Genomic DNA, 40,526 nt, shown 5'->3' with positions numbered 1-40,526 from the left:
CAACCGAACAACTGCTGCGGTGTCAGCCCATGCCGGTGTGCAACCGCGGTGACGCTCTCGCCATCAACATAGCTCGCGGCGACAATCTCCGCTTTCTGCTCCGCCGTCCANGCGCGCCGCCGTCCTGTTCCGGTGAAAACCTCCAGCCGGCGCACCGGCTCGGGCTTAGATTTGTGCAAAAGCTCAGTGTCCGACACGTGCCTAACCCCGCTCGACTCAGCGGTCGGACAATCGCCGATCAACCCGCTGCGCTGAAGGTGGGATCTAAGCGCCGCTTACCCATCTCAAGCGCATCCTGCGCCTCGACCGGCTTAGGCTAAGAGGTCCATCTGGCGCTCGCGACGAGTTCCTTCGCTGCCACCCCAAACATCCGCAAGCTCGCAAAGCTCATGCCGCTGCCTACGCTACAGCCCGCCTAAGCACGCTAGACTAGAGCCTTCTTCGGTCCTCGCAACGTGCCGTGCGCTGTGAGCTAGTTCATCGACTTATTCAACGCCCCGGCGGACTGTATTGAAATTCGGCACTGAAGGCGAAGGAAGCGCTCATTCACGCTGCACTGGCCGCGAGATTCGGATGGGTCAGGGCAGTTGGATGACACGGCGCTCTTCACGAGCTCTTGCTTGAGCGGCACGTTAAGGTCAATCGACCGCTTCGTTAATTTGGAGGAGGTTCGACAGCGGTCGGCCCCGTTTTACAGCTTTGCCATTGGCAGAACGCGCCGTTCCATCCGGGAGTATCGGACACTCTGCACGGCCGGAGTCGTTCAATGCTCAATTGCATCGATCTTCTCATGTCTCAGTCGTTTCCGCACTCTCCCGCTCACAGCCGATGCTAAGCAAGTATCGGGTAGTCGGTACGGGCGAGAAGCCGGCCGGCTCAACTGCGGTGCTTAGGCCGTAATGGCTTTGTGATCGCAGAGCCTACCTGATCGCAGCCTTTAGAAGTTGGCGTCTCAGAAGTCCCGAAGGAGGCCATTGTCGTTCGTGGCGTAGGCATCTGAATGTGATAGCGTTGTGGGATCGCAGTCGGCTTTCTTCTGACTAGCGGTTCGCTCTATTTCGCCGCCAGTCCGCCGAGCGTGTCGCCTGAGGCGATCCAATCTTCGGCCATTCACTTCCAGAACTGATCAAGCGTGCCTGGCAGCTTCCGGTCGCGACCACATTCAAGGCTGAAATCTTATGTCAATCAAATAGCTCGCGTTGCGGACCGGCTAGTGTCGCCAACACGTTTCGTTCGCTCGGCGAGCAGGAAACAACTGAGGCCAAAGTTCTCGCAGGTACAGCTAGGACCCGCGGCCTGAGGGATAAATTTGACGCGGTGTGGGCCCCTCGGGCCCGACAGGGGTAAGCGGCTGATTTGACCCTCTCCGCGGGTGTTTTGGTCCTCGAACTGCTGTGGGCTTAGATAGCCGAGAGCTGAATGCTATCGGCGCTTGCCGTACATGTGGTCGATCAAGCGCAGAAGATCTTCAGCGACGTTCGAAGGTTTCGCAACCTATCGCATAGACCGCCTCGACCTTCATGGTTTTCATGAAGCTTTCGGCCATCCAGCCCATTGAGCTCAAAATCCGGACCCAGGCTCGCACGGTGGCTTACGCCATGGTCTAGTTGCAAAGGCGCCAACGTCGGGAGCTCGGACACAGGTGCGTTTGTAGGCTGCCGGAGTGCGCTGCACTGCTGCATAGCTGTGGACAGCAGTCGATCGCGCCTTTGCGCTGCTCTCACGAGCAATCGCGAGGGAGGCAAACACGGCTGCAACGATCAGTCCAGCCGACAAGAGCTTCGGTGTAGTCATTGAATGTCTCCTTGACAAAGCAAAGCCAACAAAGCTGTGGCTCGCGCCAAAGATGTGTGTGCGCGCGCTGGACGGGTAGTGGTGATCGAACGACAATTTCGTATTTGCACGAAGCAGCTATGAGGGGAGCGACAAGCGCAACTATCCTCTCTACGGCACTCGTAATGGCATTGAGGGTTGGTTACGCGAGGCGGCGTGCTTTCCCGAATTGCGGCGAGGCACCGTCAGTTAGACACGTGATGATCGCTGGAGATGGCGCGCAGCGCGCGCCGCATCGGAGTTCTCGATTGCAGGAGCTTGAATGCCTCAGCTACAGAAAATGTCAACTCGTCCACGCTTGCTCATCCAGCCAAGAAGCCGCCATCCACCGCGACGACTGTGCCCGTCGCATATAGCGAAGCCGGCATACACAGAAAAGCGACCGCTCCCGCGATCTCCTCCGGCTGGCCCCAGCGCTTGAACGCGGTGCGATCAGCGATGCGCTGGTAATGCGCGCGATCTGTGCGTCCAGCCGCATTGATAACTGTCTCGATGTACCCGGGCGCAACCGCGTTGACACGGATCCCTTCCTCCGCCCAGGCCAAAGCCAACGCTTTGGTAAGCATCACAACACCGCCCTTGCTCGCGCAATAGGCGGGAATGCGCGGGAGTGCCAGTGTCGCATTCATTGAAGCGATGTTCACGATCGAACCCTTGGCCCTCGCCAGCGCTGCGCGGAAGGCCATACAGGTGCGGAACGTTCCAGTCAGGTTGACGTCGAGCACTTTTGCAAATGTCTCAATCTCATATTCGCGGTCACGCGCTAGAATGCCGGCGCAGTTGATTAGCGCATCGGCGCGCGCATGACGATAGGCGAATGATTTCACTGCCACATCATCGGTCACGTCGAGCGGTGCGAGCACGAGCCCCTCGCGCGGCTTGAGCAGCGTGCGCGCGATGTCTGCGTCATTGACACCGGTCGCGGTGACGCTCGCTCCCAGGTCGCAGAACATATTAGCGATAGCGGCTCCGATATCGCCGGCGCCCCCAATTACAATCGCATGGAAGCCAGGAGCGAGCGAAAACAAGGGATGTGTCACGTGTCACCTGTGTTGTTTGGGAGATCGTAACGGCGGCGCGGTGGACTCGCGCACGATCAGCGAATAGTCGACCTCGTGATGCATGATGGTCTGCTCGCCCGAAAGATGACGGACGAGATATTCGCCGGCGCGCTGCCAGGTTGCCGCCGTCGGCACCTGAATGGTGGTGAGGCTCGGCCGCAGATGCCGACTCCAGTCGAGGTCGTCGAAGCCGACGACCGAGAGATCGCGCGGCACGGCAAAGCCGCTGCGCTCGGCTTCCAGGAGGACGCCGTAGGCGATCACGTCATTGCCGCAGACGACGGCGGTCGGACGCTCCCTCAGGCTCAGCAGATATCGTGCGGCCTCGCGCGCGTCGTCGAGCGTGTAAGGCACCTCCACATGCCATTCGGGGTGGATCGGGAGGCTGTTTTCGGCAAGCGCCCGATGGAAGCCGGCGACGCGCGCGCTGGCGCGGTCATTGTTGCGCTGGAGTGCGGAGACAATGCCGATCCGAGTGTGCCCGAGTTCGATCACATGCGAGGCGGCGCGGTGCGCGGCACCCTCATTATCGGTGCCAACGCACGGGTAGGGACGATCGGGCCGGTAGACGCCGACATTGATGAAGGGGATGGCGTATTCGGCCAACATTTTGCGCAAGCCATCGTGGTGGCAATCGCCTCTCAGCACTAGGCCATCGACGCCGCGGCTGATCAGATTGCGCGCTTGCTGCAACTCGACTTCAAGGTCGTAGCCGCTGGTGGTGAGGAACAGCATGTAGCCGACGGAAGACAGGTATTTCTGCAGGGCGGCGATGCCGCGCGCGAACATGGTGTTGTCGATGGTCGGGACAATCGCCCCCAATGTGCGCGAACGTCGCGAGGACAAGGCGCGGGCCGGCGCGTGCGGGATATAGCCGACCTGTTCGACGGCTTGTGCGATGCGCGCCCGCAGTGAGGCGCTCACCGATTCCGGATTGTTGAGCGCGCGCGAGACGGAGGCGATCGAGACACCGGCCTGGGCCGCGACCGCGCGGATACCCTGTTTGGAAGCTCTTTCGGGGGCAAATGCCATTTCAAATAAAGCAACGTCGAAAATGTAACGTTACATAGAATGATGACCTCCCGCGTACGGATTGTCCACCGATAACTTGCTGGGAAGGTTATTCTTTCGACTGTCTTGACACGCCGGCTGCGGGATTTACGGTGTAACCGTTTTCAGAAAAACGGTCGGCCAAGTCGGCCCGGAGCGGCAACGCCCGGATTTGGGAGGAATACAATGGCAACCAGGAGTATCGTGGCGGGCTTCACGCTTTGCGTCATCGCGGCTGGCGGTGTCGTCTCGGCCGCTCATGGGGCCGATTTCGACTGGCAGAAGTTCCATGGCAAGACCGTCACCTTCCTTGCCAACAACAATCCGGTCTCGCAGGCGCTTCTGACGCATAAGGCCGATTTCGAAAAGCTCACGGGCATCACGCTCAAGGTCGACACTTACCAGGAGCAGCAGATGCGCCAGCGCCTGGTTACCGTTATGAACGCGCATAGCGACGAGGCCGATGTGTTCATGACCCTACCATCGCGCGAAGGCGCGCAGTTCGCCGCGGCGGGATGGTACGAGGATCTCACTCCTATGACCAAGAATGAGGTCGCGCCCGACTACGACTATGCCGGCCTGAGCCGGGCGCTTTTGACGGCGGCAACCTACAGCGGCAAGCTCACCAGCATGCCTATGAATATCGAGGGGCCTGTTCTTTATTATCGCACCGACATTTTCAAGAAATGCGGGGTCGATCAGCCTAAGAGCATCGCCGATATCGAAACAGCCGCAAAGAAGATCAAGGCCTGTGACCCGAGCATCACGCCGTTCGTCTCGCGCGGACTGAAGCCGGCGCTGCCTTATACGTTTTCTAACTTTCTGCACAACATGGGCGGCAGCTACATGGTGGATGGCAAGTCTGCCCTGTGCACGCCCAAGGGCAAGGCGGCGCTCGACACCTATAGCCGCCTGCTGCGCGACTACGGCCCGCCCGGGGTCGTCAATTACAGCTTCCCTCAGATTTCCGCGCTCTATCGCGCCGGTCGCGCGGCGATGGATTTCGAGGCCTCGAACGAACTTCGCACGGTCATGGAAGGCGGCGAGCGGCTGCAGGACACTGCGCTGATCCCGTTGCCGCCCGGCGATGGCGGCCAAGTCCCGACCGCGATCGGGTGGGGCATCGCGATCTCCGCCTACAGCAAGCAACCTGAAGCCGCCTGGTATTTCGTGCAATGGGCAACCAGCCCGACCGTGCAAAAGATGATGGCGGTGCAAGGCATCGCGCCGCCGCGCTCATCCCTCGCCAATGATCCCGACTATCGGAAATGGATCGATGAGGAGCCGGTGCGCAAGCAGTGGCAGGCCGCTCTCGACGTGCTCGCCGCGAAGGGCGCGTCCGAGGTAGGCTATCCAATCGTCGCCAATCCGGAATCGCGCGAGTTCATCGGCCAGGCGGTGCAGGACTTAATCCTGAAGCAGAAGACGGTCGATCAGGCCTGCGCCGATGCCGACAAGGCGCTCAACACGCTGATTGCGCAGAAATAGCAAATGCAAAGGACTTTGGCTGCTTGTTCGAGCAGTCAGGGCGCGTGCTTATATGGTTGCACTCGAAACCGCGGTGATACGAGAGGGCGAAACGTCCGGGCAGAACCAGCAGCGGCTGGAGCTAGCCGCCCTGTCGGCGCCGGCGGTTCTGTTCACGATCGGCATGATCGCCTTTCCGGTCGTCTACACGGTCTGGCTTTCGTTCCAGAGCTTTTCCTCCACGGGCAAGCAGTCCTTCGTTGCATTTGGCAACTACGCCAAGCTCATTTCCGACAACGAGTTTTGGCACGGTCTGTGGGTGACGCTGGCGCTCTATCTGCTCTCGTTGCTGTTGCAGCTGGTGCTCGGTGTCTGGCTTGCACTAGCGTTGTTTCAGGCCGAGCGGCTGTCGGGCATTGTGCGCTCGCTTTTCATTTCTCCCTTCATGATGCCACCCGTAGTCGCCGGCATGATGTGGCTCGTGATCCTCGACCCCTCGCTTGGCGCTGCGAACTATATTCTCACCTCTATCGGTTTGCCGTCCTCGGATTGGCTGGCCTCCCCGACGTGGGTCATTCCGACCATCGCTCTGATTGATACCTGGCAATGGGCACCTTATGTAGCGCTGATCGTGCTGGGTGGCCTGCAGTCGCTGCCACCGAGCGTCTATGAGGCGGCTCAGATCGATGGGGCTTCGCCGTTCAAGACCCTCCAGCGTATCACCCTGCCGCTGCTGCTACCGACCATCGTCACCGCGACCATTCTGCGCAGCGTCGATCTCCTACGCTTCTTCGACATCATCTACATCACCACCCAAGGCGGCCCGGGCAATGCCTCGAACACGCTCAACATCTATGGTTTTCGGGCCGGGTTCGAGTTCTTCAACATCGGCTATGCTTCTGCGCTGATGCTGACCCTGACCACGATCGTGTTTGGGGCGGTGCTGGCATTCAACCGCCTGCGCGGCGCGGTAGCTTGGTGAGGGGACAGCGATGACCAGCATGCCTGTCAGCGATGCCGTCCTGCGCCGTTTGAACACGCTGCAGCTCGCGCTTGCGGGTATCATTATCATGGCGCCGGTCGCGTGGATGGTGCTGTCCTCCTTCAAGCCGTCATTCGAGGTCACCGCCTATCCGCCGAGCTTGATCTTTTCGCCGACGGCTGAGAACTATGGTGAGCTGATCAAGACCACTCCGTTCTTCTCATATGCGGTGAACAGCCTGATCGTTACCGTCGGCTCCGCCGGCATCGGGCTGATCTTCGGAATTCCAGCTGCTTTCGCGGTGTCGTGGACCCGGATTTCCTGGCCCGCGATCCTGACGCTTGCCGCGCGCATGGCGCCGGGCACGCTGTTTCTGTTGCCTTGGTACGTGATGTTCCGGCAGGTCGGATTGATCGGCTCCTACACTGCGCTGATCTTAAGCCATGCCGTGATAACGCTGCCGATCGTAATCTGGGTGCTATTGCCGTCGTTCGATAATATCCCGCGCAGCGTGTTCGAGGCGGCGCAGGTCGACGGTTGCAGCGTCACGCGTATCCTGTGGCGGATCGCTCTGCCGCTGGTCGGTTCGGGCGTTGCTGTCGCGGCGATCCTCGCCTTCGTGTTTTCCTGGAACTACTTTCTGTTCGCGCTGGTCCTCTCGAACGGCGACACCAAGACGCTGATCGCGGCGGCTTTCAACTTCGTCGGTGAAGGGTCGACGCAGTGGGGTGTATTGATGGCCGCGGCAACTCTGATAGCGCTTCCACCGCTTGTGCTTGCCACGCTGGTGCAGCGTTGGCTGGTCGCGGGGCTGACGTTAGGGGCGGTGAAAGGCTAGGTGGAAATCGATGCTTATCTCTACGCCTCCCAATTCGATTATGGATGCCGCGGTCTTCCATGGTCATGAGCGCATCACCATCGAGCGCGTCGCCATACCGGATCTCGGAAAAGGCGACGTGCTGGTGCGCGTCTTGCGCACCGCGCTGTGCGGCTCCGACTTCAAGCTTTGGCACAGGGGCGCCGCATTTACGGCGGGCCACGAGATCTTCGGCGTGGTCGAGCAGCCGGGGCATCCCATGCATGGCAAGCGCTGCGCAGTCTATATCCCCTTGCATTGCGATCGCTGTGCCGCCTGCAAGCGCGGCGACACGCAGATGTGTCTGGAAGTCTCGAGCCTGATCGGCTGGAATCGGCCCGGCGGTTACGCCGAATATGTGCCGGTTCCGGAAAATTGCTTGCTGCCGGTGCCCGACGATATCGAGGATAGCCTCGCGCCGCTGCTGCTCGACGTGATCGGCACCTCGGGCCACGCTGTGCGTTTTGTCAACCGCATCGTTTCGCCGCAGCAGGCTGGGCCCGTGCTGGTCACGGGCGCAGGTCCGGTCGGTCTGGGAGTCGTGCTGGCGCTGAAGAGTTGCGGATATGACGACATCCGCGTCGCTGATCCCAACGTGGTTCGTCTGAAGATCGCGCAATCATTCGGTGCCAAGCCGCATCCGGTGGGCGATAGCTCGGAGCGGTTTGCCCTGATTGTGGAATGTTCGGGCGCGCATGCGGCGCGCAATCTCGGCATCGAGGTGGTGTTGCCCCATGGCGCGGTCGTTCTTGTCGGCGAAAATGCCGCGCCGTGGACCATCGCCGAGGGCCCCGTGTTCCGGCGCAAAGACTTTTACATGATCCGCACCTTCTATTTTCCGCTCGCTGACTTTGCGTCGAACATCGAACTGCTGCGGCGCCACAAGGAGGAATACCGGCAGCTCGTCGACGGCGAGTTCGGCCTCTCAGCGCTGCCGGAGAATTTCGCCCGCTTTGCGCAAGGTGAGCTCATCAAGCCGGTTCTGGCGCTGGACTGACCCGCATGGCCTCGATCTCGATCCGCAATCTCATCAAGCGCTACGGCAACTACACCGTAATCCCCGCTCTCAATCTGGAGATCGCAGATCACGAGTTTATCGTATTCGTCGGTCCGTCCGGTTGTGGCAAGTCGACCCTGCTGCGTATCATCGCAGGACTGGAGCCGATCAGCGCAGGTGACCTCTACATCGGCGATGATCGCGTCAATGGCGTGCCCGCTGCGCGGCGCGACATCGCGATGGTCTTCCAAGATTACGCGCTCTATCCGCATATGCGCGTTTACGAGAACATGTCGTTTGCGCTGGAATTGCGCGGCGTACCGAAAACCGAGATTGCCGCACGGGTGAAGCGCGCGGCGGCATTGTTGCACATCGAGCCCTATCTCGATCGCAAGCCAAAGGAATTGTCCGGCGGCCAGCGCCAGCGGGTCGCCATGGGCCGCGCGATCGTGCGCAACCCCAAGGTCTTCCTGTTCGACGAACCGCTATCCAACCTGGATGCCAAGCTGCGCGCGCAGGTGCGCGCCGAAATCAAGACGCTGTCGCAGCAGCTCAAGACCACAATGATCTTCGTCACCCACGATCAGGTCGAAGCCATGACCATGGCCGACCGCATCGTCGTGCTGCAGGGCGGGAGCGTTCAGCAATATGACACGCCGGAGCTGGTCTATGAGCGACCGGCGAACCAGTTCGTGGCCGGGTTTATCGGCTCGCCGACCATGAATTTCTTTCCGGCCGAATTGCGCGGCGAACGGGTGGTGCTGTCCCACGACGGCACTGCCGTCGGCCTCAACGGCGCGGCCCAGGCGCGTTTGAAGAACGCAGGCGGCAAGGCAGTGCTCGGTATCCGCCCCGAGCATTTTGCCGTAGCGCCCGATGCGTCGGAGGCCATTGAGGTGACGGTGAAACTGGTCGAACCGCTCGGTTCGGATACCCTTGTTCATTTTGAGCTTGCAGGTGTTTCGGCAATCGCGCGCGTGCACCCTGGCTTGCGGCCCAGGGTCGGAGACCACCTTTACCTACGTCCGGAGCCCGGCAAGACGCACCTGTTCGACAATGAGCATGGAAGAGTGCTGTCGTGACAACTGGGGAGAGTGCAGATCCGGTGATGGCTTGGCAGCAATTTGCCGCGCAGGCGAAAGGCATCCGCATCATCTGCCTCGGCCTGTCAGCGCTCGACCAGATCTGGCAAGTGGAACGGCCCTTCGCGGGCGGCAGCGAAAAGATCAGGGCCATCGAACATACGACAGCGGGCGGTGGCATGGCCGCGAACGCGGCCGTGACCGTGGCGCGGCTTGGAGGCGCAGCTGCCTTTTGGGGCCGCGCGGGCGACGATGGCCCTGGACGCGAGATGCGCGCGGCGCTGTCGCGCGAGGGTATCGACACCAGATATTTCCGGCTGTTCCCCGGCGGACGATCGTCCGTATCGGGCGTCATCGTCGACCCAGCGGGCGAGCGCCAGATCGTGAACTTCCGTGGCCGGTTTCCGGCTGGTACCGACTGGCTGCCGCTTGATGATGTCATGGTCTCCGCCGCCGTGCTCGCCGATCCGCGCTGGCCGGAAGGAGCGATGGCGCTGTTTTCGAGGGCCCGACGGCTGGGCATACCGACCATTCTCGACGCCGATATGGCCGATCGGGGTGTGTTCGAGCAGCTGTTGCCGCTGACCGATCATGCTGTCTTCTCCGAGCCTGCGCTGAAAGACTATGCCGGCTCGGCCGGCGACGACGCCTTGGAGGGCATCACGCGTTTTCCCTGCCGCGTCGTCGCGGTCACGCGCGGCCACGACGGGGTGAGCTGGTATCAAGATGGGCGCTTGCAAACGCAGACCGCTTTTCCGATCGAGGCCGTCGACACCAGCGGTGCCGGCGACGTCTTTCACGGCGCTTATGCACTTGCGATCGGCGGCGGGCTGGCCGTCCGCGATGCGATGTCGTTTGCCTCGGCCGCGGCGGCACTGAAATGCACCCGCGCCGGCGGCCGCACCGCTATTCCCTTTATCGACGATTGTCTTGCATTCATGGGGACCTGACATATGAGAACGATTGGAAAGAACAGAGGCCTAGCGCGGCTTGCGGACGGCGATGGGCATTTCCGCATGGTCGCGCTGGACCAACGGCCGCCGCTGTTCGAGGCGATCGCGCAGGCCAAGGGCATTAGCAAGGATCAGGTTGAATATTCCGAGGTGACTGCCGCGAAGCGGCTGCTGGTCGAGGCGCTCGGGCCCTATTGCAGCTCCATGCTATTCGATCCGAATTTCGCAGTCCCCGCCGCGATTGATCTGTTGCCGCCGCGTTGTGGCTTGATCGTCACGTTGGAGGAGCATCGGGTGGAGGAAACACCGGGCGGCCGCAAGTCCCGCACGATTGCGAATTGGAGCGTGGAGAAGATACGGGCTATCGGCGGCGATGCGGTTAAAGTGCTCGCCTGGTATCGGCCGGATGCCGACAACGCGGTTCTTGCGCATCAAAAAGCCTTTGTTCGCGAGATCGGCGAGGACTGTGCGCGGTTCGACATTCCCTATGTGCTCGAGCTTTTGGTTTACCCGTTTTCCGGTAGTGCCAACCACACCGCCGATTATGTAGAATCGCCCGGCAAGCTCCCCAGGCTCGTAATCGAAAGCGTGCGCGAGTTCGCCAGGCCCGAATACGGAGTCGATCTTCTGAAACTGGAAAGCCCGCTCGCTGCAAACGTGCTGCCGCCACGCGACCGCAGTGCGGCGTCAGCAGCCGCGCAGCGCGAGTTCAATGCGATCGGCGAGATATGTGCGGAACGGGGGATCCCGTGGGTGCTGCTATCCGGCGGCGCCGCGCCGGAAAGATTCGAGCGTGTACTGGAGTACGCCTACGCGGCTGGCGCGGGTGGCTTTCTTGCAGGACGTACGATCTGGCTTGACGCGGTACGGCGCCATTTTCCTGACCGCGCGGCGGTGGCTGCTAGCCTACGCAAGGACGGCATTGACGTGCTCGAACGGCTCAACGCGCTAACGAAAGGTAAGGGCGCGCGATGGAAAGCGCGGTTTCCCGCTTTCAGCGACATTAAGCAGGAAGGCGACTTTGCCAGTGCTTACTGACGCCGAGGGTACCGCAACAGCATAGCAGCGAACATGGCATCTGAAAATTTCAGTGTGCGTTCGATGGCAGCGTTATGCTATCGCTATCCCTTGGCGACGCCGGTGGTGACCTCGTTTGGCCGTATGCTGAGCCGTCCAGCGGTGTTTGTTCGCGCCGAAGATGAAGATGGCGTGGTGGGCTGGGGCGAGGCTTGGTCGAATTTTCCTGCGACAGGCGCCGAACATCGTGCGCGGCTGATCAATGAGGTGCTCGCATCTGCTCTGGTCGGACAAAGGGTCGACCACCCGGCTCGGGCCTTCGAAACTCTGACAAAGGGCACAGCCGTATTGGCGCTGCAGTCGGGAGAGCCCGGACCATTCGCGCAGGCAATTGCGGGAATTGATCTTGCGCTTTGGGATCTTTATGCGCGGCGACGAAAGCAGCCGCTGTTCCGGCTGCTGGGTGGTCTGTCCAACAAGATCAATGTGTATGCGAGCGGTATCAACCCCGATGGGGCAGCTCGAACAGCCGAAGCGGCCGCGGATCGAGGGCATCGTGCGTTCAAGCTCAAGGTGGGGTTTGCTCTTGATCGTGATCTGGCCAATTTGTCGGCGCTGCGCGGTATTGTCGGAACCGGCATGCTTGCGGCGGATGCCAATCAAGCCTGGTCTGTCGAGCAGGCGCTGAAGATCCTCCCGCGGCTTGGCGGGTTCTCTCTGCGCTGGCTGGAAGAGCCTATCAGCGCCGATCGACCCCACCAGGAGTGGCTAACCTTGCGGTCAAGCGCCCCAATGCCGCTTGCGGCTGGCGAAAACATCACGAGCCGAGAGGAGTTTCAACGGGCCCTCACTGAGGATGTCCTAGGAGTGGTCCAGCCCGACATCGCCAAATGGGGAGGGCTGACGATCTGTGCCGGTCTTGCGAAGGACATCCTCAAAAGTGGCAAGACATTCTGCCCACATTACCTTGGTGGCGGTATCGGGCTGCTCGCGTCTGCGCACCTGCTTGCTGCCACCGGAGGCGACGGTTGGCTGGAAGTCGACGTCAATAACAATCCGTTGCGCGAGGGGTTTTGCGGTCCAGTCGCGACAGTCACGGAGGGCGCGGTCGCTTTGAGTGATGAAGCGGGGATTGGTATGGCGCCGGATCTCTCCTCTATTGAGCGCTACCGCACCGTATAGACGCTGGCCTATCGCATATGCCCCATCGGGCACGCCCCATTGCCGGGCGATACTCACATCGCGTAAATGTCAGGCGCCGCGAGCGTCTCGGGGAGGGTATTGAGATCTTTGGCCGTGCTCCGCAGTGGGGCGGACGCGTCGTAATGCGTTCGACACACGTTCGTAGCAGGTTAGCTGCTCGATTTTCGCGCGCTTGGAGGTGCTCATGGCAATTCAGGTTTACGGTTTTTGGCGCTCAATCGCCTCCTTCAGGGTGCGGGTCGCCTTGAAGCTCAAAGGTCTGCCGTTTGAAGAAATCCCGGTCGACATCCTTTCAGGGCAGCAGTTCAAGCCCGGTTACGAGGACGTCAACGCCGAGCGCGTCGTGCCGACATTCATCCATGACGGATACTCGTTGTTTCAGTCGCTGGCGATCATTGAGTATATCGAAGATCTGCAGCCCGAGCCGCCGTTGTTGCCGCATGATCCGAAGGAACGGGCCTATGCGCGATCGCTCGCGCTTACGACGGTTGCAGACGGCCATCCGCTCATCACGCCGCGCGTTCGAAATCATCTCGCAAAAACCTTTGCCGCCGACGCTCACGCCGTCGAGAGTTGGAGCGGGCACTGGACCACGGAGGGACTGGCAACCTATGAGAGGCTCTTCGCGCGAAGGCCTCCGGCGCCGTTTGCCTTGGGCGAAGCCCCAGGCCTTGCTGACATTTGCATTGCGGGCCATGCCATAGCTGCGCACTTTCTCAAGCTCGAGCTGACCGCGTTTCCGGCCCTCGCGCGGCTAGCGGAACGCTGCTTCGCGTTGCCGGCATTCGCGACCTCCCATCCTTTCGAGCAGCCGGGATACAAGGCACATGCGCTCCGTTGAGCCGCTAAAGGTGCGGCTCAATTTGCCTCAGCGCTGGTTCCCACCACTGGGAGCTCGATGTTGAGAGATGCCGCGAATTGAACCGTGGTGGTGAGCTCCGGTGGCGTCGAGGCCGAAGGCAGTTTCTCCCAATGGTGGGCCAGCCAGCAACTTGGCAATACAATGCCGCATCCCTGAATTTGATTGACGCACAAGCCGGACCGCGCCTTAATTGGGGGAGCAGCGCGATCAACAATCACCAGAGGACCTCGAAGCGTCAGCGGCTCACGGTTTTCGCCGAGGAAAATGATCTCACCTGATGATTCTGGAGGACCATCCATACCTCACGATCGCATGCGGCTGTGGATGTAGCGGGGACGCCAGATGGCGGATGTTGGTCGAAAATCGACCTTGGATCACTCTGTGGGACAGGAGATGGACGATCGCGCCTACGCAGCCATGCTGGCGCGGACGAGGGCTCTGATCCCACAATTGCGCGACCGTGCGGCGCGGACCGAAGAGATTCGGCGTCTGCCGCCGGAGACGGAGCGCGATCTGCATGAGGCGGGTCTTTTCAGGATTGTCCAGCCCAAGCGGGTCGGGGGTTCGGAATTCGACTACGTCGCTCTGGTTGATTGCGCCGAGCTGCTCGGTAAAGGGGACGCGTCGGTAGCCTGGAATTTTGCCAATCTTGCCAGCCACCACTGGATGCTGGCGATGTTCGACAAACGCGCCCAGGATCTAGTTTGGGACAAAGATCCCAACACCCTGGTTGCGTCCTCCTTCATTTTTCCCGCGGGGCGTGCCCGGAAGGTCGAGGGCGGTTTCAGGTTGCACGGCAGTTGGCCGTTCTCTTCCGGCGTGGCGTCGAGCGAATGGAATATGCTTGGAAGCGTGGTCGACCCCGACGATGAAGCTGACGGGATCGAGTATCGGATCTTTCTGGTCCCCAAGAAGGATTATCGGATTCTGGATACATGGAATGCCGCCGGACTGCGCGGAACTGGCTCCAACGATGTCGAAGTGAGGGATGCCTTTGTCGCAGAATCGCTGACGGTTTCGGTAAGTGATCTCGCGGGTGGTCCGACGCCCGGCAGCGCGATCAACCCGAATCCGCTCTACACGCTTCCCGTGTTCTCGCTATTCCCCTATGTGCTTTCCGGGGTCGCCCTCGGAAATGCGCAGGCCTGCCTCGATGACTATGTTGAAATTGCCCACCATCGTGCGTCGACCTACAACCGCGCCAAGCTCGGCGATCTGCAGAGCACGCAAATCAAGATTGCGGAGGCTTCTGCCAAGATCGACGCGGCGCGCTTGATCATGCGCTCGAACTGTATCGAGGCGATGGCCGCTGCAAGGCGCGGGCAAATTCCGGATATGGCGGTCAAGACCAGATTGCGGCGCGACGGGGCATATTCGGTCAACCTTTGCACCGAGGCGGTGTCTCTGCTGTTTGCGGCGAGTGGGGCACGTGGGCTGTTTACATCGGGCGCTTTGCAGCGCCAATTCCGCGACGCGCATGCGATCAATTCGCACATCGCGTTCAATTTCGATGCGGCTGGTACCAACTATGGCCGGGTGGCGCTCGGCCTTCCGTCCGAAAATGTCACGCTTTGAGGCCCGCGGATGAACGACGCGCCTAAGCATCCGATCGGTCTGGATCCGGCAAACGAGCTAGCCAGTGATCATTCGCCGATCGACCCGCGGGATTTTCGCAATGCGCTTGGGACCTATGCGACCGGCGTAACGATCATCACGGCGGCAGGGGCCGACAAAAAGCCGTATGGGCTGACCTGCAATTCCTTCGCCTCGGTGTCGCTCAACCCGCCGCTGGTCCTTTGGAGCCTTGTGCTCTACTCCTCAAGCCTGAGCATTTTCCAGAATGCCAGCCATTTCGCCGTCAACGTCCTGGGCGCATCGCAGCAGGCGCTGGCCAGCAAATTTGCGAAATCCTCCGATGATAAGTTCGCCGGGGTCGAATGGACTCCGGGGCTTGGCGATGCACCTGTGCTTACCGAGAGTGTCGCCAATTTCCAGTGCCGCTCAGTCAATCGGTACTACGGCGGCGATCACGTCATCTTCCTCGGTGCGGTTGAAGCCTATTCCTACAACCATAAGGAGCCGCTGCTGTTCGCGCGGGGTAGCTATGGACGGTTTCTTGCAGAGGATGATCGTCGGACCAATAAAGCACGTTGAGTGGCAAAGGCGACAAGAGCAACGCCCGAGGGGCCAGGGCGAGGAGCGCAGGCTCTGGATGGGCCCGAACGAGGCAGCGAGATCAGATCGCCGTGCTCAGCGAACTGCCGCTGTGCTTAGCTTCGCCATTTCGGCCCGATACCAATCGCCGATTTCGCTTGCTGTCATCAGTGCAACGCCTTCGTGTCCAATGACGTAATCGAGTAGCGCCTCGACATATTTGATGCGATGGGGAACGCCCGTGATATAGGGGTGGATCGAGATCGCCATAACCCGCGCGTTGTCGGCGCCCTCCAGGTATAGGCGATCGAATTGATCAGTGCAGCGCTTCAAGAACTGTTCGGACGGAAGATGCTGCAGCGCATGGATCACGATATCGTTGGTTTCGACCGAGTAGGGGATTGTCGTGATCGTGCCGTGCGGCGTCGTGACATCCTGCGGCAGGTCGTCAATGACCCAATCCGCCACATACTGGATGCCGTTGAGGCGTAGCAGGTCGAGCGTCTGTTCGGTCTCGGTCAGGCCCGGGCTCTCCCAGGACCGGGGCGGCTTTCCCGTGAATTTCGCGATCGTTTCGATGGAGCGCTTGATGGTTTCAGCTTGATCGTCAAGCTTGTGCATCGGCCCTTGCACGAAACCGTGCCCCATGAACTCGAAACCGGCCTCGAGCGCGGCGGAAGCCACGCGCGCATAAGAGTTGCAGACGTTTGCGTTCAGCGCGAGCGTAACCGGTATCTTGCGCTCCGTGAGTGCTTTGAATTGACGCCAGAAGCCGGCGCGCATGCCGTATTCGTGCCAGGACCAATTTGGCACATCAGGCAGCAATGGCTGTCCCATCGGCGGGCTCAGTACAGTTCGGGGCATGGCGTTCTCTATCCGCCATTCCTCGACATTGAGGATGACCCATACGGCGAGCCGCTTGCCGCCTGGCAGCGTCAGTTTGGGGCGATCGACTTGGGCCTGATAGGGAATGCGATCGGTAAAGGCCACGACACTTCCTCGTCGAGTTGATGGATATTATTCGGCGGCAGTCGATTGTCTTGCAGCGCCGGCGTTGACACGTGGCATGACCTTTTCCGCCATCAGGATCATCGATTGTCGCGCAAGCTCGCGGTCTCTCCAGTCCTTACCCGCATAGAGCAGCGTACCAAACGTGCCGACCTCGTCCTGAAAGGACAGGAGCTGATCTGCGACGCTTTCGGGGGTGCCCCAGATGATCAGGTTGTTGCAGATCATCTCCAAGGTCACTTCCTCATCGGGCTGATCGCGCCTCGTTTTGAAGAGCTCGACGCGGCCATTCTTCTTCAGCTTAGTGAACAGCGAGCGATAGTAGTAGACGTAAGGACCGTCTGGATCGGTGGCATACGCTTTCGCCGTGGCGGCGTCGCTTGCGACAAAGATACTCTTTGCCACTCGCCAGTTCGCCGGATCCGCCGCACGGCCGGCGCGCTCGCAACCCTCGACATATCTGGGCCAGTGGCTCTTAACCCAAGCCGGCATCAGAAAGTTGGCCGATATCGGGTCCCAGCCCCGCGCCGCCGCCTCCGTGACTCCCTTCGAAAAAGGCGCGACTGCGGTCACGACGATTGGCGGGTGTGGCTGCTGCAGGGGACGTCCAATGAAGCCCTGACCGACCTCCTTCATCAGGGTCTTTTGCGTCGATATCGTCCAGAATTGTCCTTTAATGTTATAAGGTGGCTCACTCGCCCAGATCGCCAACACCTGATTAATGGCCTCAACAAACATTGCATTGCGATCGGCTTCAAGATTGCCGAACAGCTCGGCATCGGAAAGCAATCCTCCCGGGCTGATGCCGAAGATCAGACGCCCCTCCAACATATGGTCGAGCATCGCAATCGAGGCTGCAACCGCCGCAGGATGCGCGTTCGGCATATTGATCGTGCCGGTGCCGAGCTTGATCTGCCTGGTCGCGGCTGCAATCCAGGCGAGGAATGCGATGCAAGATGTAATATTCTCGGCCTTGTCAGTGACATGTTCGCCCACATAGGCTTCGCTGAAACCGAGTTCATCGGCCAGTAGAAATGCCTCACGGTCTTCCTTCAACGAAAGCCGCCAGTCCTTCTCGAGGGGGTGGATCGGCATCGTGAAGAAACCCAATTTCATGGCGTGCTCCTCGCAAGGGCTATTCACCTGGCGAACGGACCGTGCGTCCTCCGCGAGCTCAAGACAAGTCCAAAAGTCAAATCCCTCCGGAGAATAGCTCCCTAAACAAACTTGACCTTTGGCGGCCAACACCTTCTAATCAGGCAAAAAATACGCCAGCTCTGGCGGGGGAAGGTCGCGCCCATGAAAGCCTCGGCTTTCGATTACGCACGCGTAGCCAGCATTCATCATGCGCTGGAGATGCTTTCCCTGCATGGGGAACAGGCAAAACTATTGTCTGGCGGCCAGAGCCTGCTTCCGGCGATGAACCTTCGCCTGGTCTCACCCCAAATTCTCATCGATATCGGCGATCTCGCTGAGCTAAGAGGAATTGCCGTTGACAGCGATGTTCTGCGCATTGGCGCGTTGACCCGCCATGTTGAACTTCTAACCTCGCACTTGGTTGCCGCTCACGCACCGCTTTTAAGCGACGCGGTCAAGCATATCGCCCACCCTGCGATCCGCAACCGGGGTACCCTCGGCGGCAGCCTTGCTCATGCCGATCCGGCCGCCGAGCTGCCTGCATGCATGCTGGCGCTCAATGCGACCATTATCGCCTGCGGGCGAGACGGTGAACGACGCATCGCAGCCGCTGAGTTTTTTCAAGGCATTTATGCGACCGCGCTACGTCCGGATGAGCTGCTGGCCGCTGTCGAATTGCCAATCGCGCGGCAGAATTCGGTCGATTTCTTCCAGGAGTTCGCTCGGCGCCACGGCGATTACGCGCTGGCTGGCGTGGCCGCGCGGGCCAGTGTCGCCAGCGGCGGGTTTTCCAAGCTTCGCATGGCATTCTTTGCCATAGCTGATCGACCGGTGTTGGCCAATGCCGCAGCCAAGTTGCTCAACGTCGCGATCACACCGGAATTGATCGCCGATGCGTCAGTCGCATTTGGCAACGAACTCAACCCTCCCGAGGATCAGCAGGCGTCTTCGTCCATGCGCCGGCATCTGGCAAGCGTGCTGTTTAGGCGGTGCGTCGAGGCGCTCCTTGCTCGCGGTCGCCTATATGGAGGAGCTGGGTGACGGCTCCGATGCCAATCTCCCTTGAGGTCAACGGTGAGCGCGTGGATTTGCATGTCCTCCCGCGCGTCAACCTGGCGGACTTCCTTCGTGAACATCTGCATCTGACAGGCACGCATGTCGGCTGCGAGCATGGCGTGTGCGGTGCATGTACCGTTCGGGTAAACGGCGAAATCGTGCGCGCCTGCTTGATGCTCGCTGTTCAGGTGCACGGCAAAACGGTACAAACGATCGAAGGTTTGTCCGACAGCGGTGAAGTCGCCGATCTACAATCGGCGTTTCGAGAGCGCAATGCGCTGCAATGCGGCTATTGCACGCCGGGAATGCTGATGGCCGCTGAAGATCTCTTAAAACAGCAAAATGAGCCGTCGCGGGAGCTCATCCGAGAGCATCTTTCCGGCAATTACTGCCGCTGCACCGGTTATCAGGCCATTGTCGACGCGATCGAAGCCACGGCCCACAGCCGAAGGGGGCGACCGCGATGATCGTGGCAAGAAGGCAAGCTGAGCGGCTTTCGGTGCTCGACCGGCCAAACTCCTACATTGGGAAGACTGTGCCGAGGCCCAATCTCGATCGGCTCATGCAGGGGCGAGGGCTCTATGTCAGCGACATTGAGCTGCCGCGGATGGCGCATGTCGTGTTCCTGCGCTCACCTCATGCCCACGCAAAAATCGTGGCGATTGATGCGAGCGCCGCAAAGCGGATGCCGGGTGTCATTGCCATCGTCACCGGGCGGGAGCTCGCGGCTGTAATCACGCCCTGGGTAGGCGTGCTCTCGCACCTGAAGCGGCTGAAGTCCGCTCCCCAGTACGCAATGGCTATCGACCGCGTGTGCTGGCAGGGTGAAGCGGTGGCGGCGGTCGTGGCGACAAGTCGCGCGCTTGCGGAGGATGCCGGCGAGCAGGTCTTGGTCGACTATGAAGAGCTTGAGGCGGTAACCGATATGCAGACCGCACTCGATCCAAAGACGCCGGTCATTCATCCCGCCCTTGGCGATAATCTTGCCTTCGAACGCTTACATGATACAGGCAATGTGGACCAAGCCTTTGAGGCGGCGGACGAGGTCGTTGAAGCTGAATTTGTCTTCGGCCGCCACACTGGTGTGACGTTGGAGCCGCGTTCCGTCGTTGCTGATTGGAACAGCGCGGAAGGCAGGCTTACGATATATCAGGGCACCCAGGCCCCGCACATGGTGCAGAACATCGCGGCGCTTCACCTTGGGCTGCGGGAGCAACAGGTCCGCGTCGTTTGCAAGGACGTCGGAGGCTCCTTCGGCATAAAGGTGCACATCTATGCCGATGAGATGGCGACCTATGCCCTCTCTAAGCTGCTGAGACGGCCGATAAAATTCGTCGCGGATCGGGTCGAAAGCTTCAATACCGACATTCATGCGCGCGATCATCGCTGCAAGGGTCGGATCGGTGTGAGACGTGACGGTGCAATCACGGCCTTTAAAATCGACGACCTCACCGGAATCGGCCCCTATTCGATGTATCCGCGCACCAGCGCGATCGAGGCGAACCAGGTCGTCAATCTGGTCGGTGGGCCTTACACGACCAAGAGCTATCGCGCACGAGCGCGTGTTGTCTTTCAGAACAAAAATGTGATGTGCCAGTATCGCGCGGTCGGGCACCCTATCGCCTGTGCCGTTACCGAGGGGCTGGTGGATCTGGCAGCGATACGGATCGGGATGGACCCAGTCCAGATCCGGAAGCGTAATCTTATTGCCGACGACGCGTATCCGTGCGCGTCGCCGACCGGGCTGAGATTCGAGCAGTTGTCTCACCAGGCTTGCCTCACCAAGCTGGTGGAAATGATGGACTATGCGGGTTTGCGCGCCGAGCAGGCGACCCTGCGCAGAACAAACATCTATCGCGGCATTGGTGTTGCCAGCTTCATCGAGGTGACAAACCCGAGCGCGGCATTTTATGGGGTTGGCGGAGCCCGCATCTCTTCCCAGGATGGCGTGGCTGTCAGGCTGGACGCTCAGGGTTCGGTGATCTGCCAGACCAGTATTACCGAGCAGGGGCAGGGCTCGGAAGCGTTGACCGCGCAAATTGTAGCCACTGTGCTCGGGGTCGCGATGGAGCGCGTTCGAGTCATTTTGGGCGACACTGACAATACGCCCTATGGCGGGGGGACCTGGGCGTCGCGCGGCGCCGGAATTGGCGGAGAGGCGGCGCTCCAGGCCGCAAAGGTCCTGCGTAAGAACATCCTGGATGTCGCGGCGGCCATCCTGCAATCGAACCCCGCGGAGCTCGACATCGCGGGCAACGCCGTTGTGAACGCCGGCGATCGCGAGCCGCGCATCGAGCTGAGCGAACTGGCGCGAATTGTTTATTTCCGCCCCGATACGTTGCCGCCCGGCATTCAGCCCGAACTCATGGCGACGCGCCATTTCGTGCCGAGGGAGTATCCCTTTGCCTTTACCAACGGCGTTCAAGCCTCCTGGCTCGAGGTTGACCCCGAGACAGGCTTTATCCGCTTGCTTAAACATTGGGTGGTCGAGGATTGCGGCACCATCATCAATCCGCAGCTCGTTGACGAGCAGATCCGGGGTGGGGTGGTTCAGGGGCTTGGCGCCGCACTTTTCGAAAAGTGCGTCTATGACGAGCGCGGTCAGCTCACAAACGCCAATATGGCTGACTACCTGGTGCCGATGGCCGGGGAAATGCCGGACATCGATGTCGGCCATGTGGTTTCGCCAACGCGCGAAAGCGAACTGGGCGCCAAGGGCGCGGGCGAGGCAGGGACGGCGGGCGCCGCAGCGGCCGTCATTAACGCGGTAAATGACGCGCTCGGGCCATTCGGTACTTTAGTTACAGAGATTCCGCTCACGCCGCAGGTTATCCTGACGGCCCTAGGGCGCCTATAACAATAAGCCTCGTAGCGAAAGAAGACATCAGGGGAGGAAAGTCATGAGGAGCGAGGTCTCCAAATCGAGATCGATATCCCGTCGCCGGCTGTTGGCGACGGTGGGGGCCGGCGCGGTGACCGCTGCCTCGCCCTTCCGCATCAATCTGGTCAAGGCGGAGGAGGCGAACATCAAAATCGGCTTTCCCGTCCCATTGACGGGCCCCTACGGCACGGAAGCGCAGGACCAGGTTCGCGCGGCCCAGCTCGCTGTAGCTCAATTCAATGAGGCTGGCGGCCTCAACGGGCGGAAGGCGGAATTGGTGGTTCGCGACGACAAGCTCAATCCAGGCGAGGCTGCGACGCGAACGCTTGAACTCGTCGAGAAGGAGAAGGTGAACTTCGTTGTCGGCAGCCTTTCCGCCGCGGTGCAGCTCGCGATCAACAATGTGACCAAGGAGCGGGGCATCATCTTCAATTCAATCAGCCAATCCGATGCCATCAATGAAGCCGCCGACTTCAGCCGGTTTACCTTTCACGAGGCACTGAACCCGCATATGACGTCCGGCGCAGTCGGCCGGTACGCGTTCTCGAAGTTCGGCAAAAGGGTTGCTTTCCTGACTGCGGACTATGCCTATGGCCATGAAATGGTCCGTGGATTCCTCGAGGTCGGTAAGGCCTTCAATATTGAAAATCTCGGTGACATCAGGCACCCGCTCGGTACCACCGATTTTTCGACCCTGTTGCCTCGGATCCTGGCGCTGAAGCCGGATATCCTCTGCATCAGCAATTTCGGCCGCGATCAACAAATCGCGCTGCGGCAGGCGACCGATTTCGGGATCAAGAAAACCACCCAGATCATCGCTCCCTTGCTCTCGCATGCAAGTCGTGTCGCCGCTGGACCCCAGGCCTTCGAAGGCGTGATCGGCGGGTGCTCGTTTTATTGGGGCATTGAGGACAAATTCGCCTCGACCAAGGCCTTCAACGATGCTTTCCGCAAAATGTATGACGGCAAGCTGCCAACCGATTACGGTGCGCTCGGTTATGGCGGTGTCCGAACCGTGCTAAGCGCGGTGAAAAATGCCGGCAGTGTCGATACCGACAAGGTCATCACTGCGCTGGAGGCCTTGAAGTACGACTACTACAAGGGCCCGCAATATTATCGCAAATGCGACCATCAATCGGTGCAATCGGTCTTGGTTATCCGGTCCAAGTCCAAGGATCAACGGAATGAATCTGACGTCTTCGAGGTGATCAGCACCGAAGAGCCCGATGAGGCGCATCTGCGGAGCTGCGCAGAACTCGGTCACAAGGCGTGATAGCGGATTGGGGCGTCCTGGTCGCCGCCCCCTCGTAGGTGATGCGGATGGCTGGTCTCAGTCTCGATCTTATTGCCTTGCAGCTATTTGCCGGACTGGCGCTCGGCGCAATTTATGTGCTGTTCGCAATCGGCCTTTCTTTGATCTTCGGCATGCTCACCGTGGTGAATTTTGCGCACGGCGCCTTCTACATGGTCGGCGCCTATGCCGGGCTCTACATCCTGATGCTGGGCGGCAATTTCTGGATCTGTCTCCTCGCTGTTCCGCTGGCGGTCGGGCTGTTCGGGATGCTGGTGGAACGTTTTCTCATTCGGCGGCTCTACGGCCGTGGCATCGATTACCCGCTGCTCCTGACGTTCGGCTTGAGCTATGTGATGGTCGAATTGGTTCGCCTTGCCTTTGGCAAGACGGGTTACCCCTTCGATACTCCAGATCTGTTGCAAGGCGCCGTCAATATCGGCGTCGGCTACTTTCCGTTGTACCGGCTGTTTGTGATCGGCGCGACCGCCGCGGTGCTTCTGGGTCTTTGGCTCTTTCTGGAAAAGACCAGCTTCGGACTGATCATTCGCGCAGGCGCGCGTGACCCGCAGATTGTTCGCGTGCTTGGCGTGGACATTTCCAACGTCTGGCTGATCGTATTCGGGATTGGGACCGCTATTGCCGGCTTCGCCGGCCTGCTGGCGGCCCCATTGCAGGGCGTTATTCCAGAAATGGGAAGCACCATCCTGGCCGAAGCATTCGTAGTGACGGTGGTCGGCGGCATGGGCTCAATTGGCGGCGCGGTCCTTGCGGGACTCTTGGTCGGCATCGTCGTCAGCATGAGCTCACTATTTGCGCCCGAAATGGCGAAGGTCTCGATTTTTGCGTTGATGGCGATCGTGCTCATTGTTCGGCCGCAGGGGTTCTTTGGTCGCGCCGGACTAATGAGTTGATGGTGAAAGTCGGCCATGAATGAGATGAGCCAGTCTCTGCTGCGGACACAGGCTGCGCGCGTAAGCTGGTTTGATGTTGCAACGCGCCATCGCGTCGCCCTGGCAACCCTTGCTGTTCTCGTATTTCCTCTCGTGATGCCGTTCACTGCGCTCGCGGTGAATATCTTGATCTATGGCCTCTATGCACTCGGCTTCAATCTAGTCTACGGCTATCTCGGCCTGTTGTCCTTTGGCCACGCCGCCTTGTTCGGAACAGGAGCTTATCTTTGCGGTATGGCGATCGTGCATTTCGGATTGCCGTGGTACGCAGCAATTGCAATCGGGGTCGTTGCGGGCCTGGCAATGGCTGCTTTGATTGGCGTGCTGGCGATCCGAACCCGCGGCATCTACTTCGCCATGGTCACGATGGCACTGTCGCAGTGCGTCTATTACCTTTTCTATCAAGCGGTCGACTGGACTGGCGGGGAAAACGGTCTTCGTGGAATCAATGTTCGCAGCATCGATCTGTTCGGCATGCGGCTTGATTTCCTCGATCCGATGACTCGCTATTACGTGATTGCCGCCTTCGTAATCGCGGCCTTCTTCATACTATCGCGGATTCTCGCCTCGCCCTTCGGTGCGGTCATTGAGGCGGTACGCGAAAATGCGACCCGCGCCCGCGCGTCCGGTTATGATGTGACGCTGACGCGCCTGATCACGTTCGTACTTTCCGGCGGTTTTTGCGGCCTTGCCGGCGCGCTTCAGGCGTTGCATCTATCCATCGTACCGATCGAGATCCTGCACTATGACACCTCCGGCATCGTGGTCATGATTGCCCTGCTCGGCGGAATGGGGACATTTTTCGGACCGATGATCGGCGCGGCGGTCTTTCTGCTGCTTGAGAATCTGGTCTCGCTTTGGACCGTGCATTGGCAGCTAATCGTCGGCGCTATTTTCGTGATTTGCGTGCTGTTCTTCCCGGCCGGAATCTGGGGCACGCTGACGTCCCGCGGCAAACGATGACCTCGCGAGATTCAAATCAGCTTATTTTGCGCACGCAGCGTTTAGGCAAGGTGTTTGGAAAATTTGTCGCGCTGAAGGACATATCGGCCGAGTTCAGGCGAGGCGCGATCACCTCGATCATCGGCCCTAACGGCGCCGGCAAGAGCACATATTTCAATCTGTTGTCGGGAGTCCTCGCGCCATCCAGCGGCAGCATTGAATTCGAGGGCAGGGATGTTACCGGCCTGCCGCAGCATCGATTTGCTCATCTCGGGATCTCAAAGTCCTTCCAGATCACCAGCGTGTTTCCGCAACTGTCTACGCGCGAGAACATTCGGATCGGGCTTCAGGCGCTGGTATCACGCTACGATTTGTGGCGTCCGCGCAGTCGGCTTCGCGATTTGGCCGAGCAGGCCGATGAGCTGCTAGCGCTGGTCGGATTGTGGCAAGCGCGTGAGCGCCCGGCGAGGTCGCTCGCGCATGGTGAGCAGCGGGCGCTAGAGGTCGGAATGGCCCTGGCGAGCCGTCCCCGTCTGCTGCTTCTGGATGAGCCGACCGCCGGGATGAGCCCCGAAGAAACCCGCGTCATGATGGATCTCATCGTCAAGCTGGCCAGCGAGCGAACGGTCATACTTGTCGAGCACAAGATGAAGCTGGTGCTTGGAATCAGTGATCGGATCCTGGTGCTACATCATGGGGAGCTGTTGGCGGAAGGAACACCTCAGGAGGTCCGCCAAAACGAAGCGGTCAAGCGGGTCTACCTGGGCCAGCGGGAGCATTGACGCGTGATGTTGCAGGTCGCCAATCTGAATGCCTGGTACGGCGCAAGCCATGTCCTGCAGGACGTCAGTATTGAGGTGGCCAAGGGCGAAATCGTCTGCCTGATCGGACGCAATGGTGCCGGCAAAACCACAACACTGAAGTCTATCATGGGACTGATGGACCGGACCCGCGGCTCAGTCATATTCAAGGGGAAAGAGCTGCTGAACTTGCCTGCCCATCTGCGATTTGCGCTCGGGCTTGCCTATGTGCCGGAGGAGCGGCGCATCGTGCAGGGGCTTTCGGTACGGGAGAATCTCCGGCTTGGCTTAGTGGCGTCGCCGGAAAAGAGACATGAGCTGCAACTGATCGAGGACACCGCCAAAATCTTCCCACGTCTTGCCGAACGGCTGGACCAGGAGGCAGTGACCATGTCGGGCGGCGAGCAGCAGATGTTGGCAATTGCCCGCGCCGTGATTGCCAAGCCCGATTTGATCATGCTGGACGAGCCTTCCGAAGGGATCATGCCTGTGCTCGTCGATGAAATGTTCGAATTATTCCTTGCCATGAAGGCCCAGGGCACGACGGTGCTGCTGGTCGAGCAGAACGTCGAACTGGCGCTTGAGATCGCAGACCGCGCCTACGTCATGGACCAGGGCGCGGTCGTGCACCAGTCCTCCGCCCGGGAATTGCTCGCCGATGATGAGGTCAAGGAGCGCTACTGCTCGGTTTGAGACGGTCTCCTATTCTGCGGCGCTGGCTATCGCATTTGCGGAGCGGTTGGTTACCACCACCTTGATCGCGTCCTCGACCCGTTCCCGGGCATAGCGCAGTGCTGTCGGGAGGTCAGCGAGGGAAAAGGTGTGGGTGTGGATCTTGGTCGCATCAAACCGCTTTAGGGCCATCAGTTCCATCGCACGATGCGTGGCGCTACGGCCTTCGCCGCGAATGCCGAACACGTAGATGTTGTTCCGGACCAAATGTGCGATATCCGTCATGACAGCTTCATGGGGGAATGCTGCCAGGCAGATTCGCCCGCCGCGATTGGTCATGTGAATGGCCTGATTGACTGTCGCCTCCGTGCCGGCGCATTCGAGGACATAGTCGGCGCCAATTCCACCGGTAAGCCGTCTCACAATCTCAACCGGGTCCTCCTCAGTAACGTTGATGACGCGATCGGCGCCTAGCTCTTTGCCGATCGTAAGCCGTCGCTCACGCGTTCCGGTCAGGATAACAGGATTTGCGCCGAGCGCCTTGGCCACAGCCACCCCAAGTAATCCGATCGGCCCGGGGCCGGTCACGACGACGCTTTCACCAGCAACCAGACCGCCGAGTTCGGTCAAGCCGTACATCGATGTGCCCGCGGTGACGACCAGCGTCGCCTCGGCGTCGCTCATGGCATCGGGTACCTGCACCAGCGTGTTGATGTGATTGACCGCGTATTCGGCAAAGCCGCCATCGGTGGTAAAACCGTTGGCGCGATGACCCTTCTCCGGCCTGCCGTAGTTAAGGCATGACGTGTACATGCCTTGGCGGCATCGCTTGCACTGACCGCAACCGGCGTGGATCTCTACGGTGACACGCTGGCCGATCTCAAATTCGTCGACATCGGGTCCCAGCGCCGCAACCGTCCCCATATATTCATGGCCTGGAGTAAAGTTCTTATTGAAGGGCAGCCCACCCTGGATGCGTGCCGGTGATCCCGAGTGGATGATTTCAAGGTCGGTGGCGCAGATCGCGACAGCGTCGATGCGAACCAATACTTCGGCTCTATTCGGAACTGGCGTCGGCTTCTCGCGGAGGAAAAGCTCGTCGGGACCGCCGAGAGTCCAGGCGCGCATTTGCGGAGGGATAGGAAATTCGGGCGAGGTTTTGACACCAGCGGGTTTATACATTGGACGTTTCCTCGTTTTATTTTGGCTTAGGCAGAGAGGCCTCAACTGGAGATGCGGACAATTTGTAGATTTCCAGGGCATCGGCGTCTGCGCCGCGCGAAAGTTTGACCAGTCTGAAGAGCTGCGCGGCGAGCGAGGCCATTGGAACCGGGGTCGATGTGTCGCGAGCGACATCTATGATCGTATCGAGATCCTTCAGCATGGTGGCGATGTGGCCGAGTGGTGGCGAATGGATGCCCTGGACCATGCGTGGCACGAACAATTGAAGAGGAATTGAGTCGGCAAAACCGCCGGCGAGCGCCTCCGGCAGGCGCGCCGCGTCGATACCGGCATTTGCGGCGAGCCGTGTTGCTTCCGCCAGCACCGCCATTGCGCAGCCGACGATGACCTGATTGCACAGCTTCGTTGTCTGGCCGGCGCCTGTCGGGCCCATATGAGTGAACCGTCGTGCCATCGCCAACACATAGGGCCGTACTCGCTCGATGTCGGCGGAGTCGCCACCTGCCATGACCGCCAGCGTGCCTTCCTCCGCTCCCTTCGTGCCGCCAGAGACCGGCGCATCGATCCATCCCATGCCATTGGCCTGCCGCAGACGCTCTGCGATGTCGCGCGCGGCGTCGGGATGGATGGAGGAGAAGTCGACGACCAGCTTGCCGTGGCCGGGCACCTCGCTAAGGCCGCTGGTGCCAAAGGCCACCTCTTCCACAGCCGCCGCATCGGTCACGCAGGTGAAGATAATGCTGGCGTCGGCGGCGACGTCACGCGGATGGCTCGCGACCTTTGCTCCGGCTTGTGCCAGCGCCGCGGCTTTCCCAACGGACCGGTTCCAAACGAAAACTTCATGGCCGGCGCTGAGCAGGCGTCGCGCCATGGGGGCCCCCATCAACCCCAGCCCTATATAGCCGAGCTTTTCAGCGCTCGCGCCCGCCTTTCCAATCCCGCTCATTCTGATCTCCCGCTGCGATGAAGCATAGCACCGTCCAGGGCTAGCGAATATGACCGAGGCTCCAATGGCTTGCCTGATTGTTTGAACCATGAAAGATTTGGGGTTCAAGTCGGGCTTGCTTGCCTTTCAGGGCCGAGAGAGTGGAGCGGGGCGTATGCGAACTTTTTCGACGTGGATCCTGGCCGCCGGAGCGGCGCTGTCAATCTTCGCCGGCGTGAGCCCGTCGCGGGCGCAACAGACCATTCGCGTCGGTTGGACCATTCCGGCAGAGGAATCGAAATATTGGATGATGCGTCGGCCGGCCGAATTTCCCGATATCGGCAAGACTTACAAAATCGAATGGACCCAATTTCAAGGCACCGCGCCGATGACGCAAGCACTGGCAGCCGGTGCTCTCGACTGCGCAACCCAGGCGCCGCTCTCACTCGCCAACGGCGTCGTCGGCGGCAATCTGAAGGCTTACATCGTCGCCCAGCACGTGTTTGAGAAGCCTGGCGGCTTCTCTGTGTATTGGGCCGTCATGGATAACTCGCCCATCAAGTCGATTGCCGATTTGAAGGGAAAGACGGTCGGGATTTCGGTGATCGGCGGTGGCACCCAAGGCCCCTTCAACATGCTGCTCAAGCAGAACGGGGTTGACCCGGCCAAGGACATCAAATTGGTCGAGGTCGGCTTCGCGGTGTCCGAGGATGCGTTGCGTCAGGGCCGGGTCGATGCCGTCAACATGAACCAGCCTTTCGCCGCACGCGCGGAGGCCAAAGGCGGTACCCGCAAACTGTTCTCGCTGTCTCAGGCGATGCCGAACATCGTGCACATTCTTGAAGCTTGTCGTGCCGATTTCGTGGACAAGAATCCCGATCTGGTAAAAGCCTATGTGCGCGACATCACCCTTGGCATGAAGAAGGCGCTCGCCAATCGCGAAGAGACCTTGAAGGTCGTCTCCGAGGTGCTGAAGGCGCCGATCCCGGTGCTCGACACCTATCTCCTGAAGGACAACGATTTCGGCAGGGATCCGGGCGCCGCGCCGAACTTTCCGGCTATCCAGAAGATGCTCGACATCTATGCGGAAACCGGAATGTTGCCCAAAATGGATGTCGCGCAATTCAAGCACCCGACCATCGTCGCCCCGCTGGAGTGACGATCGCGGCGTCAGTGAACCTGGTGGGCCGTGTTGCGGAGAATGTTGAAATGAAGAAGTGGCGATCACGGGTGACGACCGACGGTCTGGATCGTGCACCGCATCGCGCCTTCATGCGTGCCATGGGTCTGGAGGACGCAACGATCGCAAAGCCGATGGTCGGGGTCGTCAGCATGAAGGGCGAACAGACGCCCTGCAACATGACCCACGATTTCCAGGTCGCGGCCGCCAAGGAAGGCATCGCGCAGGCTGGCGGCTGCCCCCGCGAGTTCACGACCGTCTCCGTCTCGGACGGTATCAGCATGAATCATGAGGGCATGAAGTTCTCGCTGTTCTCCCGGGAATTGATTGCTGATTCGATCGAGGCTGTCGTTCATGGGCTCGCCTACGACGCCCTGATCGGTTTCGGGGGGTGCGACAAGACGTTGCCCGGTGTGATCATGGGGATGATCCGCTGCAACGTGCCGTCGATCTTCATCTATGGCGGCAGCGCATTGCCGGGCCGGTTCAACGGCAAGACACTCACGGTTCTCGACTCCTACGAGGCAGTCGGCGGCTTCATGACCGGCGAGGTCGATCAGACGACGCTTGCGGGCATTGAACGGAACTGTCTGCCGACGATCGGAGCCTGCGCCGGACAGTTCACCGCAAATACAATGGCGATGGTTTCCGAGGCGCTGGGCCTGACCATGCCCAACGTTTCCATGATCCCTGGCGTCTATCCCGAGCGCGCGCAGGTCGCGCGTCAGGCGGGGCGGCTGGTGATGCAGATGTTGGACCGGGGCGGGCCGTTGCCGCGCGAGGTCGTGACTCGGAAATCTCTGGAGAACGCCGCAGCGATCGTGGCGGCAACAGGGGGATCGACCAACGCCGCACTGCATCTGCCGGCGATCGCCAACGAGGCGGGTATCCGATTTACAATCGACGATGTCGGCGAGGTGTTCGCGCGGACCCCGCTGATCGGCAATTTACGGCCAGGCGGGAAGTACACCGCGAAAGACGTCTACGATGTTGGCGGTACGGCCGTGGTGATCCGCGCTCTCGTCGAGAGCAGCCATGTCGATGGTAGCTGTCTGACCATTACCGGCAGAACGATTGCGGAGGAATATGGCGGGGCGAACGCGCCGGACGGAGATATCATACACTTTACGCAGACGCCGATCATGCCGGATGGCGGTGTCGCCGTACTAAAGGGTAATCTTTGTCCTGATGGAGCCGTCATCAAGGTAGCAGGCCTGAAGAGCCTGATTTTCGAAGGCGCGGCGCGCGTGTTCGAGGACGAAGAGGCCTGCGTCGATGCCGTCAGGAATCGCCAATACGCGGCAGGCGAGGTTCTGATCATCCGGAATGAAGGCCCGGTCGGGGGGCCCGGCATGCGCGAGATGTTGGGCGTGACCGCACTGATCTACGGGCAAGGAATGGGTGAGAAGGTGGCCTTGATTACCGACGGGCGCTTCTCAGGGGCGACACGCGGGATGTGCATCGGCTATGTCTCGCCGGAAGCCTTCGTCGGTGGACCCTTGGCGCTGGTGCGCGATGGCGACCGCATCCTGATCGATGCCGGTGCGCGTCGAATGGATCTGCTGGTTGAGGAGCGTGAACTGGCGGTACGGCGCCAGGCCTGGAAACCTCGGCCGCCGCGTCATCGCGCGGGGGCGTTGGCAAAATATGCACGGCTGGTCGGACAGGCGCCCGGCGGCGCGGTGACGCATGCGGGGCCTGCGGAATGGCCATGGTTCAGCTAGCGAAATCCGACGCTTTTGGCGTGAAACCCGCATCGCCAGCGGACGCGGTTTTCCGCTATGCTGTTAGCTGACATCAAGAGAGCGGCGAGAATGAACCTTATGCCATCGCGATCGGACCGTCAGGCCGAGTCCGCGCCCGCAGCAAGGGCTTTGCAGCCGATGATCGAGATCGATCATGTCTCGCAGCTGTTTCAGACTTCAGCGCGCCAAGATCATCTGGCGTTGTCGGACGTTTCGCTCGCAATCGACGATGGCGCCTTCGTCTCTATTCTCGGTCCATCGGGCTGTGGCAAGTCGACCCTGCTCTACATCGTCGGCGGTTTCGTAAGTCCGACCCGGGGTACCGCGAAAATGCAGGGGCAGGACATCAGGGGCCCCGGGCCTGATCGTGGCCCGGTGTTTCAGGAATTTGCACTGTTTCCGTGGAAGACCGTGCTTGGCAACGTGATGTATGGCCCGCGTCAGCAGGGGATCAAGGCCGCGGAAGCTGAGGAGCAAAGCCGCGCGTTGATCGAGATGGTCGGGCTAAAGGGGTTTGAGGATTTCTATCCGAAAGAGCTTTCTGGTGGCATGAAGCAACGCGTGGCGCTGGCCCGAACGCTGGCCTATCGTCCGGCGGTGCTGTTGATGGATGAGCCGTTCGGGGCGCTCGACGCGCATACGCGCACGCGGCTGCAGAACGATCTGCTCACGATCTGGGAGCGCGATCGCAAGACGGTGCTGTTCGTCACCCATTCGGTGGACGAAGCGGTGTTTCTCTCGGACAAGGTCGTTATGATGACGCGTTCACCGGGACGGATCAAACAGATCGTAGATATCGACCTGCCGCGTCCGCGCCGCCGGACCGAACTGCTGCTCGATCCACGCTACCAGAAATATGTGGTCGAGATCGAACGCATGTTCGAAGATTCCGATGACGAGTTGCGGCCATGACGCCTCGCGCTCTCATGGCGCGACTGGCGCCGTTGCTCGCATGCCTTGGACTGCTTGCCGCCTGGGAGGTCGCCGCGCTCGGCTTGAACAGCGACAGCTTTCCGACGGCAACCGATGCGATCCGAGCGATACCGTCGATCCTAGGCGACAAGGAAGCCTTGATCAACATCCTGGCCTCATTGCGCCGAATGACGATTGGCTTCGGGACCGCCGTCCTCGTTTCCATTCCGCTCGGATTGTCGATGGGGCGCAGCCGAACTGTCGCGTCGTTTTTCAATCCGCTGCTGATGGTGACCTATCCGGTGCCGAAGGCCGCGCTGATGCCGATCATCATGCTCTGGATCGGCGTCGGCGACGTCGCAAAGATCCTGGTGATCTTTCTGGGCGTGAGTTTGCCCGTGATCTATCACAGTTTTGAGGGCGCCAAAGCGGTCGAAGAAAAGATGTTGTGGTCTGGCGCCGCTATGGGGCTGTCGGCGGCAGAGCGCATGATCCGCATTGTGCTACCCGCGGCGTCGCCCGAAATCCTCACCGGTTGCCGCACAGGGCTTGTGCTCGCACTGATCACGATGGTTATGAGCGAGATGATCGCGCGGCAATCCGGTGCAGGAAACATCCTGTTCAACGCGTTGGATATGGGACAATACGACACCGTCTTTGCGATGATCATCATCATCGGCGCATTGGGCATTGGTCTTGATGCCGCCTTTGAAAGGATACGGGCGCGCTTGATCCGATGGTCCGAGCCGCAATTCGACGTTCCCTTGAGCTTCTCATGAAGAGGCGGGTCCTCGCGACGGAACTCCTGCTCGGCGTGATCCCGATCGCGCTATTGCTCGCAGTCTGGCAGGCCTTGGTCTCATTCGGCTTGGCGCCGGTGACGCTGCTGCCGTCGCCGGGCCGTGTATTTGCGCATTTGATGCAGCAGCTCGGGAGCGCGAGCTTCGACCAGGAGATCCTGACCACGCTGTTTCGGCTTTTCGCCGGATTTTCCATCGCCGTGATCCTCGGAGTACCGCTCGGGCTCGCGGCGGCCGCGAGCCCGTCGATCGATGCCGTGGTGCGCCCGATGGCGCGGGTCTTGGCCCCGCTGCCGAAGGTGGCGCTCTATCCCGCGCTCCTGCTGCTGCTCGGCTTCGGTCATGAATCGAAGATCACGCTTGTCGCCGCCGATGCGCTGTTTCCGATCCTGCTCTCGACCTATTCCGGTGCCTCGACCGTCGAGCAGAAACTGATCTGGTCGGCGATGGCGGCGGGAACGCCGCGGCGCGAAATCCTGTACAAGGTGGTGTTGCCGGCGGCCGCACCATCGATCCTGACGGGCTGCCGCATCGGCCTTGTCATTTCCTGCATCGTGGTATTCCTGGCCGAGATGATTACCTCGACGGATGGCCTCGGACACGTTCTCGTCACGGCTGCGCGGACCTTTCAGGCCGTAGATATGTTCGTGCCGCTGATCACGATCTCGCTGCTTGGATTGATCCTCAACGGCTTGCTGCAGGCAGCGCGATCGTATCTGTTGCGGGGATTCCCTGAAGTCTGACGAGAGACTCTTGGAAGTGGAGGAGAGAGCATGCTAGCGGATCGCATCGAAGCGAAGTGGATCGACGCGTTCTGCGAGATTTTCGAACGCTGCGCCGTCAAATCGGGCGATGTCGCCGCCATCCTATCTGAAACGCAATCCCGAGCCCTTAATGTGCACTTGGCCGAGCTTGCGCTGCAGCGAATGGGAGCAAGGCCATTCCACCTCGTGGTGCCGACGCCGCGCAACAGGCATGTGGTTCCAGTTCGTTCGACGGGCGCGAGCGAGGCGATCCAGCGGCTTTTTCCAGTCGTAACTGCCTTGCAGCAGGCCGGGTTCGTGGTGGATTGCACCATCGAAGGCTTGATGCACGCGCCGGAGACCCCGGAAATCCTCAAAGCAGGCTCCCGCATCCTGGTGATTTCCAACGAACACCCCGAAGCACTTGAACGCATGGTTCCCGATCCTGCACTGGAAAAGCGAGTACGAGCGGCGGCGAAGATGCTACGTGCGACGAAGCGGATGCGCATCACCTCCAAGGCCGGGACCGAGCTCGACGTCGATATGATGGGTGCCTCGACTGTGGGCGTGTGGGGGTGGACCGACAAACCGGGTACGCTGGCACATTGGCCGGGCGGCATCGTCGTGAGCTTTCCAAAGAGCGGGACCGTCAACGGTACGGTGGTGATGGCGCCTGGCGACATCAATCTGACCTTCAAGCGCTATCTGACCTCGCCGGTCAAAATGACGCTGAAGAATGACTATGTGACCGATCTCGAAGGTGAGGGCGCCGATGCGGCCATGATGCGGGCCTATCTGGCGGCTTGGGGAGACCGCGAAGCCTACGCGGTATCGCATGTCGGCTTTGGCATGAATCCCGGTGCGCGCTATGAGGCACTATCGATGTATGATCAGCGTGACACCAACGGCACGGAGCTGCGTGCCGTTTCCGGCAATTTCCTGTTCTCCACGGGCGCCAACGAGTTCGCCGGTCGATACACAGCGGGGCATTTCGATCTACCCATGATGGGGACCACGATCGAACTCGACGGTGTGGCCGTGGTCCGCGAAGGTGTGCTGCAGGACGTGTTCGGCTGATCCCAGCTACGTCATCGCCGCTCTGGCCAAGTCCGGCGTGTTGTCCTCGCATCCTACGGCTCATCGGGCTGTGGCTGCGGGCCGGTGTTCTGGAGAGCGGCGAGAAGCAAGAGACGGACAGGGGCACGCCCCAAGGGGCGGGCGCCAGCCCGGAGGCAATTTCTATTTCCATTGAACGCGAAGCGCATTCGCCCCTTTCATCGCGCCGCTCACGTCGCGTGCGGTATACCCCAATGCAAAGTGACGCTCGGCTTATGACGAACTGTGTTCGCGAGTATGCGAACGTACTGAAGAGTGCGAACGCAGAGGCTAATGCTATGGTCGTGAGTTTTAAGAATCGTTTCCTCGATTGAGACCACCCAAGCGATGTGGGAAGACCTGGGTGCCCACTGCAGCGCCGGCCGAAGTACGTCCCTAGCTTCTCTCCAAATGAGATTGCAGACGCTGGATTCCGGCAGCGAGCCGTAAGCTGAGGACTGCCGGGAAAATACATCCCTTGGAATGAAACTCCGCTGTCAACCGCGAAATTCCGGTAAAACAGCGTTCCCTGCGTTTCCGAAGGCCATATTGCGTCGATGCAGGCGCCTGGTACCGTGGGGCGAACATTGCCTCTGGCTTCACCTGATCTGCGCCCTGCAGACCATCTATCCAGACTTTCATCTCTTTCGAATTTCCGGCCAATTGCCTATATTTTACGGCGCAGATGCCATTCCAGCTGGTCGGGAAGCCCATGCGCGTGATCCGAAAGAGAACGATGCCAATGCCGAGCCTGAAGGGACCGTCGGAGGCGGACCTTCCGGCCAGCCAGGAGATCGCGATGGCCGCTCCGCGGATGGCGCCGAAGGGTGTGTACCGATATCGGTCTCATGAGGAGGCGAATCGGGACGCGGAGCGGTGGGCTGTCGATGCGACGGTTGAAAGAAATCTGGAATTGGCTGGTCGGACCGGATTCGGCCCAAAGCCCCGCTGAGGTCGGTCCTTCCGACGGCGAGATGCGTGCCCGGAATGCAGGGTGGCGCGACGTTTTCCGTCTTGTCGAACTCTTGGAGAAGCACGGCGCGGAGTACGTTCTCGTCGGAGGCTACGCACTTTCTTTCAACGGACTGACGCGCCAGACCGGCGACGTCGACATTCTCGTCCCGACGGATCCGGAAAACAACCGGCGCTGGATCGCGGCGCTGAGCGAGCTTCCGGATGGTGCGGCCAAGGAGCTTTTCGAGACCGCCGACGACCGACGATGAGAGACGCCGCCGGACCGAGCGGCCCAGGAGTGATCCGGGTGATCGACGAGTTCGTCGTCGACGTTCTGCCGAAGGCATGCGGCCTGACCTACGACGACCTCAAACCGCACATCCGGCGCACTTCGACGAATTGGGGCCCGATCAACGTGCTCGATCTCGAAGGTCTGCGTCTGACGAAGCAGACTCCGAGAGGCAAAGTTAAGGTCGATCTTCAGCACATCGAAGCCGCCTTGCGAGCCATTCAAGGGCCGGGTGTCTGAGCGTGTCGCGGCGATGTCGAGGCGCGACTTCGTCACCGAAACGCCCCTGGCGGACGAGAGCATCGAGTTCAAGGTTGAGCAGCCTTCCGGTCCAGCACCAGATGGCGCAACGCGCGAACTTGCGAAGGCGATCATCGAGAGGGCTCGAGCACGCGGGATAACCCTCGACGAAAGCTTCGAGGATCGGTTGGCGATCTACGGCAATCCGGACTCCTTGAAGAAGATGCTGGAAGCTGCGGATCGGATAGCGGACTTCGACGCCTATGCCTCGGAAATCGGAATCGAAGATCCCAAATCGAAACCAACCTGAAAGGCGAGCCCCTGAAGCGCAAAACCCGCCGTCGCCGGCGGGTTTTGCTGTCTGCTTACCTAAGTGGGACACATTGCCCCGGTCGCCGCCGCATGCGGCACCTGCAGCAGACCGCTCATAACCACGATCCTCTCTATCGACCAACGCGCGCTGAAGTTGAATCGGGGCTTGCAGCGAACTTTGAGTTCTCCGCGAGCCCTTCTTTGTTCGTGACCCCCCCCCCTAGTCGGGACGTATTATGCTCGGCGCCGCAGCCAACTAGGGGTGCGACCAGCACGGCCATTAAAATCCGCTTGAGAAAACGGTCGAGTTGGTGAGCTGCAGTGTTCTCAGTGTGTGTAGGTGCGAACTACTTCAAGCGCCGTATCGCAGTATGGCACCTCATCGAGACCGATGTCCTTTGAGCGAACCCAAATCGTAGTACCGTCCTTACGGTCCACTGGCACCCAGCCCATTGCCATCGCCGTCACTTCGGCCGCTATCTCATCCTCGATTGCCATCGCCACCACATATGGCCACAGCACATAATTGGAAGTTTCGCGCACGAGGCTGTTACTGTTCATGTCCTCTTCTTCATGTTCAATGGTCACAGGCCACCTGCTGATAATCCTTGCGTCAGTCTCTCGCGAACGCAGGGTGCAAGAAGCTATCAGCCATTCGAAGACAACCTTTCGCCCACGCGCAGTCAATCACATTCTTCACGGATGCCCGCGTGCATTCAGGGCCTCGGCAATCTGCGCAGGGTCCGCGCGCTAGCCTTCTGCACGAATGATGAGACGCCTGTTGGCCAGCGTGCGTATCAATCTCAGTCCTTAACCGCAGCCAAGGGCACCCCTAGGCACCTCGTTCTCAGGCAGTTTTGTGGACCGAAATTGTCGCCTTGGACCACGGCGGCCAGCATGCAGGGCCCATTCAGCAGGCGTCTGTCGAATGGCATCACCGTGATGACCCGTCGTCATTTTCACTCGAGGATTGCTCACTCATCGCGCAGCTTTCGCGTATGACCATTCCGAAGCGGACAGGAAATACCGGCCGTAGGTGCGCATTAGATGGGTGGTCCCGGACCGAAATGGCGCGCCAAGCATCTATCCAAATACGGCCGCGTCCTGGAAAAGCTGACCTTGATTGCCGCTTGCGTCCCAAAACTACTCATCATGGCGCGAAGGCAGTCCTCGCCATATTGCACTGTAAGCTCTGGATCGTCGGCTGGTGGAAGCTGGCTCCGACTGCTGGACTTTGATGACGACCATAAGAGCGCGCTTTAGCCGAGCATCATCAATTCGTGGCTCGACGGTGGCTGCGGCGCTGACCCAATTTAGGAGCGTAAAGCTGCGCTCGCTCTGATGCGTGAGGAATAACTTATGCGAAGGATTGGAGTATCGTAGCTTTTGTTGGTGTGGGGAAAGGCCGTAGCGCTCCCCCGCTACCACGAGCCACGATTTTCTACGCTAAACCACGATTTGCCGCGAATTTCTGCCCTCGAGCGTAGTCAGGCGCAAAGTACGCCACTGACCGTTATGGAACAGACGATCGGTACTTTGTTGTCAATGCCTGATCCAAACCGTCATACCTGGCTCGAGGACTGCCGCCTCTTCCTGCGGGTCAAGACGCAAGCGCAGCGTATTGCGGTCGTGATCGGCAATCACCCGCTCGGCCTGCCAGGTTGCAAAGACGCCGAGCGGCCGCAGTTCGGTGATCGCGCTCTTGATCGCGACATCGTCATCGTTCCGCATCACGCCGACTGTTGATCCGATCGTGAGACCACCGAGATGGTCTTCGCGTACATTGAACGAAAGCCATTGCTTGCCAGCCGCCTCGACCATCAGGACCGGTTGACCCGCGCGAACGTTCTCGCCCACTTCTGCAGCGATGACGCTGACGACACCGTCGGCCGGAGCGCGCAAGACCATCTTGTTGAGCCGCCGCTCAAGAACCGCGACCGCGGCGGCGGCGGCTTGCACCTGCGCGTCGGCGACCGCGCGTTCCTCCCGGGTCGGGCCCGCTACGGCCGCATCGTAGTTCGCCTGCGCCTCCGCCACATCGGCACGTGCGCTCGCAGCGTCGTTTTCGGCTTGGTCAAGCGCTTGTTGCGACACAAAGCTCTGACGTGCCAACGTGTTGGTTCTCGTGAGCTGGGCCAGCGTGTAGTCGAGCCGGGCGCTTGCCTTGGCGATTGCAGCTTTCAGAGAGGCGACCTGTTCACGACGCACGCCAGCATAGACGTTGTTGCGGTTCGCGGTTGCTGACGCCAGCGCGGCATGCGCCTGATCCACCTGTGCCGTCAGCTCCACCGCGGAGAGCCTCGCCAGGACATCGCCGGCGTGAACCTGCGCGCCCTTCTTAACCACAATCGACATGAGCTGACCGTTCACCTCCGGCTCCACCCTGACCTCGGTCGCCCGCACGACGCCGACGACTGGGGCTGGCGATCCGGAACGGTGCATGGAATAGATCAGAACGCCCGCGACGAGCACGAGTGCGATCGAAGCGATGGCGGCGCGCCTAACTTTGCGCATGTCGCTGCCCTCTCTTGACGGCGAGCGCCGAGATCACGGCGAGCACGAAATAGGCGAGCGCCAGACACCACAGTCCAAGCCAATCATGCGCGACCTCCCAGATGCTGGCGCCGAGCTGGTTGATGCGCACGAGGCCGTCAATCGCGAAGTCGGCGGGGAACAGTTGGCCCAGTGCGATGGCCGCGTCGGGGATTGCTTCGCGCGGCCATGCGAAGCCGGCGGAGAAGAATTGAGGCAGGCTCGTTGCCAAAAGCAGGATGGTCGCATTTTCCGGCCGCGTGAACCAGGCGCCGACGGCTTGCCCCATGAAGCTCGTCGCAAGCAAGAAGACGGTGGCAAGCGCGAGGAGTTGTGGAAGATGCCCGAGTGTTGAAAAACCATACATGCGCGGCAGAACGATGAGATAAAGCGCGAGCGCCGGAAGGTAAATCGTCAGATGGGCGACGCCGCGGCCGAGCACGCCCGCGACAGCTCCACCCCCGGTCGCCAGCGCAGTACGAGTCAATATCGCCGCACCGATCAGAAGCGTTTGCTGCAAGATCAGCACAAACGCGGCTGGGACGATGTAGCTTGCGTAGCCGCCCACGGGGTTGAAGATCGGCTGCAGTAGAACGTCCGCCGGGCTCGAACTCGCCAGCTTCGCCTTGACAAGGCTTCCATCCGAGCGTGCGCCTCGCGAAACCAGCTCGGACGTCAGTGTTCCGATGGCCGTGGCGACCCCGCTTGCGGCCGATCTGAATATGAACAGGTAGGTGGCATCCGCATAGATCGGAATGTGATCGGTGATGCCCTTGAGCACGTCGCGCTCGGTATCTGGCGGGATTTCGACTGCGGCAAAGGCCTTCCCACGATCGATTGCAGTGCGCGCCTCGGCGAGTGTACGGGCGCGGACCGCAACGTTCAACGCCCCGCTCGCGTCCAGCGTCTCGACGATCTGCCGGCTGAGATCGCTCAGGTCGTTGTCGACGACGGCAATGGGAAGCTTGCGAAGGATCTGGTTCAGATAGGGTTGCGGATAATACATGCCGTACACCAAGGGTGCCAGGAACAGGAGGCTGAAGGCGCTTCGCGTTCCGAGCACGCGCCGCCACTCCGCCATGAAGGCGGCGCCGACGCCTTGTGGCGCGCGGCCTCTCTCTGATTGCTCGGCAGGTCGCTCCGCCTCAAACCAGCCCTTGCGCTTAAGGCTCGCCATGCGCAGCAAGGCGAGGCCAGCATAGAGCACCGTCAGGCCCGCAAGCGCCGCGAAGGGAATGGCAGAATCCGAGACCGGCAATCCCCGTGCCGCTTGTCCCAACAACACGGCCATGTACCAGCGCAGCGGCAGTATCGCGCTCCAGACTTGCGCAAACAGATTCATGCCGACCGTGGGGAAGCC

At 60.4% G+C, this 40,526-nt stretch carries 39 protein-coding genes and 1 pseudogene (1 of these 40 only partly in view); 29 read left to right on the top strand and 11 right to left on the bottom strand.

Translation table 11 applies throughout. The features are described from left to right. Nucleotides 1-155, bottom strand: a 155-nt coding sequence (locus tag F758_RS47595; RefSeq protein WP_502689138.1) for a transposase, incomplete at its 3' end; no start/stop codon positions are given. Nucleotides 156-280: 125 nt separating this feature from the next. Here F758_RS47595 and F758_RS49510 point away from each other — a divergent pair. Continuing rightward, nucleotides 281-419, top strand: a pseudogene (locus F758_RS49510) (IS5/IS1182 family transposase); the annotation flags it as partial. Nucleotides 420-2,135: 1,716 nt separating this feature from the next. On the opposite strand, the gene F758_RS0112510 reads toward F758_RS49510, so the two are convergent. Together F758_RS0112510 and F758_RS0112505 are read right to left on the bottom strand one after the other, a co-directional pair. Further along, complete coding sequence (locus tag F758_RS0112510; RefSeq protein WP_024508185.1) at nt 2,136-2,873, bottom strand: SDR family NAD(P)-dependent oxidoreductase; 738 nt, start codon at nt 2,871-2,873, stop codon at nt 2,136-2,138. 3 nt (nt 2,874-2,876) lie between these two features. After that, a complete protein-coding gene (locus tag F758_RS0112505) occupies nt 2,877-3,926 on the bottom strand; it encodes a LacI family DNA-binding transcriptional regulator (RefSeq protein ID WP_024508184.1) in 1,050 nt (349 codons plus the stop codon). Nucleotides 3,927-4,130: 204 nt separating this feature from the next. Here F758_RS0112505 and F758_RS0112500 point away from each other — a divergent pair, with 204 nt between their 5' ends. The 9 genes from F758_RS0112500 (at nt 4,131) to maiA (ending at nt 13,342) form a co-directional block, all read left to right on the top strand. Next, entirely contained in the window at nt 4,131-5,432 is a 1,302-nt protein-coding gene (locus tag F758_RS0112500) for an ABC transporter substrate-binding protein (RefSeq protein WP_024508183.1), read from the top strand. A gap of 52 nt (nt 5,433-5,484) precedes the next feature. Continuing rightward, nucleotides 5,485-6,393, top strand: coding sequence for a carbohydrate ABC transporter permease (locus F758_RS0112495; protein WP_024508182.1), 909 nt, complete (start codon nt 5,485-5,487; stop codon nt 6,391-6,393). 10 nt (nt 6,394-6,403) lie between these two features. Beyond that, on the top strand, nt 6,404-7,231 hold the full coding sequence (locus F758_RS0112490; RefSeq protein ID WP_024508181.1) for a carbohydrate ABC transporter permease: 828 nt from the start codon (nt 6,404-6,406) through the stop codon (nt 7,229-7,231). Between the two features lie 10 nt (nt 7,232-7,241). Further along, nucleotides 7,242-8,246 carry an alcohol dehydrogenase catalytic domain-containing protein gene (locus F758_RS0112485; RefSeq protein ID WP_024508180.1) on the top strand — a complete coding sequence of 335 codons (1,005 nt, stop codon included), beginning with the start codon at nt 7,242-7,244 and terminating at the stop codon, nt 8,244-8,246. A 5-nt stretch (nt 8,247-8,251) separates the two neighbouring features. Continuing rightward, nucleotides 8,252-9,328, top strand: a complete 1,077-nt coding sequence (locus F758_RS0112480) for an ABC transporter ATP-binding protein (RefSeq protein WP_024508179.1) — start codon at nt 8,252-8,254, stop codon at nt 9,326-9,328. Next, entirely contained in the window at nt 9,325-10,278 is a 954-nt protein-coding gene (locus F758_RS0112475; RefSeq protein WP_245286481.1) for a sugar kinase, read from the top strand. Before F758_RS0112480 ends, F758_RS0112475 begins: the two co-directional genes overlap by 4 nt. Before the next feature lie 3 nt (nt 10,279-10,281). After that, on the top strand, nt 10,282-11,319 hold the full coding sequence (locus F758_RS0112470) for a tagatose 1,6-diphosphate aldolase (RefSeq protein ID WP_024508177.1): 1,038 nt from the start codon (nt 10,282-10,284) through the stop codon (nt 11,317-11,319). Between the two features lie 33 nt (nt 11,320-11,352). Further along, nucleotides 11,353-12,480, top strand: a complete 1,128-nt coding sequence (locus tag F758_RS0112465; RefSeq protein WP_024508176.1) for a mandelate racemase/muconate lactonizing enzyme family protein — start codon at nt 11,353-11,355, stop codon at nt 12,478-12,480. 205 nt (nt 12,481-12,685) lie between these two features. Beyond that, a complete protein-coding gene (gene maiA / locus F758_RS0112460; protein ID WP_084305294.1) occupies nt 12,686-13,342 on the top strand; it encodes a maleylacetoacetate isomerase in 657 nt (218 codons plus the stop codon). 17 nt (nt 13,343-13,359) lie between these two features. On the opposite strand, the gene F758_RS49505 is transcribed toward maiA, so the two are convergent. After that, a complete protein-coding gene (locus F758_RS49505; RefSeq protein WP_157449979.1) occupies nt 13,360-13,662 on the bottom strand; it encodes a hypothetical protein in 303 nt (100 codons plus the stop codon). Between the two features lie 94 nt (nt 13,663-13,756). Between F758_RS49505 and F758_RS0112450 the strand changes: the two genes are divergently transcribed. Further along, nucleotides 13,757-14,938: an acyl-CoA dehydrogenase family protein gene (locus tag F758_RS0112450; protein ID WP_245286480.1), complete on the top strand. Its 1,182-nt coding sequence runs from the start codon at nt 13,757-13,759 to the stop codon at nt 14,936-14,938. Between the two features lie 9 nt (nt 14,939-14,947). Then, nucleotides 14,948-15,517 (top strand): flavin reductase family protein, encoded by a 570-nt coding sequence (locus tag F758_RS0112445; RefSeq protein WP_024508173.1) that lies wholly within the window; start codon nt 14,948-14,950, stop codon nt 15,515-15,517. Nucleotides 15,518-15,613: 96 nt separating this feature from the next. On the opposite strand, the gene F758_RS0112440 is transcribed toward F758_RS0112445, so the two are convergent. Beyond that, a complete protein-coding gene (locus F758_RS0112440) occupies nt 15,614-16,507 on the bottom strand; it encodes a polysaccharide deacetylase family protein (protein WP_024508172.1) in 894 nt (297 codons plus the stop codon). A 27-nt stretch (nt 16,508-16,534) separates the two neighbouring features. Next, a complete protein-coding gene (locus F758_RS0112435) occupies nt 16,535-17,641 on the bottom strand; it encodes an LLM class flavin-dependent oxidoreductase (protein WP_024508171.1) in 1,107 nt (368 codons plus the stop codon). 183 nt (nt 17,642-17,824) lie between these two features. Here F758_RS0112435 and F758_RS0112430 point away from each other — a divergent pair, with 183 nt between their 5' ends. The 8 genes from F758_RS0112430 to F758_RS0112395 are packed head-to-tail and all read left to right on the top strand — an operon-like array spanning nt 17,825 to nt 26,278. Then, nucleotides 17,825-18,703, top strand: a complete 879-nt coding sequence (locus F758_RS0112430) for an FAD binding domain-containing protein (protein ID WP_024508170.1) — start codon at nt 17,825-17,827, stop codon at nt 18,701-18,703. Continuing rightward, entirely contained in the window at nt 18,700-19,185 is a 486-nt protein-coding gene (locus tag F758_RS0112425) for a (2Fe-2S)-binding protein (RefSeq protein ID WP_024508169.1), read from the top strand. The genes F758_RS0112430 and F758_RS0112425 overlap by 4 nt, the downstream gene beginning before the upstream one ends. Further along, nucleotides 19,182-21,575, top strand: coding sequence for a xanthine dehydrogenase family protein molybdopterin-binding subunit (locus F758_RS0112420; protein WP_024508168.1), 2,394 nt, complete (start codon nt 19,182-19,184; stop codon nt 21,573-21,575). Before F758_RS0112425 ends, F758_RS0112420 begins: the two co-directional genes overlap by 4 nt. A 43-nt stretch (nt 21,576-21,618) precedes the next feature. After that, nucleotides 21,619-22,872 carry an ABC transporter substrate-binding protein gene (locus F758_RS0112415; RefSeq protein ID WP_024508167.1) on the top strand — a complete coding sequence of 418 codons (1,254 nt, stop codon included), beginning with the start codon at nt 21,619-21,621 and terminating at the stop codon, nt 22,870-22,872. 47 nt (nt 22,873-22,919) lie between these two features. Beyond that, complete coding sequence (locus F758_RS0112410) at nt 22,920-23,804, top strand: branched-chain amino acid ABC transporter permease (RefSeq protein WP_024508166.1); 885 nt, start codon at nt 22,920-22,922, stop codon at nt 23,802-23,804. Nucleotides 23,805-23,819: 15 nt separating this feature from the next. Next, the gene (locus F758_RS0112405) at nt 23,820-24,806 is read left to right on the top strand and encodes a branched-chain amino acid ABC transporter permease (protein ID WP_024508165.1); all 987 of its coding nucleotides are present in this window, start codon (nt 23,820-23,822) and stop codon (nt 24,804-24,806) included. After that, nucleotides 24,803-25,567, top strand: a complete 765-nt coding sequence (locus F758_RS0112400; RefSeq protein ID WP_024508164.1) for an ABC transporter ATP-binding protein — start codon at nt 24,803-24,805, stop codon at nt 25,565-25,567. Before F758_RS0112405 ends, F758_RS0112400 begins: the two co-directional genes overlap by 4 nt. 6 nt (nt 25,568-25,573) lie before the next feature. Then, entirely contained in the window at nt 25,574-26,278 is a 705-nt protein-coding gene (locus tag F758_RS0112395; RefSeq protein ID WP_024508163.1) for an ABC transporter ATP-binding protein, read from the top strand. Between the two features lie 9 nt (nt 26,279-26,287). On the opposite strand, the gene F758_RS0112390 is transcribed toward F758_RS0112395, so the two are convergent. Then, nucleotides 26,288-27,304, bottom strand: coding sequence for a zinc-dependent alcohol dehydrogenase (locus tag F758_RS0112390; RefSeq protein WP_245286479.1), 1,017 nt, complete (start codon nt 27,302-27,304; stop codon nt 26,288-26,290). Nucleotides 27,305-27,455: 151 nt separating this feature from the next. Then, the gene (locus tag F758_RS0112385) at nt 27,456-28,385 is read right to left on the bottom strand and encodes an NAD(P)-dependent oxidoreductase (RefSeq protein WP_024508161.1); all 930 of its coding nucleotides are present in this window, start codon (nt 28,383-28,385) and stop codon (nt 27,456-27,458) included. 154 nt (nt 28,386-28,539) lie between these two features. Here F758_RS0112385 and F758_RS0112380 point away from each other — a divergent pair, with 154 nt between their 5' ends. From F758_RS0112380 to F758_RS0112335, 9 genes are all read left to right on the top strand, one after another. Further along, entirely contained in the window at nt 28,540-29,523 is a 984-nt protein-coding gene (locus F758_RS0112380) for an ABC transporter substrate-binding protein (protein ID WP_024508160.1), read from the top strand. Nucleotides 29,524-29,573: 50 nt separating this feature from the next. Then, a complete protein-coding gene (ilvD, locus tag F758_RS0112375) occupies nt 29,574-31,268 on the top strand; it encodes a dihydroxy-acid dehydratase (RefSeq protein WP_024508159.1) in 1,695 nt (564 codons plus the stop codon). 99 nt (nt 31,269-31,367) lie between these two features. After that, nucleotides 31,368-32,201 (top strand): ABC transporter ATP-binding protein, encoded by an 834-nt coding sequence (locus F758_RS0112370; RefSeq protein ID WP_051386851.1) that lies wholly within the window; start codon nt 31,368-31,370, stop codon nt 32,199-32,201. Then, the gene (locus F758_RS0112365) at nt 32,198-32,980 is read left to right on the top strand and encodes an ABC transporter permease (RefSeq protein WP_024508157.1); all 783 of its coding nucleotides are present in this window, start codon (nt 32,198-32,200) and stop codon (nt 32,978-32,980) included. The genes F758_RS0112370 and F758_RS0112365 overlap by 4 nt, the downstream gene beginning before the upstream one ends. Next, complete coding sequence (locus F758_RS0112360) at nt 32,977-33,744, top strand: ABC transporter permease (RefSeq protein ID WP_024508156.1); 768 nt, start codon at nt 32,977-32,979, stop codon at nt 33,742-33,744. The genes F758_RS0112365 and F758_RS0112360 overlap by 4 nt, the downstream gene beginning before the upstream one ends. 30 nt (nt 33,745-33,774) lie before the next feature. Further along, nucleotides 33,775-34,821 carry a 2,5-dihydroxypyridine 5,6-dioxygenase NicX family protein gene (locus F758_RS0112355; protein ID WP_024508155.1) on the top strand — a complete coding sequence of 349 codons (1,047 nt, stop codon included), beginning with the start codon at nt 33,775-33,777 and terminating at the stop codon, nt 34,819-34,821. A gap of 905 nt (nt 34,822-35,726) precedes the next feature. Further along, a complete protein-coding gene (locus F758_RS46450) occupies nt 35,727-36,062 on the top strand; it encodes a hypothetical protein (RefSeq protein ID WP_051386842.1) in 336 nt (111 codons plus the stop codon). A 38-nt stretch (nt 36,063-36,100) separates the two neighbouring features. After that, a complete protein-coding gene (locus F758_RS0112340; RefSeq protein ID WP_157449978.1) occupies nt 36,101-36,322 on the top strand; it encodes a hypothetical protein in 222 nt (73 codons plus the stop codon). Then, on the top strand, nt 36,315-36,632 hold the full coding sequence (locus F758_RS0112335) for a hypothetical protein (RefSeq protein WP_035721799.1): 318 nt from the start codon (nt 36,315-36,317) through the stop codon (nt 36,630-36,632). Before F758_RS0112340 ends, F758_RS0112335 begins: the two co-directional genes overlap by 8 nt. A gap of 329 nt (nt 36,633-36,961) precedes the next feature. On the opposite strand, the gene F758_RS0112330 is transcribed toward F758_RS0112335, so the two are convergent. The 3 genes from F758_RS0112330 to F758_RS0112320 form a co-directional block, all read right to left on the bottom strand. Continuing rightward, complete coding sequence (locus F758_RS0112330; RefSeq protein WP_035721797.1) at nt 36,962-37,222, bottom strand: hypothetical protein; 261 nt, start codon at nt 37,220-37,222, stop codon at nt 36,962-36,964. A gap of 954 nt (nt 37,223-38,176) precedes the next feature. Further along, nucleotides 38,177-39,148, bottom strand: coding sequence for an HlyD family secretion protein (locus tag F758_RS0112325; protein WP_024508149.1), 972 nt, complete (start codon nt 39,146-39,148; stop codon nt 38,177-38,179). After that, nucleotides 39,135-40,526, bottom strand: partial view of an ABC transporter permease gene (locus F758_RS0112320; protein ID WP_024508148.1) — the 3' portion only. 939 nt of this gene lie beyond the right edge of the window; only the last 1,392 of its 2,331 coding nucleotides appear in the window; the start codon falls outside the window, past its right edge; the stop codon is at nt 39,135-39,137. The genes F758_RS0112325 and F758_RS0112320 overlap by 14 nt, the downstream gene beginning before the upstream one ends.

The sequence above is a fragment of the Bradyrhizobium sp. ARR65 genome (assembly GCF_000472385.1).
Lineage (GTDB): Bacteria > Pseudomonadota > Alphaproteobacteria > Rhizobiales > Xanthobacteraceae > Bradyrhizobium.
Note: the sequence above shows the minus strand (reverse complement) of the source record. Positions and strands in the feature narration are given on the sequence as shown.

What these genes read in the sequence shown, in the direction of transcription:
- ilvD (WP_024508159.1), top strand. Translation starts at nt 29,574, where the DNA reads ATGAAGAAGTGGCGATCACGGGTGACGACCGACGGTCTGGATCGTGCA.
- F758_RS0112435 (WP_024508171.1), bottom strand. Translation starts at nt 17,641, where the DNA reads ATGAAATTGGGTTTCTTCACGATGCCGATCCACCCCCTCGAGAAGGAC.
- F758_RS0112485 (WP_024508180.1), top strand. Translation starts at nt 7,242, where the DNA reads ATGCTTATCTCTACGCCTCCCAATTCGATTATGGATGCCGCGGTCTTC.
- F758_RS0112405 (WP_024508165.1), top strand. Translation starts at nt 23,820, where the DNA reads ATGAATGAGATGAGCCAGTCTCTGCTGCGGACACAGGCTGCGCGCGTA.
- F758_RS49505 (WP_157449979.1), bottom strand. Translation starts at nt 13,662, where the DNA reads ATGGATGGTCCTCCAGAATCATCAGGTGAGATCATTTTCCTCGGCGAA.
- F758_RS0112495 (WP_024508182.1), top strand. Translation starts at nt 5,485, where the DNA reads ATGGTTGCACTCGAAACCGCGGTGATACGAGAGGGCGAAACGTCCGGG.
- F758_RS0112325 (WP_024508149.1), bottom strand. Translation starts at nt 39,148, where the DNA reads ATGCGCAAAGTTAGGCGCGCCGCCATCGCTTCGATCGCACTCGTGCTC.
- F758_RS0112395 (WP_024508163.1), top strand. Translation starts at nt 25,574, where the DNA reads ATGTTGCAGGTCGCCAATCTGAATGCCTGGTACGGCGCAAGCCATGTC.
- maiA (WP_084305294.1), top strand. Translation starts at nt 12,686, where the DNA reads ATGGCAATTCAGGTTTACGGTTTTTGGCGCTCAATCGCCTCCTTCAGG.
- F758_RS0112385 (WP_024508161.1), bottom strand. Translation starts at nt 28,385, where the DNA reads ATGAGCGGGATTGGAAAGGCGGGCGCGAGCGCTGAAAAGCTCGGCTAT.
- F758_RS0112355 (WP_024508155.1), top strand. Translation starts at nt 33,775, where the DNA reads ATGCTAGCGGATCGCATCGAAGCGAAGTGGATCGACGCGTTCTGCGAG.
- F758_RS0112365 (WP_024508157.1), top strand. Translation starts at nt 32,198, where the DNA reads ATGACGCCTCGCGCTCTCATGGCGCGACTGGCGCCGTTGCTCGCATGC.
- F758_RS0112480 (WP_024508179.1), top strand. Translation starts at nt 8,252, where the DNA reads ATGGCCTCGATCTCGATCCGCAATCTCATCAAGCGCTACGGCAACTAC.
- F758_RS0112380 (WP_024508160.1), top strand. Translation starts at nt 28,540, where the DNA reads ATGCGAACTTTTTCGACGTGGATCCTGGCCGCCGGAGCGGCGCTGTCA.
- F758_RS0112410 (WP_024508166.1), top strand. Translation starts at nt 22,920, where the DNA reads ATGGCTGGTCTCAGTCTCGATCTTATTGCCTTGCAGCTATTTGCCGGA.
- F758_RS0112360 (WP_024508156.1), top strand. Translation starts at nt 32,977, where the DNA reads ATGAAGAGGCGGGTCCTCGCGACGGAACTCCTGCTCGGCGTGATCCCG.
- F758_RS0112400 (WP_024508164.1), top strand. Translation starts at nt 24,803, where the DNA reads ATGACCTCGCGAGATTCAAATCAGCTTATTTTGCGCACGCAGCGTTTA.
- F758_RS0112370 (WP_051386851.1), top strand. Translation starts at nt 31,368, where the DNA reads ATGCCATCGCGATCGGACCGTCAGGCCGAGTCCGCGCCCGCAGCAAGG.
- F758_RS0112420 (WP_024508168.1), top strand. Translation starts at nt 19,182, where the DNA reads ATGATCGTGGCAAGAAGGCAAGCTGAGCGGCTTTCGGTGCTCGACCGG.
- F758_RS0112445 (WP_024508173.1), top strand. Translation starts at nt 14,948, where the DNA reads ATGAACGACGCGCCTAAGCATCCGATCGGTCTGGATCCGGCAAACGAG.
- F758_RS0112490 (WP_024508181.1), top strand. Translation starts at nt 6,404, where the DNA reads ATGACCAGCATGCCTGTCAGCGATGCCGTCCTGCGCCGTTTGAACACG.
- F758_RS0112470 (WP_024508177.1), top strand. Translation starts at nt 10,282, where the DNA reads ATGAGAACGATTGGAAAGAACAGAGGCCTAGCGCGGCTTGCGGACGGC.
- F758_RS0112450 (WP_245286480.1), top strand. Translation starts at nt 13,757, where the DNA reads ATGGACGATCGCGCCTACGCAGCCATGCTGGCGCGGACGAGGGCTCTG.
- F758_RS0112415 (WP_024508167.1), top strand. Translation starts at nt 21,619, where the DNA reads ATGAGGAGCGAGGTCTCCAAATCGAGATCGATATCCCGTCGCCGGCTG.
- F758_RS0112500 (WP_024508183.1), top strand. Translation starts at nt 4,131, where the DNA reads ATGGCAACCAGGAGTATCGTGGCGGGCTTCACGCTTTGCGTCATCGCG.
- F758_RS0112465 (WP_024508176.1), top strand. Translation starts at nt 11,353, where the DNA reads ATGGCATCTGAAAATTTCAGTGTGCGTTCGATGGCAGCGTTATGCTAT.
- F758_RS46450 (WP_051386842.1), top strand. Translation starts at nt 35,727, where the DNA reads ATGCGACGGTTGAAAGAAATCTGGAATTGGCTGGTCGGACCGGATTCG.
- F758_RS0112430 (WP_024508170.1), top strand. Translation starts at nt 17,825, where the DNA reads ATGAAAGCCTCGGCTTTCGATTACGCACGCGTAGCCAGCATTCATCAT.
- F758_RS0112505 (WP_024508184.1), bottom strand. Translation starts at nt 3,926, where the DNA reads ATGGCATTTGCCCCCGAAAGAGCTTCCAAACAGGGTATCCGCGCGGTC.